General features: G+C 40.3%; 58 protein-coding genes, 1 pseudogene and 1 riboswitch (2 of these 60 cut by a window edge). Of the genes and pseudogenes, 19 read left to right on the top strand and 40 right to left on the bottom strand.

Annotated elements, in window-relative coordinates; all coding sequences use genetic code 11:
- A protein-coding gene (locus tag BN985_RS07645) for a CvfB family protein (protein ID WP_042222280.1) crosses the window boundary here: on the top strand, positions 1–608 show its 3' portion. Its footprint begins 247 nt before the window's first position; 608 of the gene's 855 nt are visible here — the last part of the coding sequence; its start codon lies off the left edge, out of view; its stop codon occupies positions 606–608.
- Positions 609–762: 154 nt separating this feature from the next.
- Here BN985_RS07645 and BN985_RS07640 read toward each other — a convergent pair whose 3' ends face one another.
- Both BN985_RS07640 and BN985_RS07635 read right to left on the bottom strand, forming a co-directional pair.
- On the bottom strand, positions 763–1,047 hold the full coding sequence (locus tag BN985_RS07640) for a hypothetical protein (RefSeq protein ID WP_042222278.1): 285 nt from the start codon (positions 1,045–1,047) through the stop codon (positions 763–765).
- Between the two features lie 94 nt (positions 1,048–1,141).
- Positions 1,142–1,336, bottom strand: a complete 195-nt coding sequence (locus BN985_RS07635) for a YwbE family protein (protein ID WP_042222276.1) — start codon at positions 1,334–1,336, stop codon at positions 1,142–1,144.
- 110 nt (positions 1,337–1,446) lie between these two features.
- Between BN985_RS07635 and BN985_RS07630 the strand changes: the two genes are divergently transcribed.
- Positions 1,447–3,144: a M3 family oligoendopeptidase gene (locus BN985_RS07630; protein ID WP_042222273.1), complete on the top strand. Its 1,698-nt coding sequence runs from the start codon at positions 1,447–1,449 to the stop codon at positions 3,142–3,144.
- 73 nt (positions 3,145–3,217) lie between these two features.
- Here BN985_RS07630 and BN985_RS07625 read toward each other — a convergent pair whose 3' ends face one another.
- Complete coding sequence (locus BN985_RS07625) at positions 3,218–3,700, bottom strand: hypothetical protein (RefSeq protein ID WP_042222271.1); 483 nt, start codon at positions 3,698–3,700, stop codon at positions 3,218–3,220.
- A 114-nt stretch (positions 3,701–3,814) separates the two neighbouring features.
- Positions 3,815–4,513 (bottom strand): Crp/Fnr family transcriptional regulator, encoded by a 699-nt coding sequence (locus BN985_RS07620; protein ID WP_042222270.1) that lies wholly within the window; start codon positions 4,511–4,513, stop codon positions 3,815–3,817.
- 88 nt (positions 4,514–4,601) lie between these two features.
- On the opposite strand from BN985_RS07620, the gene BN985_RS07615 reads away from it, so the two are divergent.
- The gene (locus tag BN985_RS07615; RefSeq protein WP_042222268.1) at positions 4,602–5,372 is read left to right on the top strand and encodes an HAD-IIB family hydrolase; all 771 of its coding nucleotides are present in this window, start codon (positions 4,602–4,604) and stop codon (positions 5,370–5,372) included.
- A gap of 148 nt (positions 5,373–5,520) precedes the next feature.
- On the opposite strand, the gene BN985_RS07610 is transcribed toward BN985_RS07615, so the two are convergent.
- Positions 5,521–5,979, bottom strand: a complete 459-nt coding sequence (locus BN985_RS07610) for a hypothetical protein (protein ID WP_042222266.1) — start codon at positions 5,977–5,979, stop codon at positions 5,521–5,523.
- Positions 5,980–6,219: 240 nt separating this feature from the next.
- Between BN985_RS07610 and BN985_RS07605 the strand changes: the two genes are divergently transcribed.
- Positions 6,220–7,005, top strand: a complete 786-nt coding sequence (locus tag BN985_RS07605; RefSeq protein ID WP_042222264.1) for an HAD family hydrolase — start codon at positions 6,220–6,222, stop codon at positions 7,003–7,005.
- Between the two features lie 147 nt (positions 7,006–7,152).
- Here BN985_RS07605 and BN985_RS07600 read toward each other — a convergent pair whose 3' ends face one another.
- From BN985_RS07600 to ggt, 3 genes are all read right to left on the bottom strand, one after another.
- Positions 7,153–7,680, bottom strand: a complete 528-nt coding sequence (locus BN985_RS07600) for a chromate transporter (protein ID WP_042222262.1) — start codon at positions 7,678–7,680, stop codon at positions 7,153–7,155.
- The gene (locus BN985_RS07595; protein ID WP_042222260.1) at positions 7,677–8,237 is read right to left on the bottom strand and encodes a chromate transporter; all 561 of its coding nucleotides are present in this window, start codon (positions 8,235–8,237) and stop codon (positions 7,677–7,679) included. Before BN985_RS07595 ends, BN985_RS07600 begins: the two co-directional genes overlap by 4 nt.
- Before the next feature lie 75 nt (positions 8,238–8,312).
- Entirely contained in the window at positions 8,313–9,926 is a 1,614-nt protein-coding gene (ggt, locus tag BN985_RS07590) for a gamma-glutamyltransferase (protein ID WP_042222257.1), read from the bottom strand.
- 154 nt (positions 9,927–10,080) lie between these two features.
- Between ggt and BN985_RS07585 the strand changes: the two genes are divergently transcribed.
- Positions 10,081–10,530, top strand: a complete 450-nt coding sequence (locus BN985_RS07585) for an Lrp/AsnC family transcriptional regulator (RefSeq protein ID WP_042223030.1) — start codon at positions 10,081–10,083, stop codon at positions 10,528–10,530.
- On the opposite strand, the gene BN985_RS19210 is transcribed toward BN985_RS07585, so the two are convergent.
- The 4 genes from BN985_RS19210 to BN985_RS07565 form a co-directional block, all read right to left on the bottom strand.
- The gene (locus BN985_RS19210; protein WP_042222255.1) at positions 10,525–10,977 is read right to left on the bottom strand and encodes a hypothetical protein; all 453 of its coding nucleotides are present in this window, start codon (positions 10,975–10,977) and stop codon (positions 10,525–10,527) included. The genes BN985_RS07585 and BN985_RS19210 overlap by 6 nt on opposite strands.
- Before the next feature lie 77 nt (positions 10,978–11,054).
- The gene (locus tag BN985_RS07575) at positions 11,055–12,506 is read right to left on the bottom strand and encodes a carbon starvation CstA family protein (protein ID WP_042222252.1); all 1,452 of its coding nucleotides are present in this window, start codon (positions 12,504–12,506) and stop codon (positions 11,055–11,057) included.
- Positions 12,507–12,643: 137 nt separating this feature from the next.
- A complete protein-coding gene (locus BN985_RS07570; protein WP_042222251.1) occupies positions 12,644–13,369 on the bottom strand; it encodes a LytR/AlgR family response regulator transcription factor in 726 nt (241 codons plus the stop codon).
- Positions 13,366–15,111, bottom strand: a complete 1,746-nt coding sequence (locus tag BN985_RS07565; RefSeq protein WP_042222249.1) for a sensor histidine kinase — start codon at positions 15,109–15,111, stop codon at positions 13,366–13,368. Before BN985_RS07565 ends, BN985_RS07570 begins: the two co-directional genes overlap by 4 nt.
- Positions 15,112–15,242: 131 nt before the next feature.
- Between BN985_RS07565 and BN985_RS07560 the strand changes: the two genes are divergently transcribed.
- The 3 genes from BN985_RS07560 to BN985_RS19020 all read left to right on the top strand — a co-directional run bounded on the left by BN985_RS07560 (position 15,243) and on the right by BN985_RS19020 (position 16,480).
- Positions 15,243–15,488 carry a hypothetical protein gene (locus BN985_RS07560; protein ID WP_042222247.1) on the top strand — a complete coding sequence of 82 codons (246 nt, stop codon included), beginning with the start codon at positions 15,243–15,245 and terminating at the stop codon, positions 15,486–15,488.
- 323 nt (positions 15,489–15,811) lie between these two features.
- On the top strand, positions 15,812–16,291 hold the full coding sequence (locus BN985_RS07555; protein ID WP_042222246.1) for a GNAT family N-acetyltransferase: 480 nt from the start codon (positions 15,812–15,814) through the stop codon (positions 16,289–16,291).
- 12 nt (positions 16,292–16,303) lie between these two features.
- Positions 16,304–16,480: a hypothetical protein gene (locus tag BN985_RS19020; protein ID WP_156960096.1), complete on the top strand. Its 177-nt coding sequence runs from the start codon at positions 16,304–16,306 to the stop codon at positions 16,478–16,480.
- Between the two features lie 96 nt (positions 16,481–16,576).
- On the opposite strand, the gene dhaM is transcribed toward BN985_RS19020, so the two are convergent.
- The 15 genes from dhaM to BN985_RS07480 form a co-directional block, all read right to left on the bottom strand.
- Positions 16,577–16,951: a dihydroxyacetone kinase phosphoryl donor subunit DhaM gene (gene dhaM / locus BN985_RS07550; RefSeq protein ID WP_042222244.1), complete on the bottom strand. Its 375-nt coding sequence runs from the start codon at positions 16,949–16,951 to the stop codon at positions 16,577–16,579.
- Positions 16,952–16,953: 2 nt separating this feature from the next.
- Positions 16,954–17,574: a dihydroxyacetone kinase subunit DhaL gene (gene dhaL / locus BN985_RS07545; RefSeq protein WP_042223028.1), complete on the bottom strand. Its 621-nt coding sequence runs from the start codon at positions 17,572–17,574 to the stop codon at positions 16,954–16,956.
- A 93-nt stretch (positions 17,575–17,667) separates the two neighbouring features.
- Positions 17,668–18,663, bottom strand: coding sequence for a dihydroxyacetone kinase subunit DhaK (gene dhaK / locus BN985_RS07540; protein WP_042222242.1), 996 nt, complete (start codon positions 18,661–18,663; stop codon positions 17,668–17,670).
- Between the two features lie 186 nt (positions 18,664–18,849).
- Entirely contained in the window at positions 18,850–20,343 is a 1,494-nt protein-coding gene (gene glpK / locus BN985_RS07535; RefSeq protein ID WP_042222239.1) for a glycerol kinase GlpK, read from the bottom strand.
- A 12-nt stretch (positions 20,344–20,355) separates the two neighbouring features.
- The gene (locus BN985_RS07530) at positions 20,356–21,186 is read right to left on the bottom strand and encodes an MIP/aquaporin family protein (RefSeq protein WP_042222237.1); all 831 of its coding nucleotides are present in this window, start codon (positions 21,184–21,186) and stop codon (positions 20,356–20,358) included.
- 444 nt (positions 21,187–21,630) lie between these two features.
- Positions 21,631–22,272, bottom strand: coding sequence for a queuosine precursor transporter (locus BN985_RS07525; RefSeq protein ID WP_042222236.1), 642 nt, complete (start codon positions 22,270–22,272; stop codon positions 21,631–21,633).
- 44 nt (positions 22,273–22,316) lie between these two features.
- The gene (gene queF / locus BN985_RS07520) at positions 22,317–22,805 is read right to left on the bottom strand and encodes a preQ(1) synthase (RefSeq protein WP_042222234.1); all 489 of its coding nucleotides are present in this window, start codon (positions 22,803–22,805) and stop codon (positions 22,317–22,319) included.
- 76 nt (positions 22,806–22,881) lie between these two features.
- Positions 22,882–22,928, bottom strand: a riboswitch (PreQ1 riboswitch).
- A gap of 47 nt (positions 22,929–22,975) precedes the next feature.
- On the bottom strand, positions 22,976–23,257 hold the full coding sequence (locus BN985_RS07515; protein WP_042222232.1) for a YciI family protein: 282 nt from the start codon (positions 23,255–23,257) through the stop codon (positions 22,976–22,978).
- Between the two features lie 69 nt (positions 23,258–23,326).
- Positions 23,327–25,711, bottom strand: a complete 2,385-nt coding sequence (locus tag BN985_RS07510) for a penicillin acylase family protein (RefSeq protein ID WP_156960095.1) — start codon at positions 25,709–25,711, stop codon at positions 23,327–23,329.
- A 131-nt stretch (positions 25,712–25,842) separates the two neighbouring features.
- Complete coding sequence (gene asnB, locus BN985_RS07505) at positions 25,843–27,690, bottom strand: asparagine synthase (glutamine-hydrolyzing) (protein ID WP_042222231.1); 1,848 nt, start codon at positions 27,688–27,690, stop codon at positions 25,843–25,845.
- Positions 27,691–27,840: 150 nt separating this feature from the next.
- Complete coding sequence (gene opp4A, locus BN985_RS07500) at positions 27,841–29,697, bottom strand: oligopeptide ABC transporter substrate-binding protein (protein WP_042222229.1); 1,857 nt, start codon at positions 29,695–29,697, stop codon at positions 27,841–27,843.
- Positions 29,698–29,851: 154 nt separating this feature from the next.
- Positions 29,852–30,760 carry an ABC transporter permease gene (locus BN985_RS07495; RefSeq protein WP_042222227.1) on the bottom strand — a complete coding sequence of 303 codons (909 nt, stop codon included), beginning with the start codon at positions 30,758–30,760 and terminating at the stop codon, positions 29,852–29,854.
- Positions 30,761–30,787: 27 nt separating this feature from the next.
- Entirely contained in the window at positions 30,788–31,750 is a 963-nt protein-coding gene (opp4B, locus tag BN985_RS07490) for an oligopeptide ABC transporter permease (protein ID WP_042222225.1), read from the bottom strand.
- A gap of 7 nt (positions 31,751–31,757) precedes the next feature.
- Complete coding sequence (locus BN985_RS07485; protein ID WP_042222223.1) at positions 31,758–32,687, bottom strand: ABC transporter ATP-binding protein; 930 nt, start codon at positions 32,685–32,687, stop codon at positions 31,758–31,760.
- Positions 32,674–33,690, bottom strand: a complete 1,017-nt coding sequence (locus BN985_RS07480; protein ID WP_042222221.1) for an ABC transporter ATP-binding protein — start codon at positions 33,688–33,690, stop codon at positions 32,674–32,676. The genes BN985_RS07485 and BN985_RS07480 overlap by 14 nt, the downstream gene beginning before the upstream one ends.
- Before the next feature lie 609 nt (positions 33,691–34,299).
- Here BN985_RS07480 and BN985_RS07475 point away from each other — a divergent pair.
- The 8 genes from BN985_RS07475 to BN985_RS07440 all read left to right on the top strand — a co-directional run bounded on the left by BN985_RS07475 (position 34,300) and on the right by BN985_RS07440 (position 42,712).
- A complete protein-coding gene (locus BN985_RS07475; protein WP_042222219.1) occupies positions 34,300–35,454 on the top strand; it encodes an acyl-CoA dehydrogenase family protein in 1,155 nt (384 codons plus the stop codon).
- A 400-nt stretch (positions 35,455–35,854) separates the two neighbouring features.
- Entirely contained in the window at positions 35,855–36,781 is a 927-nt protein-coding gene (gene rfbA / locus BN985_RS07470; protein WP_042222217.1) for a glucose-1-phosphate thymidylyltransferase RfbA, read from the top strand.
- The gene (rfbB, locus tag BN985_RS07465) at positions 36,778–37,815 is read left to right on the top strand and encodes a dTDP-glucose 4,6-dehydratase (RefSeq protein ID WP_042222215.1); all 1,038 of its coding nucleotides are present in this window, start codon (positions 36,778–36,780) and stop codon (positions 37,813–37,815) included. Before rfbA ends, rfbB begins: the two co-directional genes overlap by 4 nt.
- Complete coding sequence (locus BN985_RS07460) at positions 37,812–38,747, top strand: glycosyltransferase family 2 protein (RefSeq protein WP_232225556.1); 936 nt, start codon at positions 37,812–37,814, stop codon at positions 38,745–38,747. Before rfbB ends, BN985_RS07460 begins: the two co-directional genes overlap by 4 nt.
- 119 nt (positions 38,748–38,866) lie before the next feature.
- Positions 38,867–39,556, top strand: a complete 690-nt coding sequence (locus tag BN985_RS07455; RefSeq protein ID WP_084157474.1) for a GNAT family N-acetyltransferase — start codon at positions 38,867–38,869, stop codon at positions 39,554–39,556.
- A gap of 2 nt (positions 39,557–39,558) precedes the next feature.
- Positions 39,559–39,915: an EamA family transporter gene (locus BN985_RS07450; protein WP_042222209.1), complete on the top strand. Its 357-nt coding sequence runs from the start codon at positions 39,559–39,561 to the stop codon at positions 39,913–39,915.
- 6 nt (positions 39,916–39,921) lie between these two features.
- Positions 39,922–41,055, top strand: coding sequence for a dTDP-4-amino-4,6-dideoxygalactose transaminase (rffA, locus tag BN985_RS07445; RefSeq protein WP_042222208.1), 1,134 nt, complete (start codon positions 39,922–39,924; stop codon positions 41,053–41,055).
- Positions 41,015–42,712: a DUF6044 family protein gene (locus BN985_RS07440; protein ID WP_042222206.1), complete on the top strand. Its 1,698-nt coding sequence runs from the start codon at positions 41,015–41,017 to the stop codon at positions 42,710–42,712. Before rffA ends, BN985_RS07440 begins: the two co-directional genes overlap by 41 nt.
- A gap of 390 nt (positions 42,713–43,102) precedes the next feature.
- Here the strand turns inward: BN985_RS07440 and BN985_RS07435 are convergent, their stop codons facing one another.
- Together BN985_RS07435 and BN985_RS07430 are read right to left on the bottom strand one after the other, a co-directional pair.
- The gene (locus tag BN985_RS07435; RefSeq protein WP_042222205.1) at positions 43,103–43,552 is read right to left on the bottom strand and encodes a hypothetical protein; all 450 of its coding nucleotides are present in this window, start codon (positions 43,550–43,552) and stop codon (positions 43,103–43,105) included.
- 89 nt (positions 43,553–43,641) lie between these two features.
- Complete coding sequence (locus BN985_RS07430; RefSeq protein WP_042222203.1) at positions 43,642–44,421, bottom strand: SDR family NAD(P)-dependent oxidoreductase; 780 nt, start codon at positions 44,419–44,421, stop codon at positions 43,642–43,644.
- 238 nt (positions 44,422–44,659) lie between these two features.
- Here BN985_RS07430 and BN985_RS07425 point away from each other — a divergent pair, with 238 nt between their 5' ends.
- Positions 44,660–45,340, top strand: a complete 681-nt coding sequence (locus BN985_RS07425; protein WP_052360642.1) for a TetR/AcrR family transcriptional regulator — start codon at positions 44,660–44,662, stop codon at positions 45,338–45,340.
- Here BN985_RS07425 and BN985_RS07420 read toward each other — a convergent pair.
- The 6 genes from BN985_RS07420 to BN985_RS07395 all read right to left on the bottom strand — a co-directional run bounded on the left by BN985_RS07420 (position 45,315) and on the right by BN985_RS07395 (position 50,948).
- A complete protein-coding gene (locus BN985_RS07420) occupies positions 45,315–46,907 on the bottom strand; it encodes an esterase/lipase family protein (protein ID WP_052360641.1) in 1,593 nt (530 codons plus the stop codon). The two genes, BN985_RS07425 and BN985_RS07420, sit on opposite strands and share 26 nt — an antisense overlap.
- A gap of 208 nt (positions 46,908–47,115) precedes the next feature.
- Positions 47,116–47,775: a hypothetical protein gene (locus BN985_RS07415; protein ID WP_042222201.1), complete on the bottom strand. Its 660-nt coding sequence runs from the start codon at positions 47,773–47,775 to the stop codon at positions 47,116–47,118.
- Between the two features lie 11 nt (positions 47,776–47,786).
- Positions 47,787–48,239: a GNAT family N-acetyltransferase gene (locus tag BN985_RS07410; RefSeq protein ID WP_042222200.1), complete on the bottom strand. Its 453-nt coding sequence runs from the start codon at positions 48,237–48,239 to the stop codon at positions 47,787–47,789.
- Positions 48,240–48,376: 137 nt separating this feature from the next.
- Complete coding sequence (locus BN985_RS07405; RefSeq protein ID WP_084157473.1) at positions 48,377–48,892, bottom strand: GrpB family protein; 516 nt, start codon at positions 48,890–48,892, stop codon at positions 48,377–48,379.
- 61 nt (positions 48,893–48,953) lie between these two features.
- Positions 48,954–49,418, bottom strand: coding sequence for a hypothetical protein (locus BN985_RS19340; protein ID WP_232225555.1), 465 nt, complete (start codon positions 49,416–49,418; stop codon positions 48,954–48,956).
- Positions 49,419–49,538: 120 nt separating this feature from the next.
- Positions 49,539–50,948 (bottom strand): hypothetical protein, encoded by a 1,410-nt coding sequence (locus tag BN985_RS07395; protein ID WP_042222198.1) that lies wholly within the window; start codon positions 50,946–50,948, stop codon positions 49,539–49,541.
- 250 nt (positions 50,949–51,198) lie between these two features.
- Here BN985_RS07395 and BN985_RS07390 point away from each other — a divergent pair, with 250 nt between their 5' ends.
- Both BN985_RS07390 and BN985_RS07385 read left to right on the top strand, forming a co-directional pair.
- A complete protein-coding gene (locus BN985_RS07390) occupies positions 51,199–51,654 on the top strand; it encodes a CoxG family protein (protein ID WP_042222197.1) in 456 nt (151 codons plus the stop codon).
- 129 nt (positions 51,655–51,783) lie between these two features.
- Positions 51,784–52,650 carry a YitT family protein gene (locus BN985_RS07385; protein ID WP_042222196.1) on the top strand — a complete coding sequence of 289 codons (867 nt, stop codon included), beginning with the start codon at positions 51,784–51,786 and terminating at the stop codon, positions 52,648–52,650.
- 267 nt (positions 52,651–52,917) lie between these two features.
- On the opposite strand, the gene ilvA is transcribed toward BN985_RS07385, so the two are convergent.
- The 5 genes and pseudogenes from ilvA to BN985_RS07360 form a co-directional block, all read right to left on the bottom strand.
- Complete coding sequence (gene ilvA, locus BN985_RS07380; RefSeq protein ID WP_042222194.1) at positions 52,918–53,904, bottom strand: threonine ammonia-lyase; 987 nt, start codon at positions 53,902–53,904, stop codon at positions 52,918–52,920.
- Between the two features lie 145 nt (positions 53,905–54,049).
- Positions 54,050–54,631 (bottom strand): annotated as a pseudogene (gene leuD, locus BN985_RS07375) (3-isopropylmalate dehydratase small subunit).
- A 13-nt stretch (positions 54,632–54,644) separates the two neighbouring features.
- Positions 54,645–56,051, bottom strand: coding sequence for a 3-isopropylmalate dehydratase large subunit (leuC, locus tag BN985_RS07370; protein ID WP_042222192.1), 1,407 nt, complete (start codon positions 56,049–56,051; stop codon positions 54,645–54,647).
- A gap of 17 nt (positions 56,052–56,068) precedes the next feature.
- Positions 56,069–57,175: a 3-isopropylmalate dehydrogenase gene (leuB, locus tag BN985_RS07365; protein WP_042222190.1), complete on the bottom strand. Its 1,107-nt coding sequence runs from the start codon at positions 57,173–57,175 to the stop codon at positions 56,069–56,071.
- A gap of 21 nt (positions 57,176–57,196) precedes the next feature.
- Positions 57,197–57,671: the 3' end of a 2-isopropylmalate synthase gene (locus BN985_RS07360; RefSeq protein ID WP_042222189.1), read on the bottom strand. Its footprint extends 1,076 nt past the window's final position; only the last 475 of its 1,551 coding nucleotides appear in the window; its start codon lies beyond the right edge, outside the window; its stop codon occupies positions 57,197–57,199.

The following is a 57,671-nucleotide window of genomic DNA, read 5'->3' as shown; positions in this document are numbered from 1 at the left end:
TTGCTAATCTTGGAGCTTTCGTTAATATCGGCACGACAAAAGAAATTCTTGTTTCCAAGGATGATCTTCCCCTGTTTGAATCGGTTTGGCCCAAAAAAGGAGACAAGCTTTTTGTTACACTGGGTAAAGACCAGAAAGGCAGACTGCTTGCCATCCCTGCAACAGAAGGAGTAATTGCGCGCGAAGTAGAGATGGCGCCAGAGGAATTGCTGAACCAACAGGTGTCTGGGACGGTTTACCATACGAGCAGAGAAGGCGCTGCTATCCTAACAACAGAAGATTATCGTGGATTTATTCATCACACCGAGCGAAAAACAGAGCCTCGCCTAGGTGAACTTGTAACCGGTCGTGTAATTGAAGTAAGACATGATGGCACCTTAAATGTTTCACTTCGTCCCTTGAAACAAGACAGCATGGGAGAAGATGCGGACGCGATATTGGAACACCTTGAATTAAGCGGTGGCGTTATTCCTTTCGATGATAAAAGCGATCCAGAAGACATTCGGGGCACATTCCAAATTAGTAAAGCTGCATTTAAACGTGCGCTTGGGAAATTAATGAAAGAAGGAAAAGTAGAACAGCGTGACGGAAGTACGTATTTGAAATAGAGCGCACCTGTTTGAAGGGGTTCCCTACTTCTCTACAAGATTTTAATGAAACAGAGAAATTCCTCACCAAGTCGGTGAGGTTTTTTTATACAAAAAAGCCTGTAGAAAGCATTGCTCTCTACAGACTTACTATAAAGTAAAACTAATCTCTTATTTACGCTTCAGCGTTAGCATATGAATCTAGTATCGCTGTGATAATGATACCAAGGGCTGCTGCAAAAAAGAATGCAATTCCCCATCCACCAAAACCTAGACCCATGATATCTACCTTACCGACAAGTGCTGCAAGAACGACAAATACACCACCCATAAGTGCAACAATAAGACTTGGAAAATAGCCAATATGTTTATCTTTTGATACCGCTTTAGAAATAAATAGACTTATTGCTACAAGAACTGCAGCCGTAATGCCCCCAACAGTTAAAACTGATTCTACCATTTCTTCACCCCATAAATTATGTATTAATCTACTTCTAGTCTACAATTGAACAGATGTAAAGTCAATTACAGGAAGGCTTAGTCTATATGCTAACTCAATCATAGACTACCCTGCCTACCTGCCCATCTTCAAGGCGAACTTTTATGCCATGTGGATGGTACGACGAATTAGTCAGCAAATCTTTTACAACCCCTGCTGTTCGCTTCCCTGATCTTTGGTCCTTCTTTAAAATAACTTCAACTTCTAATCCTGGATATATATTTTTACGGTGTCTTCCATCAACCTGCATTTTTAATTAACTCCTTTTAATTAACTCTCTTCATTATATACTATTTCCTTTGTCCAAAAAAAGGATTCCCCCTATTTATGTCGAATAGTATTAGTAAAGGAGGGTCACCTATGCAAACATTTGAAAATTACACTTATGAGCGACCAGATATGCAAGCAGAAAAAGAGAAATTCCAAACATTGTTAAAAGACTTTAAAGAGGCTTCTTCCTACCAGGAAGCAACAAAAGCAATGGAAACAATTAATAAACAAAGAAGTACGTTAGATACGATGTCTAACCTTGTTCATATCCGCGCTTCGATCGATACGAATGATGAATTCTATCAAAAAGAGCGAGACTTTTTTGATGAAGTAGGACCACAGTTCTCTGAAATGACTACCGCTTTTTATAAAGAGTTGATCTCCTCCCCTTATCGTGAAGAGTTAGAAAAACAATGGGGCTCTCAACTTTTTCAGATTGCCGACTATCAAATTAAGTCATTTTCTCCAGAGGTTATGAGTCTATTACAAGAAGAAAACAAATTAACTTCTGCATACAATAAGCTTGTAGCATCTGCTGAAGTGGAATTCCAAGGTGGAACGTATACATTAGCACAGTTAGGGCCCTTTGCTGAGCACAAGGATCGTGCTGTAAGGAAAGAAGCAATGAATGCAAGTGCTGGTTTCTTCGCATCCAATGGCGAGAAGTTTGACGAAATCTATGACAAGCTAGTAAAAGTACGTCATAAAATTGCAGTCAAATTAGGCTATAAAAACTTCGTTGAGCTTGGCTATGTACGTATGCAACGAATTGATTATAATGCTGAAATGGTGGACGTGTTCAGAAAACAGGTTCGAGACGTTATTGTGCCGCTTGCTTCCAAACTTTATAAAAAACAGGCAGAGCGTATCGGAATCGATAATCTGAAGTTCTATGATACAAATTTTGATTTTAAGACAGGGAACGCTACACCAAAAGGTTCTCCTGAATGGATTATTGAAAATGGCAAAAAGATGTACGAAGAACTATCTGATGAAACAAATGAATTTTTCCAATTCATGCTTGATCGCAATTTAATGGATCTAGAAGCAAAGAAAGGGAAAGAAGCTGGTGGATATTGTACTTACCTTGAGGACTTTAAGGCACCATTCATTTTCGCCAATTTCAATGGAACTTCTGGCGATATTGATGTCCTCACACATGAAGCTGGTCATGCATTCCAAGTGTATTCCAGCAGACAAATTGGTGTTCCAGAGTATATGTTCCCGACATATGAAGCAGCGGAAATCCATTCCATGAGTATGGAATTCTTCACATGGCCGTGGATGGAACTATTTTTCAAAGAGGATACCGATAAATATAAATATGCCCATCTAGCAAGTGGACTTCACTTTATTCCATACGGGGTTGCCGTTGATGAATTCCAGCATCTTGTTTATGAAAACCCTGAATGGACTCCAGATGAGCGCAAACAAGCGTGGAAAAAGCTAGAGGAAACGTACCTTCCGCACGTGGATTATGATGGAAATGCTTATTTGGAAGCTGGTAGCTATTGGCAGCGCCAAGGTCATATTTATGATGTTCCATTCTATTATATCGACTACACTTTAGCGCAAATTTGTGCATTCCAGTTCTGGAAAAAATCGAGAGAAAATCAGGAGCAGGCATGGGAAGATTATCTTCGTCTATGTAAGCTTGGTGGATCCAAGTCATTCTTGGGGCTTGTTGAGGCAGCTGATTTAAAGTCACCATTTGAGCAAGGTACAGTGGAAGATACCGTTGAAGTTATTGAAAAATGGCTGGATAGTGTCGACGACAAAGCTTTATAACATATAAAAACAGGCCGAATGATATGCATCATATCCATTCGGCCTGTTTCTTTAATTTTGCATTATACATTGTTTAAGCTACACTAACTTCGTTCCGTTTAACGAATTTAGTAAATGCATAACGCACAAGCGGTCCCATGATGATAAGCTGTAATGGCAATGCTAAGATCACGTTTTTCATGGCGATAGAAGCATAGCTTTCCAACAAGGAGCCTTCTCCTAAACCACCCACTACGGATGCAGTTATCAATCCATAAAGCGACATACATATTACCATTCCTAAAACCATTAGGACAGACATGGTCAGGATTTTAACAATTTTCATGTCTTGTTTAATAGGTAGTGAAAATGCAATTTTCCTCGCAACAGGGCCCACAAAATATAAATCCAAAGCAAATGCTACGATAAATCCTAATAGTAGATTAAAAATAATTCCTGTGACCGGAATAACCCCGAGCAGATCTTGCATGAACAAATTATAAAAGGTCATTACAATAACCATTCCTGAGCACATCATTAATCCAAAATAAAAGCTTTCTTTTTTTGTTGTTGGCATATTCCCTCATCCCTTCTTCTAAAGTACTTTGTTATTATATAGGTTTTAAAAAATCTTCATAAGTGAACATTTTGTGACCATTTTGTTTGAAGTAGAGATGGTATATATCGGTAGTTATTCATAACGAATTCCGTTGGACATTTTTTCGAGCTGTTCCCAATCTTGTATTTGAATTAAGTGCTTGTCCTTTTCTATAATCTCATTTTGGATAAGATTTTGAATTACTCTGTTAAGATGACGGTATGTTGTGCCAAGCAACCCCGCTATCTCTTGTAAGTTTGTTGTTTTTAATTCTAAACCAAAAGGTTGATCTGAATCAGCAGAATGTGTAGACAAAAGATAGCTCGCAAACCTGTTCTCAACAGATGCTAATGAATTCACCCGGGAAGCTGTCGTACAGGTTTGTAATTTGTAGGTCACGTGATCTAATAATATTTGCAAAAATTTGGGATTGTCCATTTCATGCTTTTTTATATAGTCTCGTGGTAGACCAATCAAGAGGCTCTCCTCTACTGCCTTTATTTGTGATTGAACTGGAACATCCCTTACAAGTTCAATATCTCCTATAATTGAAAATGGCTGCACAAACCGTAAGAGAAGTGATTTTCCCGTTGCTACACTTGAAGTTACTTTTACTTTTCCTTCTACTAAAAACAGCAATGATTCTAGTTCTCTTCCTTCATGTAGAATAATTTCTTGTGATTTAAAAGATTGAAGTGTCCAAGGTAGATCTTTTTGAAAAGCAAATATTTCATCAAGCTCGTACTTTTCTATGGTTTTATAGAGAAATTTCTTATCTTGAATTAATTTCATGTGACCACTCCTTTTGGGACATATGTCCTTTTCATTATAATACAACCTGCTATGATAGTTACACGAACACGTTTTTTGGGGGTATTTTATGAATTATGTATTTGATTTAGATGGAACGATTTGTTTTAAAGGCGAGCCTGTTTCAGAAACAATCTTAAGATCATTGGAGCAATTGGTACAGGACGGACATGAGGTAATATTTGCCTCAGCTAGACCAATACGTGATATTCTTCCGGTCTTACCTGAACGCTTCCACCATTATCCTATGATTGGAGGCAACGGCTCGCTTGTGGCTAAAAATGGCAAAATACTTTCAGCCTTTACGTTTAGTGAAGAAACACTTGCTGAAATTTTATCCTTAATTAACATTAACCAGCTTAATTACTTAATAGATGGCGAATGGAATTATGCTTATACTGGTCCTGCTACACATCCTATATTAAAGAATCTAGATATTCAAAACCGTGCTAAGAACATACCACTAAACCAGCTACAATCTATTGTAAAGATTTTATTGTTCGCGTCTGCAGGTATAGAGACTATGGAAGAAAGGTTGAGCTTGTTAGATGTGGGGCTTAACAAACATGACAATGAAGGAATTTTAGATATTAGTCCTAGTGGTATTAATAAGTGGCATGGATTGCAACAGCTGGGAATAGAAGACGGCGAGTACATTGCATTTGGGAATGATGTAAATGACATTGCGATGTTCCAACATGCTTTACATTCGGTAATGGTTGGTGAGAATAAGCAACTAGCTCCGTTTGCATCAGAAATACTATTGGTACCAGAGATCGAAAGCCTGTTGCCGAAAAAACTACAAGAATTAAATGAGAAGCAGACATCATTAAACATATAACCAATTCATGCAAATAAAGCTTCTTTTGTTATACTGTGGGGATTATCACCGTAATTCACATTTTAGATCACACTAGAAAAAGCTTAGAGAAGTTTTTCCTCTAAGCTTTTTTATAATTCGTTCCAATTTTAATTGCAAAAATACTTTATCACTCTTTTACTTCAATAAATTCAATATAAGTACCCTTATTTAATGCAAAATATAGATTTTTAAAATGACTTACTTTATCCGTATTCGTCATTTCATAATCAGCATCACTAATTTCCGCTGCGTACGTACTGAAATCTATCTCACTTTCTTTAACATTTAAACTTAGTTTTAATATTTCATTGTCATTTTTAAAATGAAGCAAAAGAACATTGTCATTTAATTCATATGTTCCCTCTCCGTTTTGAATAGAGCTCGTGAATGATTTTCCATCTAAAAACTCTACTGTCAAAAGGGACGCATATTTATCAGGATCATCAGCATCCCCCTCTATTGCCATGTTTGGATCCAAGGATGGATAACTAAGTTTAAAGGTTTTTCCAGCTAATTCGTCGTTACCATTACAAGCTGAAAGGAAAAGTACAAGAAAGAGTGATAATAAAATGAATCGCTTTTTCATCATGTTTGCCCCCTTTTTCTTAATATACAAAATAGTTTTATTACTATATATACGAAAGAAAACAGGATAAAGTTTCACTCTATTGAACATAAGTTAAAAGAATAAGTAAAAAATGTGATTTACTTGCTCTATCTCACAGTATAATCGTTATGTTGGGATTGGAGATGTTTAATTTCCTCACCTATATGAAAAACTATGTTAGAATTTCCTATATACTATGCACAGAAAAAGGAGAGCCACATGTCATATAAAATATTATTCCTCGATATAGATGGAACGATCTTAAAACCAGATCACACATACACCGAATCTACGAAGAATGCCATCGCAGAAGTAAAAAGACAAGGAGTGGAAGTTTTCCTAGCAACAGGAAGGCCGCTACATGAAATCATGGATCTTGCAGAGGAACTAGATGTACATTCCTTTGTTGGTTATAATGGCGCCTTAGGTATTTACCAAGAAGAGACTATAATCAACGAGACTTTGAAAGAGAGTACAACACAGGAGTTTCTTAAAATAGCAAAAGAACAAAACAACGAGATTGTTTTCTATACGGCTGAGAAAAATTATTTTACAAACATGACCCATCCAAAAACAAAGCAATTCATCGACATTTTTAATCTAAAACAGAATGAAAAATTCACAGAGGAAATAACAAGCAACGTACTTAGCGGCACATTACTGAATTTGCAACCTGAAGATGTGGCAGCATATGAAAAAGAAGCAGATATACACTTGTCGCAAGTGAATGTGGAAGGTGCAGAACACTCTTACGATATTATCCGTCAAAGCGTGAACAAGGGTGTGGCTGTAGAACGGATTATGGATCGCTTAGGTGTTAGGAAGGAACAAACAATTGCATTTGGCGATGGGATGAATGATAAAGAAATGCTACAAACAGTTGGAGAAGGATTCGCCATGGGAAATTGCGCTACAGAACTTCTACCCTATGCGAAGCACCAAACCACTACTGTAACAGAGTCGGGGATCGCAAACGGACTGAAACAGCTCGGCTTGCTTAAATAAGAAAACGGAGCAGCACCTTTGAAAGGTGATATGCTCCGTTTTTATTTTGTATAAATGTAATGGAATTAGTTTTGAGAAGTGAATCAGGTTACATGTAATGTGGGACACCACTTCGGCTTTTAGTGAAACAACTACTATACTACTTTTTTATAGCAGAAAACCTCCATATATTAATGCCCCAGCTATAACAAAAGCAGGATGAACCTTTATACGTTCAATTAGAAAATAACTAGCTCCCGTTAAAAACACTGTCTGCCATATACCTATTCCTTCATAGGATTCGAATAAAAAGCGCCATGCCATGACACCAAGCAGGATTGCGATAACTGGCCGCACAAACAGGGTAAGTCTTTTTACTTTTGGAGAATCCTTATATTTAAAAAGAATGCGCAATAAAAGGATCATTAAAATTAACGATGGTGCTACAGCCGCAAATAAACCTACAGTCGCCCCAAGCACGCCCCCTACGTCATAACCAATATATCCAGCTAGCTTTGTTGCGATTGGACCAGGTAATGCGTTAGCTAGTGCCAGCATTTCACTGAATTCTTGAACACTCATCCATTCAAAACGGCCCACCACTTCATTTTCAACAAGTGGGATGGATGCAGGTCCTCCACCATAACCGAGAATGCCTGGTATGAAAAAGGCGACAAATATTTCCCAATATATCATGAAGGATCACGCTCCTTACTTGGTTTATCTTTAATAAGGAGTGCAATGACAAGCAAGCTGGCAATGATAATACCAGGATGCACACCTACCAACTGTAAAAGCACAAAAAGTATAACCACCATAATGGCAGTTTTCACCCAACCTAGTCCGCTACCGGATTTCGCAACAAATTGCCAGGTTAAAACAGCTAGCATCATTCCTACAACTGGGATTACAGCTGCTGTCATTCCCTGCACCCAGTCATAACCTTTTATGGAGGAAAGCGAGCCAAGTAAGATGATCATAAGGAGAATCGTAGGGACACTGGTTGCTATTACTGCGTTTAACATACCCCAAATTCCTGATACTCGATAGCCTATATAGCCCGCAAGCTTTGTAGCAATTGGTCCAGGGAGGGTGTTTCCCAATGCGAGCAGGTCACCAAACTCTTCATTATCCATCCATTTGTATTTCTCAATTACTTCCTTTTGAATTAGAGGTATAGAAGCAGGCCCGCCCCCATATCCAAGTATCCCCACACGAAAGAAAGCGATAAATAAATTCCAATGTGTTTTCATACGTCACGAACCTTTTCAACAAAATTATGATGAATTTCTCTTTAGTTGTTAATCTTCAATTAATGCCTACCCGGCTTACCAGGCGGAAACAGTGCCATCCGTACGTGATTCAGTTCCACCGATCAAAATACCAGTCTCCGGGTCTCGCCAAATTATTTGGCCTCTACCGAAGCTATTTGGCTCTAATTGAATTTGGATTTTATGTCCTTTATCTGCCAAACCTTGTGCCAGATGATGCGGAAAACGATTTTCAACTTCTAACTGTTTCTCCTTCAACCATTGCCAACGAGGTGCATCCAAGGCTGCCTGCGGATTTAAACCAAAGTCGATTGTGTTCATTACCACTTGCACATGGCCCTGTGGTTGCATAAATCCACCCATCACACCGAATGGCCCAACAGGTTTGTCATCCTTCGTTAAGAATCCTGGAATGATTGTATGGTACGTGCGCTTTCCACCTGCCAATGCGTTCACATGATCAGGGTCCATGGAAAAATTATGCCCGCGATTTTGCAAGGCTATTCCCGTTTCTGGTACAACGAGACCTGAACCAAAGCCCATATAATTACTCTGTATAAAGGAAACCATATTTCCTTCACCATCAGCTGTTGCTAAGTAGACAGTACCGCTGCTGTTCGGCTCCCCTGCTTCAGGCAACAACGCTTTATCTGTGATGAGCTTCCTGCGTGTTTCCGCATAAGCTTCACTTAGAATGTCTGCTGTAGTATGATGCATAGCATTCTCTTCTGTCACATGTTTTTGACCATCGGCAAAGGCTAGTTTTATTGCTTCAATTTGTTTGTGATATGTATCAACAGATTCTTTTTCATTAAAAGTAAAGCCTTTTAATATATTTAGTGCTTGTAGAGCAATAATACCCTGCCCGTTTGGTGGGATTTCCCAAACATCATAACCTCGGTAATTCACACGAATTGGATCTACCCAATCTGGCTTGTATGATGCTAGGTCCTCTGCTGTTAAGAAGCCATCATTTTCTTTTGAGAAAGCAGCAATTTTCTCGGCGATCTCTCCTTTATAAAAGGATTCGCCCTTGGTTTCAGCAATAGAACGAAGCGTTTTTGCATGATCGGCTGAAGACCAAATTTCACCTACTTTTGGAGCACGCCCTTTTGGTGCAAAGGTTTTAAACCAGTTTTCAAAAACGTCATCTGTTAGTCTTTCCTTAAATACCTCATATCCACGAGACCAAAACTTTCCTAAGGTTGGGGAGATAGGGTAACCTTCTTCTGCATACGTGATGGCTGGCTGTAAAACTTCTGTCAAAGGTAGCTTTCCAAACTTTTTAGATAGTTCCGCCCATGCGCCAGGCGCCCCAGGTACCGTAACGGGAATCCAGCCATGCGTCGGGATTGATTCATGACCTTTTTCTTTTACTGCCTCGATCGAAATGCTTTCAGGTGAACGTCCACTAGCATTAAGGCCATGCAATTTCCCTTTTGTCCAAACAAGAGCAAAGGCATCTCCACCAATGCCATTTGATGTTGGCTCTACAACAGTAAGACACGCTGCAGTGGCGATTGCTGCATCAATGGCATTTCCGCCCTTTTTTAAAATATCTAATCCAGCCTGTGAAGCTAAAGGCTGAGATGTTGCCACCATCCCATTTTTGGCATATGTTGCATGCCTTGTTACCGGATATGGATAGGATGGGTTTGTGAATGAGTCCATAAATTTCGCTCCTTCGTTGTCTGAATTATATAAAACATCATACGAAATGCAAGCTGGTTTGTCAACACAATAAGAAGGTGCTAATATGGTTATACTTACAATTAGATTAATAATTTCAATATATACTTTCATTTTGTTTGGAGTGGGTGAAGTAATGAAATATGATGATATTGACAAAAAGCTATTAGAAGAGCTAGCCGAAGATGGTCGATTATCGTACGTGGAGCTTGCAGAAAAAGTCGGTCTGTCCCGTGTGGCAGTAAAAGACCGCATTCAGAATTTGAAGGACAAAGGTGTCATTGAAAAATTTACTGTAGTCATCAACTCAGAGAAGTTCGGGAAAAAAGTGTCTGCCTTTTTTGAAGTAGATGTAGAGCCGAAGCAGCTACAGCAAGTTGCTCAAAATCTTGCCGACAATCCACACGTAGCAAGTATTTACCAAATGACCGGACCAAGTACGCTGCACATGCACGTTTTAGTTGAGGACTTTCAAAAGCTGGAAGTGTTTATAAATGAAGAGTTGTATGCCGTAACTGGCATTACCCGGGTGGAGAGCTCTGTTATTTTGAAGCGATTTAAAAGTCGGACTGGGTTTAAGCTATAGAGTTTGGCCGGCAGGCGGGTTGTTGCTTTTATTGTGATGGCGTGGCGCGGCGCTTTCTCTTAGTGGGGCGTCTCTTTCTCTTGGTGGTGCGTCTCTTTTTTTTGTTGGGGCGTCTCTTCTTCTTGGTGAGGCGTCACTTCCATATGCTGGCGCGTCTCTTCCTCTTGATGGTGCGTCTCTTTCTCTTGATGGTGCGTCTCTTTCTCTTGCTGGGGCGTCTCTTTCTCTTGGTGGCGCGTCTCTTTCTCTTGCTGGGGCGTCTCTTTCTCTTGGTGGCGCGTCTCTTTCTCTTGGTGAGGCGTCTCTTTCTCTTGGTGGCGCGTCTCTTTCTCTTGGTGAGGCGTCACTTCCATATGCTGGCGCGCGACTTTTCCCTGCTCTCACACGACTTAGCTTTACTACCACGCGACTTGGCTCTACTACCACGCGACTTGGCTCTACTCTCACGCTCTCACCCTATTACATATAATCTCAATCTTTCTACACCTAAAAAAAGGTATCAGGTTCCCCTGATACCTTCATGGTTATGCTGTTTTTTTCCAATCTGTAATGTTTTCTTCTAATGGTATGTTGCTTTTTCGTGCTTTTACAGCGGCGAAGAAGAAGGTGATGACTAGTGCAATTGTAATAATTGTTGCTCCGATATAAGAGACATTCATCGGTAAGCGGAAACCTATAGGAGCATTTAGTATATAGGTTGTTGTTGCCATTAGCATGAAGGTTCCTGGGATTAAAGCAATCCAGTAATTTTTCTTGGCAATGAACAAGTACATGGAACCTACAAACAAAGCGATAACCGCTGTGGACTGGTTTGCCCATGAGAAGTAACGCCAAAGCAAATTAAAGTCAATTTGGGTAAGGGCAATGGATATTGCAAATAGCGGCAAGGCAATCCATAAACGGTTCACTACTTTTTTCTGTGGAAAGCGAATGTAATCCGCGATAATCATCCGTGCACTTCGGAATGCTGTGTCTCCTGAAGTGATTGGTAGGATGATAACACCAAGGACTGCAAGTGTACCACCAACTGCTCCTAGCATTAATGTAGCTGCTTCACTAACGACTGCTGCTGTTCCACCATTATTAAGTAGCTCGTTTAGGCCAACTGGTCCATCGAACAAGCTCATGGCTGCTGCTGCCCAAATCATTGCGATAATACCTTCTGCGATCATCATACCGTAAAAAATCTTGCGGCCTTGTTTTTCCCCTTTCGTAGTACGGGAAATGATTGGTGTTTGCGTAGCATGAAATCCAGAGATTGCTCCACAAGAGATGGTTAAGAATAATAATGGAAAGATTGGTGCATTGTCCGGGTGGAAATTAGATAGTGTCAACTCTGGTATTGGGGCACCTGTTACAATCATCCCCACTGCAACACCAATTGCACTAATCACAAGCAAGGCACCAAAGAATGGATAAACACGCCCAATAATTTTATCAATTGGTAGCAAAGTTGCCAGTAAATAATAAAGGAAAATGGCACCGATAATATAACCTAGTGCAGCCCAGCCATTCATAAGATTATGAAGTAGGTCAGCTGGTGCTGTTACAAACACGGTAGCAACCAATAGTAATAACAATACAGCGAAACCGTTTACAACATGTTTCATGAATCTACCTAGAAATTTTCCAGCTAGCTCTGGTAAATGTGCACCCCGATTGCGGATGGAAATCATGCCAGTTAAATAATCATGTACAGCCCCGGCAAAGATACAGCCAAGAACGATCCAGATGAAAGCTACCGGTCCGTAAAGCGCTCCCATAATCGGGCCAAAGATTGGACCAACGCCAGCAATATTCAATAATTGAATCAAGGAGTTTTTCGTTGTACTCATTGGCATGTAATCCACGCCATCACTGTTTGTATAAGCAGGTGTATCCCTTTCCTCTTTAACACCAAAAATCTTTTCTACTATTCTTCCATATGTGAAGTAACCTATAATTAAAAGTAATATACCAGCTAAAAATGTATACATAATATTTTCCCTCTCTTCCGATGTATGCGATTACACATAGTGTAAGATATAATCCGGTGAAAGGGGTTTCTTTAGCGTAAGATGTTAAAAAGGAGGATTAAAACGCACTAGCAGACATTCAAGATGCACTGCTAGTCTCACAGTTCGAGCTTGCTGCGAAGTGCTTTAACATAGGTTCGACTGACAGCTAAAGCTTCCTCCCTGCCCTCCATCTTTAATTGGTAGGCACCATTAAACCACGGTGTCAGCATTTTTACATAGGCAAGGTTCACCACATAGCTTTTATGTATTCGAAAAAAATCATATCCAGCCAGTCTTCCTTCTAGCTCCTTCAATGTAGCACGAACCTGGTAATTTTTATTAACCGTTACGATATTCGTATATTTGTCCTCCCGAGCCAGATAAAGTATTTCTTCTGGATTTAAATAATGAATCTCTCCATCCGTTTCAATGGAAAGCTTTCCTTTAGCTACATCGGCATGATCATACGCTGGGAAGAATCGTTTTTCCACTCGCGAAATGGTTTGTTGTAGCTGTTCCTCTTCATAAGGTTTCAGTAGGTAATCAAGTGCTTCCAAACGAAAAGCGTCGGCTGCAAACTGTGGATATGCTGTAGCAAATATAATGAACGGGGCTTTTTTTAATTCCTGCAATGCTTTTGCTGCCTCCATCCCGTTCATTTTTGGCATCTCGATATCTAGGAAAACGACATCAGGCTTAAGAGTAAGGCTTTTTAAAATCGCATCCTCACCAGATTCCGCCTCCCCTACCACACGAATCCGTTCAAAAGAAGCTAATAAATGGATAAGTTCCTCTCGCGCATACCGCTCATCATCTACGACAAGTACATCAATTTGTTTCATTCTTTATTTCCTCCGTTCCCAGTTGGCAGATTGATTGTAATTTTTGTGCCATGGCCTGGTTTGCTGTCTAGTTGTATGCCTGCCCGCATCCCAAACTTCATCGTCAATCTTCTATTTACATTATACAAACCAATTCCAGTTCCTGTCTGGGATTTAAGCTGCACCTTACCAAGATTTTGTAACTTGTCGGCATCAATCCCTGCCCCATTGTCTTCTATCAGTAAGATAATTTTATTTTCACCGCGTTTAATACAAATTCTTACATGCGCATCTTTTTCCAAATCTTTAATGCCATGCTTTACCGCATTTTCCACAAGTGGCTGCAACGTTAATGGAGGAATAGTTTGTTCGAGCACTGTTTCATCAATATCATAGGTAACGTGTAGTTTGTCTATAAATCTCGATGATTCAATCGCCAGATATGCTTTCACATGTTCTATTTCCTGCCTTAAAGAAACCGTTTCAGCAGTAGTTCCTGCTAAGTTTTGCCGGAAGAAATGTGAGAGTGACATTAAGAGTTTTCGCGCTTTTGTCGGATCTGTTCTTATCAGTGAAACAATAATATTTAAGGAGTTAAACAAGAAATGTGGGCTGATCTGTGCCTGCAGTGCTTTAATTTCTGCCTCTTTCGCTAGTTGGTAAGCTTTTTCTGTGTCTGCCAGTTCTACTTGGGTACTTAACAGAGAGCTTAGTCCTGATATAAGCTCAAGGTTTACATTGGTGATGTGCTTTTCTGACTGGAAGTAAACCTTCAGCGTACCAATTACTTCGTCACGGCTTTTTAAGGGAGCCATCACTACCGCACCGAGCGGACAGCCTTCCACACTACAATGAATTGTCTCGTCATTAGCTACAACGAGTTTTCCATGTTGAATAACTTCTTTTGTAAGTTGCGTTCGGATTGGCGTATTGGCAGCATGGTGATCACTAGCCAAACCTACGTGGGCCAAAATTAGTTCTTTATCCGTAATTGCCACTGCTGACGGATTGATTTCTTTATATAAAATATTACAGACTGCTAGTGCTGATTTGTTCGTCATGCCTTGTCGCAGGTAACCAACTGTTTGCTCAGCAATACGCAATGTTTTTTGTGCCTGCTCCGCGCTGGCGTTTTCTTTTTCTTTCACAACATTTTGTACAATTAATAGGAAAATTGCCGTCCCAAATCCGTTTGCTAAAATCATTGGGATTCCAATAATTTCTACAAGCGTCCATGCCATCTCAAATGGTCTGGATAGAACGATTATAATGAGCATTTGAATCGTTTCTGCAAGTGCTCCGATCAAAAAAGCAGTTGGTAGATTTAAATACTTCCCTTTTTTTCTGAAATATCCTGCCATTCCTCCAGCAATGACACTGGCAAGTCCACAGGAAACAGCCGTAAATCCGCCCATTGATAAACGATGCACGCCAGCGATAAGACCAGCGCCTATTCCTACTCGATAGCCTCCTAAAAGTCCTGCAATGACGACCCCAATTACACGTGAGTTAGCGATTGCTTCTTCTGCAGCCAGCTCCATTGTAACAGTATTAAAGTTTAAGGTACCCGTGTTAAGCGCTACGCCATAATACGTCCCCATAATGCCAAATAACCCGAAAAAAAGAATGGCAGTAAACTGTTTTCTATTATTTAAGTGATCTTGATGAATCATATCTTGAAAAAAGCGAAAACGTGTCAGTACAAACGCCATCGCAACTAAAATGCCAACTCGCTCTAACATCGTTATGAGTAGATCAATCATTGCTCCCACCTCACTAACCAACCAAAATAAATTCTTAGCTTATCATATCACATTACCAAATTCGATCTGAACACATAGTGTTAAACTGGTATCATGGTGTTAGGGAAATTTATCATAGGAGGATAAAAGTTATGAAGTTATTCGGCGCTATATTTTTTAGTACCATTTTAGGGTATATCTTAATCCCCTTTAATGTATTTGGTATCGCAATTGCATTTGGCATTATCGCAGGGTCGCTATTCTATAGTATTAGCCAGTTACTATCTATTAAAGACAAATTAACAATGATTAGTAAACACCTTGAGATAAAAGAAGAAAACATTAGGGTAAGTAATGAGGAAATCGAAAGGGGATTAGATAATTCTTCTAGTAAGTGATGAATCTTTTCCTTAAAAAGATATTGAATTGCCTTTCTCTAAGAAACATATATATTTTAATTAAGTTTATCAATTGCTAGTATTTCAGCGGAGGAAAATTTGTAGACTCCTAGGGGAGAAAAGGCCTAGATAAGACTCCACAGTGCGCCAAGCACTAGGAGGCTTAGCATCCGCCCCTGGAAAGCGTAAAATTTTCCGTAGCGACGATTTAACACTTCCTTCTAAATAAACCAAATCCTAAAACAATATATTTTGAATTGTAAAAACAAATCAAATAGAATAATACTAGCAACAAATTGCGGAAGTTGGGGGGGAACATCTTCATGATCATTCGAGAAATAGAAGCAAAAGATAATCAAAGAATGGAACATATAATCAAACGTTCACTAGAATCATTTGACCTAGACATTCCAGGAACAGCCTATTATGATCCACAACTAGCCAGTTTAGCGCAATTTTATCAGCAACAAACAAAGGCAAATTATTGGGTTGCAGTAAATGAACAAGACGTGGTAGTCGGTGGTGTTGGCATTGGTCCATATAGTCAAACTGCAGACGTATGCGAACTTCAAAAGCTTTACATTGCACCAGAAGCTCAAGGAATTGGGTTGTCTAGAAAACTGATGGACGTAGCCCTTACATATGCCAAGGAACATTATTCCTATTGTTATTTAGAAACATTAGACAAGCTTGAGGTAGCGAATTCCCTTTACAATAAATTAGGCTTTGAGCTGCTTGATAAAGCATTAGAAGGTTCAGATCATGATGCCATGGATGCTTGGTATATAAAAAAACTGAAGTAAGAGGGATAAACCATGAATAAATATTATAAGAATATACTGTTTATAATCTTCATCACTGCTTTGCTACTATTTGTATTTAATCATTGGCTTGGCATTAATCTATTTGGACAGATCACCATTCTATTAGTCGGGATCTACGCAATATACCTAAATTTGCATGCAAGATTAGTAGAGCGGAACGATTCCTGAATACATTGCCCTTATAATCCTTTTATTTGATAAGAACCGCTTAATCTAAACCAAAAAAACAGCCCCAAGGTGTTTCTCCCTGTGGCTGCTCTCTGTTTAAAATGCCTTCTTCACAGCGTCATGTACTTCCTGCAAGGATTTACCCATGCCTGACTCTACTGCTGCTACATAGGCTCCTTCTACTAAAGGGCCTTCGACGAGAAGTGCCTGCTCAGTTTCGTTCATTTCGATAGCCATTTCCGCATTCATTTTTGCACTACCGATATCATAAAACAATAGCACGCCTTCTCCTTTATCTGCTTCTGCTATCGCTCCAGTGATTTTTTCTATGCTTGTGCCAATTTCGCCATCATCCGTACCACCTGCTGTTTCGATTGGTACATCTGTCATGACCTGGCGAATTAATTCCTTTAATCCTTCTGCAATCTTTGGGCTGTGGGAAATTAGTACAATACCAACATAAGAACCCATGTTTATGCACGCTCCTTCAAGACTTCACTCAGTGCCTCAAATAAATAGAAGGAAGAAGCAGAGCCTGGATCGATATGCCCCTGTGATTTTTCTTTAAAATATGCGGCACGTCCTTTTGTTGCCAGCATTTCTTTCGTATTCTCCATCGCCTGCTTCGCTGTATCCACTAAAACATCTGCTGAAAAAGCTTCATTCTCCCTTAGTGCTTCGGAGATAGGAAACCATACATCGATCATCGTTTTTTCTCCTGCTTCTGCTTTTCCGCGCTGTTTCACGCCTGTGACTGCTTGTTCTATCCCGTTAACAAACGACTCATACGAAACCGTTTCAGAACCTTTCACGGCAGTTGATAGTTTCAAAAAGGCTGTACCGAACAAGGGACCCGATGCACCACCCACTTTTGACATAAGCGTCATGGCGATATCTTTTAGCACATCTGAAGGTGTTGCATAGCTTTCCTTTGTGACCTTGTTTTCAACTTCCTGAAACCCTCTAGCCATGTTAATCCCATGGTCACCATCACCAATTGGCTGATCTAGCGATGTTAAATACGATTTGTTCTCCTGCATTTTTTCATTTGTCTTTTTCATCCAGTCTAAGATCATTTGTACGTCTATTTCCATTAAAAATTCTCCTTCCATACTAAAGCAAGAAAAGTATATACTATTTACCTTCATATCGTTCTTGTCTGGAACTGCCATGCCTAACTCCTGTTTTTAGCTACGAAAAGCGGGTGCATCAGACTCAGCGTCCAACAGTTCCTTGAGCTCATCATCAAGTTTGAGTAAAGTGACAGAACATCCTGTCATTTCAAGGGCCGTCATATATTCTCCAACAAATGTTTTGTATACGGTAATTCCTTTTTCTTTTAGTATTTCCTGAACGCGTTTATTAACAATGTACAGCTCCATTTCTGGTGTGGAACCAAGGCCATTAATCATTACTGCGACATCTTCACCTGTTGTATAATCTAAGTCTTGTAAAACTTTTTCTGTTAATTCCTCAGCTATTTGGTCAGCGCTGGCTATTTCCTTTCGTTCTATCCCAGGCTCGCCATGGATGCCAATGCCGATTTCCATTTCATCATCTTTTAATTCAAAGCTAGGCGTACCAGCTGCTGGAACAGTACATGGTTTCAATGCCATTCCCATAGACCGGACATTGGCCACAACTTTTTCCCCAACCTGTTTTACTTCAGCTAAAGATGCACCAGACTCGGCTTTTGCTCCAGCAATTTTGTGGACAAAGACTGTTCCTGCAATCCCGCGACGACCTGTTGTGAACGAACTATCTTCCACTGCCACATCATCATTTACGACAACATACTGAACATCAATGTCTTCCGCTTCTGCTAGTTCTGCGGCCATTTCAAAGTTTAGTACATCACCCGTATAATTTTTGATGACTAGGAATACGCCTGTCCCACCATCAACTGCCTTAATGGCTTCCAATACTTGATCAGGTGTTGGGGAGGTAAACACTTCACCAGCTACTGCGGCATCAAGCATTCCTTTTCCAACATATCCTGCATGTGCAGGCTCATGGCCGCTTCCACCACCACTGACAATCCCTACTTTCCCTTGGACGGGCGCATCTTTTCTCGCAAGCACCATTGTTTCTGGGATCTGTTTTAAAGCATCTGGATATGCTGCCACCATTCCTTGTACCATGTCTTGTACGACCTGATTTGGATCGTTAATAATTTTTTTCATTATCTTCTCTCCTCTTCCATTAAAATTTGCAATAAACCAAGCAATCATGCACGTTTGCTATTAATGTGCTTCTTTTCAATCCTTTTACTCTGTCAATTTCTATTGGAGATGAGAAAGAGGAAGACTCTGCTTACCTTTAATTTAAAGATAAATGGAGCTTCCCCTTCCTTTTCCCTTTTCGGTTTTCTATTTAAACGTTCTTGTCGACTCTACTGCCTTTTCCCAACCTGCATAAAGCTTATTACGTTTTCCTTCTGTCATAGCTGGTTTAAATGTTCTCTCGACATTCCATTGTTTTGCGATTTCCTCTTTATCTTTCCAATACCCAACAGCTAAACCTGCAAGGTAAGCCGATCCAAGTGCAGTTGTTTCCTGTACGACGGGGCGTTCAACAGGTACATCTAACATGTCACTTTGGAATTGCATGAGGAAGTCATTTTTCACTGCTCCACCGTCTACTCGCAATGTTTTCAAATCAATATCAGAATCCTTAATCATCGCATCCAATACATCTTTGGTTTGATAGGCAAGGGATTCTAATGTTGCGCGAACAAAGTGATCTTTGGTTGTTCCACGAGTCAGTCCAAATACAGCTCCTCTTGCATCGCTATCCCAGTATGGTGTACCTAAACCAACAAACGCTGGTACCATATAAACACCATCCGTAGAACTTACATTCGTAGCAAGTTGCTCGCTTTGTGGTGCGCTTTCAATAATTTCCAAACCATCGCGTAGCCACTGAATCGCAGATCCTGCAACAAAGATACTACCTTCTAACGCATACTCGACTTTTCCATCAACACCCCAAGCAAGTGTTGTTAACAATCCATGCTCTGATTTAACGCCTTCTTCACCTGTATTCATGAGCATGAAGCAACCAGTTCCATATGTGTTTTTAGCCATACCTTTTTCAAAGCATGCCTGACCAAATAATGCTGCCTGCTGATCACCTGCAATACCTGCAATAGGAACCTCATGTCCAAAGAAATGATAAGAAGCGGTATGTGCATAAACTTCTGATGATTGCTTCACTTCAGGTAACATGCTTTTCGGTACTGTTAGAATATCAAGCAATTCATCGTCCCACTTTAGATCATATATGTTGAACATAAGGGTTCTTGATGCATTGGAATAATCGGTAATATGTGTTTTTCCACCAGAAAGCTTGTAAACAAGCCAGCTGTCGATCGTTCCAAATAGCAGATCGCCATTTTCAGCTTTTTGTCTTGCGCCTGCCACATGATCGAGGATCCACTTTACTTTCGTCCCAGAGAAATATGGATCAAGCAGTAAACCTGTTTTCTTATTGAAGAGTTCATTGTGCCCTGCTTCTCTTAGCTCCTTGCAAATTCCTTCTGTCTGTCTTGATTGCCAAACAATAGCCTGATAGATTGGCTTGCCTGTGTTTTTGTTCCATACTACTGCTGTCTCACGCTGGTTCGTAATTCCAATTCCCGCAATATCTGTTGGCTCTGCATCTGCTTTACGGAGTACGTCTGCGATACAAGCAAGAACAGATGTCCAGATTTCGTTCGCATCATGCTCCACCCAACCTGGCTCTGGGAAAAATTGCTGGAATTCCTTTTGTGCTGTTTCTACGATTTCTCCGTCATGATTAAATAGAATGGCCCGTGAACTCGTTGTCCCTTGATCAATAGATAAGATATACTTCTTACTCATTATATTTCCCCCTTAAGAAATTTTCTGTTCTACTTTGTTTGCTGTGCTTTTTCCTTTTTTCAATTCAGCATTTGCTGCACCAATGAATAGTACTGCTACTAATGCACTCATTATCCAGAAAAGAGCGTTGAAGTTTCCTAAAAACATAGCATTATAGAATACTGCTCCGTAGATACCTCCAAGAATTGGTCCTAAAACAGGAACCCAAGAATACCCCCAGTCAGAACCGCCTTTTCCTGGTATTGGAAGAAGCGCATGTGCGATACGCGGACCTAAATCCCTTGCAGGGTTAATCGCATAGCCTGTCGCTCCACCAAGTGACATCCCGATCGCAATAATCAGGGCCCCAACAATAATTGGATTCAAACCTTCTGTGAATTCGTTTGCACCAATGAATAAAAGTCCCATTACTAAAGCAAATGTTCCAACCATCTCACTGATTAGATTGGAGAAAGGGCTACGAATTGCTGGATCTGTAGCAAACACTCCCAATTTCGCACCTTGATCTTCTGTTTCTTTCCAATGTGGCAAATAGTTAAAGAATACAATGGCGGCACCAATCATAGCACCTATTAACTGTGCTGCAATGTATAATGGTACGTCTGCCCACGGGAATTCACCAATGGATGCAAACCCTAATGTTACGGCAGGATTTAAATGAGCTCCAGAGAAGTTTCCAACGGCATATACGCCTAAAGCAACGGCAAGTCCCCAGCCAATCGTTATGACTACCCAACCAGCACCCTCTGCTTTCGTTTTCTTCAAGACGACGCCACCTACTACACCGCCACCAAAAATAATCAAAATCATCGTACCGATAAGTTCTGCTAAAAACTCGGACATGTGAAAACACCCCTTTATCTTCTTTGATGTTAGTTAACTAGGCACAAAAAGACCCACACTTTAATAGACATACTCCTGGTAAGGAATATCTATTAAAGTGTGGGTCTCCATATCTCCGCCACATAATTAACTTGTGCTTTCATCTTACAGGACACTGAAAGCGTTGTCAACGATTTTTAATAAATTATTCCTAGATTATTAGATTGCCTACCTTCTAGCTTGATACCTTTGAACCGTAAAGAACATCTACTCATGCCAAAATCCTTACTTTAATAATTCGCCCCCCCTTTCCCGCATATTAGGTACAAGCGCTATTAGTTTATGTGATATATTTAAGAATAATTCCACTCCTCTTTTTCTTCTACAAATAACGCCATTTATTTCCCGGGAAATGTAGGATAATATCCTTACAAGCACATGCTTCCACGAAAAAAACCACCCCTGTTAGGAATGGTTTACTAGTAACTCACTATTATTTGATTCATTTTTGTTTCGCTTTGCAAGCCTTACGAGCAAGTATACAATTGGCGTATCGATGATTGCTACGATTAGTTTAAACACATATTGGGTGGCAATCATTCCAAGTAATACCGTGTTAGGAACCGTTCCCCAAAATGCGATGGAGACGAAGATGGCTGTATCCACCAGCTGACTAGTCATCGTAGAGAGGTTGTTACGTAGCCAAAGCTTTTGATTACCATGCTTCTTTTTTAGTCGATGGAACAAGCTAACATCCAGATGCTGACTCGCCAAATAGGATAATAGACTAGCTAGCATAACACGGAAGCTCCCACCGAGGATGGTTTCAAATTCTGATTGAACAGTAAATACAGGAGCTGCTGGTAATTCTATTGCGATAAAGACAAATACGAGCACGAGGATCTGTGTTAAAAAACCAGCCTGTACTGTCTTTCTTGCTGCTTGTTTACCGTATACCTCGCCAATAACATCCGTTATGATAAATGTAACGACATATACAATAACCGCTGCTGGCAAGATAAACTCCCCGATTGCAAAAAGTTTTACCCCAAGGATATTAGATACAATTAAAAGACCTGCAAATAAAGCATTAAGATATAAGTACAATTTTTTTCTCTCCTCTTTAATGAGAAGAACTTAACTACCCTCTATTATCGGTTATCTATTTTTTCTGGATATAGATCATGGTTCATTAATCGCTGTTCTGCCATTTTTTCAAACTTTGTTCCAGGCTTCCCATAGTTGCAATATGGGTCGATCGAAATGCCTCCACGTGGAGTGAATTTCCCCCATACTTCAATGTATCTTGGGTCCATTAGCTTAATTAAATCATTCATAATTACATTGATACTATCTTCATGGAAACCCCCATGGTTACGAAAGCTGAATAAATACAACTTTAAAGCCTTGCTTTCTACCATTTTCACATCTGGGATATAGCTTATGTACAATGTAGCGAAATCTGGCTGCCCTGTCATCGGACAAAGTGTCGTAAATTCAGGACAATTGAATTTAACGAAATAGTCTCTGTCCTGGTGATTGTTTTCAAAGATTTCTAGAACGTCAGGATTATAGTCAAACGCATAGGTTGTTCCCTGACTTCCAAGCTGTGTTAGTTCGGAAAGATCTTGTTCTTTCATGATATACCTCCTTTTATTTTTATCCATTCAAAAAGCCATGTACCTAAGCTAAGGCACATGGCTTGATTCGCATCATCTGTCCTTAGTTTTTTATAGAGGGTTTAAGCTAAGAACCTCTCGTATTGATACCTGACATATTATATCGATTGCCGTGAAGACTGTCAATGCAATTATGAACGCGGTTTGTCCCCTACAAGCATCATCGTCCATTCATGTACTTCATAGTCTCTTGCCCCATTTACTACATATGGGTCTGCTTTTACTAGCTTTTCAGCTTCTTCAAGACTTTCAGCCTGATAAATGACAAGTCCACCAGCACCATCTGTAAATTTACCTTTGGCAAATACTTTCCCCTCTTTTTCCATGTCCTCCAAGTAAGTTAAATGGTCTGGGCGATGGATTTTGCTTTTTTCTTCATCCTTCATTGGTAATAATGCTGCATAATAGTTCATGAACTTCTTCCTTTCTTTTTATAACCTATCTCTTATTTTGTCTTGTTTTTGATAGATTGGCAAGTTGAATTATTCCGGCTTTAATATTAATTCTTCTCCCTTATAGTTCACTAGCTTTGTTTCATGATAGGTCCCCTTAACCCAATCCTTCACCTGATCATCATACCAATCGCTTTTAAAATGACCTGATTGCCCTGGGCCCACAATATGATAGCCTGTTTGCATGTCATTAAAATCAATAACAAATCGCCACGAGGCACCGTGATCGACCATACCTGTTTCTGGTTCATAGCTGGCAGCCATTGGCGTCACACTACTTCCTCCAACTTCCATTGGCTTTTCGCTATTAAAGAAAAAGGCTAAGACAGGGTGAATTCCTGAAAGTGGGTGGTCGAATTGAACCTGATGGTAGTCTCCCCAACGCCATTCCTCTATTGAACTCCCGTATTCCTCTTGTAACTTTTCCACTGTTTTTGTTAAGGATTTCCTTAGTACTCCTTCTATGCTACCTGCTTCCTCCACCCAAATGGACTTCTCTCCATTAAGAGCGGTTCGTAGCAGGGAATCCGTTGTTTGTCCTTTCCCAGAAAACATGCCCATCATATTATCTGGTATATCTTTATATAAAAGGTTTTCGATCTCTTTAATCCAATGATGAAAAAGCAAGGCTTCAGGACTGTCAACATTATCCACATAATCCCATCCTTGTAATAGCTCCAGGCTTTGTACCTCGATGTCTGAGAGTTCCTTGTCATGCAAAGCTTCTGTAAATAGTGGAACAAATTCTCTTGCTCGTAGATTATGGACATCCATTTGTAAATCCATCATGTCTTCTGGCGTAAGGTTTTCGCCTGCTTCTAACACTTCTGCGATGCGCTCATAGCGATAAGGCTGTGCCCATAGATTACTTATATGGTACGGATAATCATCACCGGCAATTTTATTATTCGCTGTGGCAATATAGCCTTTTTCTGGATTTATAACCCGGGGCAATTCATCAAACGGAATAAACCCTTTCCATTCAGTTTCTGCATCCCATCCGGCTAGCGGTAGCAGAGCATCCTCCCCGTTTTCGTAGATGGGGATATTTCCGTTAGCTTTATAGGCAATGGTCCCGTCCTTTCCAGCAAAGACAAAGTTTTGAGCTGGAGCGAGGAATTTTTCTAACCCTGTTTCAAACTGCTCCCAATCTGCGGCTTGGTTTATCGCCAAAATTGCTTCCAGTTCAGTTGTAGCATCTAAGGCTGTCCACCTTAGTGAGAGGACTGTGCCCTTCCCTGTATCCTCGGCAAATTCTGAAATAACCGGTCCATGCCTTGTTTCGGTTACTTGATACGCAATCGTTTCTCCATCCTTTACCTTTATCGGTTCCTCAATAATCGTTGCCTCTTCCCATTTATCCTCGTAAAGAAATGCCGTGTCGTTTTCCGGGTTCCGTTTTTCGACATATAACTGTTGTACATCTGGCCCTGTGTTGGTGACACCCCATGCTATATCCTCATTGTGACCGAGAATAATACCCGGAACTCCAGCAAAAATCACCCCGCTTACATTGATCTCCTCTGCTTCAAGATGCATTTGAATCCAAATGGAAGGTGTTCCCAATCCTAAATGTGGGTCATCAGCAAGCATTGGCATGCCAGAAGCTGTTTTATCCCCACTTACCACCCAGTTGTTGCTCCCATTAAACGCATGTGGTATCACAGCTTTTTCCAAACTTGACGCAATATCTAGTTCCCCTGTATCAATAATCGTCGGTCGATTCTCTGGGTAGGCGGGAAAAAGCTCCATTGCTTTCTCTTCATCAACGGTTTCTAAAAGGTACTGATTAAAAGCTTGGCTTTCCCAATGTCCTCCTAAGTCAAATGCCATATATTTTCCGATGGTCAAAGAGTCAAGTGGCGTCCATTCTGCGGGCTTAGACCCCATCAACGTAAACTCTATTGGTAAGCCATTGTTTTCGGTTGCTTCTTTAATATAGGCGTTAACACCATCGGCAAAGCTTTGCAATACTGCTTTTGATTCATCTGTATATAGCTCATATGACTTCTCTGCCGCTCTTCGTAATCCTAGTGTCCGAAAATACTTATCATTGTCCACAGCTGCTGAACCTACAATTTCACTTAATGTTCCTGAGGCTTGCCTGCGCGACATCTCCATCTGAAAAATTCTATGCTGGGCCTGCACATAGCCCTGAGCCATATATAAATCATGCTCCGTGGTTGCGCTAATATGTGGAACTCCTTGTTCATCTGTAATAACTGTTACCTCACTTTGTAAACCAGCAAGGTCTATCTCTCCATCTACCTGGGCAAGCGAACGATTTATGTATCCGTTTACAAAAAGTACTACGGTTAGCAAGGTTATGACTAGTATACCGACTGCTATCAGAATACGCTTTTTCCATTTTTTCTTTCGTGTATCTTGGATTACTTCTATGCTTTGTGCTTCCACCTTAAACTCCCCCCATACATTATCTCTATGGTATGTTTATTCGCTATAACATAGAATAATCCTGCTTTATGGAGCTGTTTTGTAGGAATTTTGAACGAGAAAAAAACCTTACGTCTCCGCAAGGTCTTAAGCTAATCAGTTACTTTAACATTATAGGTACGAAGCCAATAATCAATTTGGCATAAATGAGCAATGAGTTGCGGCCCTTTCATAAGCTGACCATACCAGGGATCCTTAAATTCCTTGCCTTCACTTTCCAAAATGGCTTTCACTTTCTCTCTATCCATGAATTCAAAAAGACGAGCATCTTCATCCTCTAATATCTCTTCCATCCAGGTAACTACTGCCTTTGTGTACTCTGGTTGAAAGGTTTTTGGATACGGGCTTTTTTTACGATAAAGCACTTCGTCAGGTAATAGGCCTTCCATTGCTTTTCGAAAAATACCTTTTTCTCGATTTCCCACCATTTTTATTTCCCAAGGAATATTCCATACATATTCTACAAGCTTATGATCTGCAAAGGGTACCCTTACCTCTAGACTGGCTCCCATGCTCATTCTATCCTTACGATCAAGAAGCTGTGCCATGAACCAGTGCATGTTCAAGTAAAAGAGTTCTCTCCGACGTGCATCCTCTTGTAGCTCTCCCTCTAAGCTTGGCGTCTCCGTGATGGTTTCCTGGTAGCGGTTTTCCACATACGATTTTAAGTCCAACTTTTCCTGCCATTCTGGGAGCAATAGATCAACTCTGGAATCTAGGGATCGCATCCACGGAAAGCTCGCTTCTTCACTGCTAGGAGGATGATGAAACCATGGATAGCCTCCGAAAATCTCGTCTGCACATTCTCCAGATAAACCAACCGTCGTATGCTCTTTAATTTTACGACAAAACCAAAGCATAGAGGAATCAATATCAGCCATTCCGGGCTGGTCACGCAAATAAACAGACTCCTTAAGATGTGCTGCGAGCTCATCCCCGCTTATCACTTCATCATGATGATCTGTTGCACTATAGGCTACCATTTTTTCTACCCAAGGTTTGTCACTCGACGGCTGAAACTTACTAGCCTTAAAGTGATCTTCGTTTCCTTCGTAATCAATAGAAAATGTAATAAGTTTCTCCTTTTTTTCTTTTGCAAAGTGATCTGCAGCGATAGCCGTAATGGCACTAGAATCCAGACCACCGGATAAAAAGGTAGAAACAGGTACATCTGCGACAAGCTGACGCTGTACAGCATCCACGAACAGCTCTCGTACTTTGTCAGAAGTCTCTTCCAATGAATCGGTATGTTGTTTACTCGTTACATTCCAATACCGCCATTTTTGTAAACCACTTTTTGAATAGATTAATGAATGCCCTGCCCGCAATTCTTTACACCCTTTGAAAAGCCCATGTCCTGGTGTTCGGGAGGGTCCTAGACCAAATATTTCAGCAAGCCCAGATCTGTCTATTTCTGGCTTAACATTATCGTGTGCCAAAATAGCCTTTAATTCAGAACCGAAAATAAATTGCCCCTCTGCTTCATAGTAAAAGAGCGGCTTTACACCAAGGCGATCACGACTCATAAAGAGATAGTTTTTCTCTTCATCCCAAATTCCAAAGGCATAAATGCCATTCAACCGATCTACACACTTTTCCCGCCAAGCAATATAGGCATGGAGTAAGACTTCAGTATCCGAAGTGGTTGTAAAACGGAAACCTTCTTTAATTAAGTCATCCCGAAGTTCATCCGTATTATATAGCTCACCATTATAAACAATTGTAAATTGGTAGCCATTCACCTTCCGGCTCATTGGCTGCACGCCACCTTCTAGATCCACTACAGCCAAGCGTTTATGTCCAAAAGCTGCATGGGGATGAAACCAGTACTGCGTATCATCCGGGCCTCTAAGTGACAATGTATCCGTCATATTTTCGATTATTTCTTTTTCTGAGCGGACAAATGTATGCCAATCCACATAGCCGGCAATCCCACACATTGTGCGTCATCCTTTCTTGTTGCAAAAATATATACTGACCATTGTATGCGGGGGGGGGGTTTAAAGTATGCCTAGAGCTAGATTCTTATTTTGGTATTTGCATAATAAAGCAAAAAAAGAAGACCCTCGAAAGGATCTCCTTTTTATTGCTTACTCAGCAGTTGGTGCTTCTTCAGCAGTAACTGCTAGGTTATATCTTTCAAACCAGTCTACAGCAATAGAGTAGTTTTGTACGCGGTTATTAACCGGCGTTAACACTGCACGATATACTGTAGGGAATACAGGAATTTCATCAACCATTAGTTGTTGCCATTCTTTGTAAACCTCTTGACGATGTGCTACATCAAACGACTCAGCTGAAACGCCTTCTTCCAACAATCTGTCATTTTCTTCACTCGCATAACGAGGGAAGTTGAATATAGCATCACGACCGTATAAACCATCAGGGTTTACATCGTAGCCAACGCTCCATGCGCCCTGATAAATGTCTACTTCTGGATCATCTTCACCACTTTGTCCTACACGATCATAGAAAGTGTTGAACTCTTGTAAACGTCCATCAAGTAACTGTACATTTAATCCAACATTTTTCCAAGATTGAATGTAGTAGTTAGCTAGTGGTTCAGCAGTGTCTCCACCTGACATAGAAGCAAAGTTAATTACTAACTCTTCTCCTTCAGGATTTTCACGCATGCCATCGCCATCTGTATCTTCGTATCCAGCTTCGTCAAGAATTTGTTTTGCTTTTTCAGGATCAAATTCTACACCAGGATTTTCAGCATCATGGAATTCAGGATGAGATGGTGGAATCAAAGTCGTTGCATTCCAACGCAATCCGTTATAGAACTGTTCTCCAACTGCGTTATTATCAACAGCATGCCACATTGCTTTACGCAAGTTAACATCTGCCATTTTCTTGCTATCATCTGGAACTACTACTTTTTCTTCAGCATCCCAAGTACCTAATTTAAATCCAATGTACGTGTATGCTAGATCAATCATACCAAGGTATTCAACATTTGACATCTCAGCATTATCAGGGAATTGATCAACAGGGAAACTGTCAACTAGATCTACTTCTCCTGTTTCAAGTGCCTGAACTACTGTGCTTGGGTTGATAACTTTTAAAGTGACTTTGTCAAGTTGTACTTCTCCTTGCCAGTAGTCTTCATTTTTCGTATATGTTACAGATTCCCCTGGAACGATAGTATCTACTTTGAAAGGTCCGATTCCAACAGGGTTTTGACGTACTTCATCTGATTCAGCCATTTCAGCTACTGGGATATCTTCAAAGATATGTTTAGGCATAGCATATGGCCAGATTCCACCAGTTAAAAGAGATGGTGTAGATTCTTTAAATGTAATCTTTAACGTTTTTTCATCTACGACCTCGATACCTGAAATAGAGTCTGCTTCTCCAGCATTATATTCTTCCATACCTTCAATATTTGTAAAATCAGAGCCATAACGAACTCCTGTGTACTCTGGATCTCCAATTACTTCAAAAGAGAAAGCCCAATCTTCAGCTTTTACAGGCTCACCATCATGCCAGTTTACATTGTCTTTAATTGTAAAGGTAAATACCTTTCCTTCTTCATCTGGTTCATATGAAGCAGGACCGTCATTTGTATAAAGGAAATTTTCATCATTATATAATAGTGGCTCATCAAACCAATCGATTACTTCTGCATCTGGTGCTCCAGAATAGAAATTCCAGTTTAGCGTTCCTTCGAAAGCAGTATCACTAACTAAACCAAAGTTCAGCTCTCCACCTTCAATTGCTTCACCTTCATTTGTTTTTGCAGGACTAAAATCCTCGATTGAGTATAGTCCATCATCTTCTTCAGCTTCTTCCTCAGAACCACCTTCTTCAGAACCGCCTTCTTCACTACCACCTTCTGAGTCAGAGCTTCCGCCTTCCTCAGATCCACTGTTACATGCGGCAAGCGCAAGCAACAAAACAAGCATAAGTGCAAATAGCGCCTTACTCCAACTTGCTTTCGTCATCCTAATAACCTCCCTTTTTTTGCCTTTCTTTTCTGTAACAGACCGATTGGATAATTCGGACTGCTACAATATATACTCAACATTTTAACGATTAGTCGTAAAAATGTAGGTAACGATGTTTAAATATGCCTGTACGGGGTAAAAGGTCTAGTAACTAGCCTCTTCTTTGTCTAGCATCTGTAGCACGTTTAAGTGCTTGCCCCACATTGTTAACACTTAGCATTAAGACAAGTATTAAAATGGCTGCTGGAACCCAAATCCACCATCTATATTCTAGTGTTTGTGGGTTTCTTGCATAACTTAATAATGTTCCTAAACTTGGTGTACTTTCAGGAAAACCAAATCCTAAGAAGGATAAACCAGATTCTAAGCCAATATTTGCTGCTAAATTTAAAGTCATTGTTACAATAATCAGTGAACTTAAATTAGGTAATACTTGCGTTAACATTATTTTCAAATTGGAAGAGCCTAATGTTTTAGAGGCTTGTGCATAATCCAACTCTTTCTCTTGTAAAGCCTTTGAACGTATAAGTCGTGCTATTCCCATCCAAAGGAAAGTTGTCATTATTAGTGAGAAAGATAAGACACTATATTTTGGTACGATAGCAACGAATACAATTACAACCATTAAGAATGGTAAGATTAAAAAGAAGTCAACAATACGCATCATGATATTGTCAATTGTACCGCCAAAGTAGCCTGAAACTAATCCATATAGTACACCAATGACACCAGTCATCAAGGTCACTAAGATTCCAATTGACAGTGAGTTTCTTGTCCCAATAATTAACTGTCCAAAAATATCTCTACCACCATAATCGGTACCAAGTAGAAAATCTTCACCAGGTGGTTCATGAATAGCAAACAAATCCACCGTAACAATTTCTTCTTGGTTTAGAAATAAGGAAATGCCATATACAAAGCCTGTTATTAAAACTAATAGGATTAAGGAAACTAACGCAATTTTGTCTCGTACAATTTCACGCCAGATGATGCTAAAACCAGATGGGCTTTTTGTTGTCACCTGCTGTGTGTCATCAAGTTTTGTTTCTTTTGATTCCATTTTTTTCACCTCAGAGTCAATCGATTTCTATTTTATGCGGATACGCGGGTCTACAAGACTTAAAATAATGTCGGAGATCAATGCCCCTAAAATAGAAGCTATACCGAATAGTAAAACTACTGTTGTTACGACACTATAGTCACGAAGTAAAATGGATTGGATAAATAAATCTCCCATGCCCGGATAGCCGAATATATTTTCCACAAACACCGTTCCACCGATAAGTCCTGTTATTTCAAACCCAAAGAATGCTGCAATCGGTAATAGTGAGTTTCTTAAGATATGTCGATTATAGACTCTAGATTCAGAAGCACCCTTTGCTCTAGCTGTGATTATAAAGTCTTTCTGCTTGGTGTCTATAATTTCACTTCGTAAATATTGTACTGTATTTACTGTGGTGATAAGTGCCATAGAAATGGCCGGAAGTAAAAGATGCTGTATTTTACTTAAGACGTAATCAAATGAACCTGGTGTTAGACCTGGTGCTACGCTTCCACTTGTTGGGAACCACCCCAGTTGATATCCAAACACCCATAACATAACGAGTGCGAAGATAAATAATGGTGTAGCAAACCCTATGTACGTGTAACCTGTTATTAATTGGTCTGCCCAAGAATCATTGTAACGTCCACTCGTAATACCAAGTGGAATAGCTATAATATAAGTAATGATTAGCGTTGCAACCGATAGCCAAAAAGTATTAATTAAACGTTGTTCCACTAACTCTGTGACAGGCATTTTATAGCGGAATGACTGTCCAAGATCCCCTTGTAATGCTCCAGTGATCCAGTCTGTGTATTGTATATACCATGGATTGTTTAGTCCCAGAGTTTCTCGCTGTTTTTCAATTGCTGCAGGGTCAATATTCGGGTCAATTAGACCTGATAATGCATCACCTGGCATCATTTGAGCCATTAAAAATATTAATACACTTAAAAGAAGGACTTGAGGCAGTGTTATAAAAAGTCTTCTAACTATGAATTTCCACATGTTCTATTCAACCTTTCTCCGGCAAAGCTACTAGATGTGTGTCAGATACGGACTGTAAACCGTAAGCCAAACCCTCGTTATCAAAATAGTCATTATAGGATTGCTCATATTCTGTTTGCACTTCCTGCCTGAATTGTTTTTTCTCTTCCCGTTTTTTCGGGTCAATGTCAGGAATAGCAGCAACCAAACGTTTTGTGTAGATGTGTTGTGGATTGTTGAAAATATCTTGCTTTGTGCCCGATTCTACGTAGCGGCCTTTATACATAATGCCGATTTCATCACACATATGCTTTACAATCCCAAGGTCATGACTAATAAATAGATAGGTTAAATTTAATTCTTTTTGGATATCCTGCATAAAGTTCAGTACCTGTGCTTGTACGGAAACATCTAATGCGGAAACTGGCTCATCAGCAATGATCAATTTTGGCTTTAAAGCAATTGCTCTAGCTACTCCTATTCGTTGCCTTTGTCCACCTGAGAATTCATGTGGATATTTCAAAATACTTTCTGGACTCAATCCGACTTGTTCCAATAATTCATGTACGCGATTTTTTTCTTCTTGTCTAGAGAGCTTTTCGTAATTACGCAGTGGTTCGGCAATAATATCAAGTACGCGTTTCTTTGGATTCAAGGAAGAGTATGGATCCTGGAAAATCATCTGTATGTCTCTCCGTGGGTCGATAGCTTTTCCCTTCTTATTTAATTCGTCACCTTCATAGGTAACCTTACCTTCTGTAATATCATTTAACCCGACAATTGCTCTACCTGTTGTCGTTTTGCCTGATCCAGATTCACCTACAAGACCATATGTTTTACCCTGCTCAATTTCAAAAGACACCCCATCAACGGCTTTAATTGCTCCGATTTTGCGGTTAAATAAACCGCCCCTTATTGGGAAATGTACCTTTAAATCTTCAACTTTAAGAAACGCCATTAACTTGTTCCTCCTTGCTCTCATCTGGGAAGTAAAAATGATTATGACATGTACAGCGAACAAAGTGACCTGGCGCTACTTCGTGCAATTCCGGGTTTTCCTCATGTGCTGATTCATCAATCCAAGGAATACGAGCAGAAAATCTGCAGCCTTTACGCGGCAAATTTTGTAACGACGGTACAATCCCTTGAATGACATGCAACTTATCCTGTGATTCATCCTCAGATGGCATGGAATTTAATAACGATCTTGTGTACGGGTGCTTAGGATTGTCGAACAAGGTCTCAACATCTGCAATTTCAACAATTTGTCCTGCATACATAACCGCAACTCTGTCTGCCATTTCTGCCACAACACCAAGATCATGTGTAATTAGGATGATTCCAGCATTCATGTCTTCTTTTAAGTCGCGAATTAAATCAAGAATCTGTGCCTGAATCGTTACATCAAGCGCAGTGGTTGGCTCATCCGCTATTAATAGTTCGGGCTGATTTGCAATCGCTGTTGCAATAATAATTCTTTGTCTCATCCCACCAGAAAGCTCATGTGGAAATTGATCATAGGTATGTTCCGGTCGTGGAATTCCAACTTTATTGAGTAAATCAACTACCTTTTCTCTACGTTGTTTAGCTGACATATCTTTCTTATGGAGAAGGATAGCCTCAGCTATCTGCTCTCCAACTGGCATCAATGGATTCAATGCAGTTAACGGATCTTGGAAAATCATGGCCATATCCTCACCGCGTAATTTATTTAATTTAGCAGGTGATATATTCGCAATATTTTCATCCTTGAAGTTGATATTTCCTTCTATCTTGGCGCGGGTATGCAATCCCATGACGGAAAATGCAAGTGCACTCTTACCCGAACCCGATTCTCCTACAATACCAAGTACTTCATTCTTGTTGAGTGTCAACGATACATCATCCACCGCTGCATAATAGTCATCTTTTATTCTAAATGATGTTTTTAGGTTTTTAATTTCTAACAGCTCTTTACTCAAATTAATCCCCCTACAAATATTTCTTGATTTTTTGTCTATAAAGTCTTTGGCCACAAACTCGTGCTAATTTTAAATATCGAATGAACGTTCTGAATATTTACGGTATAAAAAAATATATATTAGCTATATCTTATTTTCGTCTCTTTTTTCTATTCTTCTGAAAATTCAAGGCGTTAAGTGCATACTCTAGTCGTCTTCTTATAATCCATATGCTCACTCACTTCACACTCGCATTGTTTTAAGCCTATTGAATCTATTAAATGTATTTATTAAGTTTAAGAAATAAATTCTTAATATAAACTTAATAGATTATAAGTGATTATAAGTGAATATTTTCAAAAAAGCAATAGCTTCTCCCATAATTTATAGGTATAAGTTTCTAGTTTTTGTGGAATCATGTCGTTAATGTGGACTATTGTCTAGTGTATTTAACATGCTAGTATTGTAGAAAAAGCACTAATACCGTGGTTTTTTGGAAAATATTTCTCCTTTTTTTACTATTATAACCCACCTTTTTCTTAATAAGTAACTTTTTTTGTAAATTTTCGAATGAAGTGAAATAATATATTTAATTCCAAGTAAAATCATAGACTTTAAGGAGGATATTCCGTGAACCTACTTGATCTTAAAACAAAAGAAGAACGTCAAGCTGCATTAAGTGAAATAATTAAGCCCTTTAAGGAAAGAGCTGCGAAGCATGATGAAGAAGCAAGTTTTCCATTTGAAAACTTTAAAGAACTTAAAGAAGCACGCTATACTGCTTTAACTGTTCCGGAAGAATATGGTGGTGCTGGTATTTCGTTATCTGAATTACTAACCTTGCAACAGCAAATCGCAGAAGCTGACGGGTCTACTGCACTTGCGGTTGGTTGGCATATGGGGATTACAAAACACCTAGGAGAAAATAAAATATGGGAAGAAGCTACATATCGCAAATTTGCTGAGGATGTTGTGAGAACTGGTGCCTTAATCAATAATGCTGCCTCTGAACCAGCCACTGGCAGCCCAACCCGTGGTGGTAAGCCTGAAACTACTGCCACGTCCACAACGGATGGTTGGTTACTGAACGGACGTAAAACATTCACTACTCTTGCCCCTGTTTTGGATTATATCGTGGTTAGCGCCTCTATCAAGGATCAAGATAAGGTAGCTAATTTCCTAGTAAAACGTGATTTACCAGGTGTGCAGGTGAAGGAAACTTGGGATTCTATCGCGATGAGAGGTACAGGTAGTCATGACTTGATTTTAGAGAATGTTCCTATTAAAAAGGAAGACTTGGTAGAACATCTTACGCCAGGTAAAAAAACTGCTGCTGGATGGCTTCTTCATATACCAGCATGTTACTTAGGGATAGCAAGAGCAGCCCAGCAGCACGCAGTTGAATTTGCTACCAGTTATTCTCCTAATAGTGTGGAAGGCACCATTTCTGATTTGCCTAATGTTAAGCAGAAACTTGGAGACATGGAGCTGGCGCTAATGGAAAGCACGTATTTCTTGCAAGCTGTTGCTCAGGAATGGGATTCGGCTAGTGAAGACGCACGAAACCAAATGAAACCTACACTGGGTGCTGTGAAGCTGTCTGTAGTGAATAAAGCATTGCAAGCAGTAGATCTTGCCATGCGTGTTGCAGGAGCCCGGAGTCTCTCCAGACAAAACCCTCTGCAACGCTATTATCGTGATGTGCGTGCTGGACTCCATAACCCACCAATGGATGATATGACCATTATGCAACTGGCGGATAAAAGTATAAAAGAAAATGAATAGAATTTTTAGCATCTCTGGTTTGCGAATCAGAGGTGTTTTTTTGTTTGGCGGGGGTGTTGGTCGATTAGGAGAGCGTGTTGTTGATTCACAAGTCGTGTTGGTTGATTCCCCTCGGGTCTTGGTCGATTCACAAGCCATCTTGGTTGATTCTACTCCGGTCTTGGTCGATTCTTAACTCATCTTGGTTGATTCTACTCCGGTCTTGGTTGATTAGGAGAGCGTGTTGGTTTATTCACATCCGATCTTGGTTGAATCACAAGCTATTTGTTAACACAAAACCTTTTCGAAATAAACTTGCAATCTAAATGTAAGATTAACTTTCTTTAAAAAAGGTAATAGTATACAAGATTTACTATGTTCATTTAACACACGTTTAAATTTTGCCAAAGGGGTGGAAGACATGAAAGGTATCATCTTGGCCGGAGGAAGTGGGACACGTTTATCTCCGAGTACGGACAGCATCAACAAGCATTTACTGGCAGTATATGACAAGCCAATGATTTATTATCCATTATCTGTTTTAATGCTTGGTGGAATAAAGGAAATCATGATTATCAGTACACCTGAAGATACCTCCCGTTTTGAGGAGCTTCTTGGTGATGGTTCTTCCCTAGGTATAAAACTAGTATATAAAGAACAGCAGGATCCTAAAGGTATACCGGAGGCTTTGACCATTGCTGAACATTTCATTGGAAAAGACCCTGTTACTCTTATGCTTGCAGATAACATTTTTTATGGTCAAGGATTCACTACTCTTTTACGCAATGCAATCAAAAATCATCGTCATGCTACCGTTTTCGGTTATCGCGTAAAAGATGCTCGCCGTTTCGGTGTTGTGGAGTTTGATCATAAGCAAAAAGCCATTTCACTTGAAGAAAAGCCACTTGAACCTAAGTCTGATTTTGCGGTAACTGGTTTATATATATATGACAATAAAGCTGTTCAGCTGGCTAAAAAGCTGAAGCCTTCTGACCGTGGTGAACTAGAAATAACAGATTTAAATAAAGAGTATTTAAAACGTGGTGAATTAGATGTGGAGCTCCTTGGTAGAGGTTTTGCCTGGATGGATGCTGGAACACATGAATCATTATTTGAGGCTTCTGAATTTGTGAAAATCACCCAACAACGACAAGGGTTTAAGCTTGCTTGCTTAGAGGAAATAGCATATTACCTTGGCTATATTTCGCAAAGTGAGCTCTATAGGAAAGGAAAGTCCATGGAAAAAAATGATTATGGTCAATATTTACTAGAGATAGCAGAACGCAAACACACACAACAATACTGGGATTCAATTGATCAAAATCCTATGCTGGGGCTGGTTGAATGAACAAACAAAAACCTGTCTTACTTATAACCGGAGGAGCTGGATTTATCGGATCTAACTTCATCCGTTATATGCATAAGACCTATCCAAACTATCATTTACTAAACGTAGACAAGCTAACCTATGCTGGAAACACTACAAATTTGCAAGAGCTTGAATCCTCTCCTTCTTATTCTTTAATAGAAGGAGACATTGCAGATGAACAGCTGGTGCAAAAGATTTTTAATGAGTATGACATTCACGGTGTTATTCATTTTGCTGCAGAGTCCCATGTTGATCGGTCTATTGAAGATTCTAAACAGTTTGTCCAGACCAATGTATTGGGCACTTTAGTTCTTCTACAGGCTGCAAAACAGGACTGGGAACGAAAGGGCGTTCTTCACGAAAGGCGTTTTCACCAAATCTCAACAGATGAGGTCTATGGCTCCCTCGGTGAAACAGGTAAATTTTCTGAAGAGACACCTTATGATCCGCGAAACCCTTATAGTGCTTCAAAGGCAGGCGCAAATTTAATGGTGCAAAGCTTTGGCCATACGTATAACATGAATGTGGTCATTTCCAGCAGTTCTAATAATTATGGACCAAGACAGCATACAGAAAAGCTGATACCGACCATTATTTCCAAAGCACTCTCCCTTGAATCCATACCGATTTATGGAGATGGTAAAAATGTCCGGGATTGGCTCTATGTAGACGATCACTGCCGAGCTTTAGACCTTATTTTCCACCAATCTGCACCCTTCTCCACTTACAATATTGGTGGCGGTAACGAGGTTCAAAACCTTGAGATTGCAAAGGGAATTTGCAGCATCCTTGATGACATCAGGCCAGATATTTTAGAAGAAAGCTCGCTTGCAAGTTTTAGAGAACTAATCACACATACAAAAGATCGACTCGGACATGATCGCCGTTATGCCGTAGATGATTCCAAGCTACGCAACGAGCTAGACTGGGAGCCGAAGGAAGCGTTGTCTACCGGGGTACGTAAAACCATTCAATGGTATGTGGACCAATGGGAAAGTGTGGCAACCCCATGATTTCGGTGGTCATCCCTGTCTACGGCTGCAAAACCTGTTTAAAAGAATTAAGCAGCCGGCTTGCATCGACTTTTGCAACCATCCCAGTCGACTATGAAATTATTTTTGTAAATGATGCAAGTCCTGATGGGGCATGGACAAAAATTTGTGAACTACATGAAGAGAACCCTAAAATTAAAGGAATTGATTTGGCGCGTAATTTTGGTCAACATCATGCGATTACAGCTGGTATCGACCATGCAAAGGGAGAATGGGTTGTGGTGATGGATTGTGATTTACAAGACCGACCTGAGGAAATCCCGAAGCTTTATGAAAAAGCGCTTGAAGGCTATGATGTTGTTTTTGGGCGCAGAGTCCAGCGTCATGATGGTTTGTTGAAAAAAGCGTCCTCTAAATTTTTTTACCGGGTCTATGATTATATAACAGGACATTCTTCAGATCATACGGTTGCCAATTTCAGTATTAACTCTAAAAAAGTGGTAGATGGCTTTCGAAGTATACGGGAGCAGAGTCGCTTTTTTCCATTGTTTATACAATGGATGGGCTATCCTTCTGCTTCCATTGAGGTCGAACATAATGAACGAAAAGAAGGAAAGTCTTCCTACAATATAAAAAAACTGATTAGCTTGGCGACAGACGGTATAATCTCACAATCTAATAAGCCATTGCGTTTATCCATTCAATTCGGCTTCCTTATTGCCAGTGCATCTCTTTTATATGGACTTTACTTGTTTTTCCGTTACTTTTTCCTATCAGAGCCCGTGCAAGGCTGGACCAGTGTTATGGTATCTATCTACTTTATTGGAGGGCTAATGTTCTGTAATCTCGGCATTCTAGGACTCTATATCGGGAAAGTATTTAACGAAGCAAAAGCACGCCCGCTTTATCTCATACGCGATACTACTGAAAATAATAGCGAAGAGCGTCCATGATACTGAATGGCTAGTTCATTTCTAGACGCTCGCAGCTGTTCACTGACATACTGATCTTACTCCACTAACGACGCAGCATTTAAACAATTTTAATACTTGAAAGAAATGGAGCTGATATGATGGAAAATTTTCTACAACCTACCCCATGGGATAAGCGAAACTTTCATGTTGATACGTATGAAGTGACCTCTCTTACAGAAGAGGCGTTAAAGCAAACAAATGAAATCGAGGGCCATTTTACTTTAAAAACCGAACCGCTTGCCAGTAAAGAAAGTTTACGCAAGTATGGTTTTTATTATGTGGATACGTTAATCGAACCGGTTTGTGAAAAAGATAATTTGCAGGTAATAGGAAAAGAAGGGATTGAACTTTCACGAGAGTTCCCTGCTGAGGAAATTCTTGCAATTAGCGGAGAAGCCTTCGCAGGGGGGCGGTTTCACCGGGATCCGGAAATACCGAATTTCATGGCAGATAACCGCTACCGTAATTGGGTAAAGGATTTAATTGAGGAGGATAAAATTCTAGCATTCTACTATCAAGGTGAACTGGCAGGATTTTATGCATACCAAGATGACAAAGTTTTACTGCTTGGGATCCACCAGGATTTTCGTGGAAAAGGACTTACAAAAGCATGTACTAGTCTTGCCGTCCAGGAGCATTTTCGTTTCAGCGAGCTTGACTCGATTCGAACATCTATCTCCCCTTCTAATCTAGCATCCTTAAATCTATTTTTATCGCTAGGTTTTAAAATGAAGAGTTCAGTGGATATTTACCATAAACTAAATGGCTCCCTGCCAGTAGGTGTATAGGTATGGGATACCTTTATATACTTGGCACCATATCCTTTACGGTATATGGGCAGCTTGTTTTGAAGTGGAAGATGGATCAAGTTGGGGAATTACCAGCTTCCCTCATGGACAAGTTTTTTACACTGCTTCAGTTGCTGCTGAATCCATGGATTATTTCAGGATTTTTATCAGCCTTCCTAGCGGCTTTATGCTGGATGGCAGCCATGACGAAGTTTGATATTAGCTATGCTTACCCATTTATGAGCCTATCATTTGTTCTCGTATTTATCCTTTCCGCATTTTTATTTCAAGAACCCGTTTCGATGCAAAAAGTTATCGGTTTTTCTTTCATAATTCTAGGCATTATTGTGATGAGGTGATGTAATATGATTCCATTTAATATTCCGTGTGTGACAGGAAAAGAATCTGTCGCCATACAACAAGCAATAACCGCACAAAATTTATCTGGTAATGGGTCGTTTGGAAAAAAATCCTGCACCTGGTTAGAAAACAATCTTGCCTGTGAGCGTGCTATGCTAACACCATCATGCACCGCTGCACTAGAGATGACAGCAATTCTTGCAGACATTGGACCTGGTGATGAAGTCATCATGCCTTCTTACACATTTGTCTCAACTGCGAACGCTTTCGCTTTACGTGGCGCGGCGATCCGCTTTGTTGATATTGAGCCTACTACGATGAATATAGATCCTGCAGCAGTGGAGGCAGCTATTACTGAAAAAACAAAAGCCATTATGGTTGTCCATTATGCTGGTGTCTCTTGTGAGATGGAGCTTCTTTTACAGGTTGCAGAGGAACATGGCATCTATCTGATTGAAGATGCTGCCCAAGGACTAATGAGTACATATAAGGGGAAGGCGCTCGGTACCATTGGGCACATGGGCACCATAAGCTTTCATGAAACGAAAAACTATACATGCGGGGAAGGCGGAGCCCTTCTTATAAATGACCCGCAATTAATCGAACGTGCGGAAATTCTGCAGGAGAAAGGGACAAACCGCTCTCAATTCATTCGTGGGCAGGTAGATAAATATACTTGGCGTGACATTGGGTCCTCCTATCTTTTAAGTGAGCTGAATGCTGCATACCTTTCTGTTCAGCTTGATCATGCGGAAGAGATTAACGAACAGCGCCTTACCAGATGGAATCAGTATAATACGGAATTAAAACCACTGATGGAGGATGGCAAACTTGTTTTGCCACATATCCCGGAGGATTTTGCTCATAATGCCCATATGTTTTATATCAAGACAGACAGTGAAGAAACGCGCAACGAGCTGATGGACTATTTAAGGAGTCAGGAAATTATGGCAGTTAGTCACTATGTCCCACTCCATTCCTCTGTTGCTGGTAAAAAATACGGCAAGTTTATTGGGGAAGATCGGTACACGACTACTGAAAGTGCAAAGCTTTTGCGTTTGCCGCTATACTACGGATTAAAAGAAGAGGACGTCGCCTATGTGGTCAAAGCCATTCAACAATTCTTCGATACTAAATAAAGGGTTTATCTTGCTGGCTCTGTTCGTCATTGCTGCTTATGTGGCACCTTACTATCTGCTTGGTGAGGACACCCACATACGTGTTCATGATAATATGGATTCTAATATTGTATGGTATAAATTGCTGGCAGAAAGTGGTCAAATCCTTACCTTACCTGGGGCTACTCTGCCGAATGTCATAAACGGTCTGCCAAGAAGCGCCCTACCTTCTGGTTTAGACGGAATGGTATGGATGTATGTCCTATTTGAGCCTATGACAGCCTATGCGATTGGCCAAACACTCATGCGTCTCGCTGCTTTTATTGGTATGTATTTATTACTTAAAAACCATTTCATTCGTTCAGAAAAGTCACATCTGATCGCAATAGGTGCCGCATTAGGGTTCGCATTATTACCTTATTGGCCATCTGGCATGCTGTCTATCGCTGGCTTGCCTCTGGCTCTGCATTGCTTTCTTTCATTAAGAAAGGATGGAAAAAGTGCGAGCGTTTTTTATTGGATTACACTAGCGGTTATTCCGTTTTTCTCCAATTTTGTTTTGTCATTTGTATTCTTCCTGGCTATTATGGGTCTCATTTGGCTTATTGATTGGATTCGACAAAAGCGAAGTAATTGGGCATTCTTTTCAGCGATTGCGATGATGACCGTGATCTACCTTATAAAAAATTATTTACTTATCACATCAATGTTTTTCGATTCTGGGTTTACGTCACATCGGAATGCACTTGACCTTGGCCATAACTCTTTTGAACGAAGCATCGAACTTACCTTTGAAAACTTTTTATACGGACATACCCATGATATGGCTGAGCAATATTTAATTATTTTGCCTGTGATTGGCTTTGCTTTTGCGCTTGCTGCATATCGAAATCTCAAGCCTTACTGGCTGCTTGGTTTATTTTCTTTTAACTTCCTCCTTTCCTTGTGGTATGCATTTTGGTATTGGGAGGGCTGGCGCATCGTAAAGGACAATGTGATGGTTGCAAACACCTTTAACTTTGCGCGCATTCATTTTTTCGATCCGGCGATTTGGTATATTTGCTTTGCCTTAGCCCTGGCAATTATTTGGAAGCATTTACGATTTGGGAAAATTATTGCTATCGTATTACTCGTTGTTCAGTGTTATCATCTTTTTCCAATAAACGAAGAGAATAAATATAGTGAATTCAATACACCAACATTTAAAGAATTTTACGCGGAACCTTTGTTTAATGATATAAAGAATTATATTGGCGACGATCCATCTACCTATCGTGTTGTCAGTATTGGCATGCATCCTACCATCGCCCAGTATAACGGCTTTTATACGTTGGATACCTACAACAATAGTTTTCCTTTGGAGTATAAAAAAGCGTTCAGAGATGTTATTGCCGGGGAACTTGAAAAGAATGCTTCACTCGAGCGTTACTTCGACACATGGGGCGGTAGGCTTTATATGTATGTGGCTGAGCACGGAGAGAATTATTTATTTACAAAGGATCGAAATGATCCACTTGAGCAACTTGATATAAACACAGATGCATTAAAGGAGCTTGGCGGAGACTATATTCTTTCAGCAGTTCCAATTGAAAACAATGACGAGCTCGGGCTTGCCTTTGAACAAGAGTTTGAACAGGCCGATCTGCCTTGGGAGATCTTTTTGTATCGAGTGGAATAGGGACGGTACTTACATGAATAAAGAAATTGTTTATATCAAGTTCATTTTTGAAACGTTCCTCTTGGTATATTCGTAATTCTACTACATTCCATAAAGGATGATATTCTCGAATTGCTTGTAACTGATATATGTTAAAATGTATGACTTGTTCTAGGAGGGCCGTTTATTAAACACTTTAAAAACAAGCTATATTGGATTCTTATGCCACCTTTTTTGGCCTGTAGTATTATAATCTTCATTCTTGTTTCACGTGATCATATGTACCTTGCTTTTATCCCTATTTTAGTATTTTGGTTCGTCTACTATACAGCTAATTACTATAGAAACAAAAAGAAAGATAGTCAATGAGATACGACCACGCCACGTGACTAGCACTATATTCATACAGTGCTAGTTTCTTTTATAATCCCATAAAATCTTCCAATCTCCCTCCACCTCTGCTGCATAAACATGTTGAATAATCGTGAAATTTCCAAAATCACCTTTAAGCCTTTGGTTAACCTGTACTTTATAAACTACTTCGAATGTGTTACTCGATTCATCCATAGTCCAACCTTTTACCTTATCGATCTTTTCTATAGAATAACTAAACTCCTTTGTACTGAGATACCCCATGAATAATTCTCCTCTTACCTGCAAATATTCTTTTTTATCTAGTTTTTCTTGCATGAGAGGATGGAACATTTCCCAAGAAAGGGAATATGCTGCCGACTTTTCGTAATCATAAAAATTCTCTACTGCTCTTTCTGCCTGATTTTTGGGTGAAAAAATCTGGAAAATGAGCAGTACAATCGTGATTAGCATAATTCCTAAAGCAACCAGAACAATTCCTTTCTTCATAAAAGCGCTCCCCCACGAACATGGTATTTTTACATTGTATTCGTGGGGGAAGGCTTATATTATTCAAATGGACACGTTATGAAACGTTCTTACGTTGCAAGTGATCCGCCATCAACTGGATATGTTGCGCCCGTTACGAACGAGGCTTCATCTGAGGCGAGGAATAATACCACTTGCGCCACTTCTACTGGAAGACCATAGCGTTTCATTGGCACACTTGCTTGAATTTGCTTCCGTACATTTTCAATATTATCTGGATTATCTGGTGACATATTTTTCTCAATATTTCCGAGCATCTGTGTATCAATTGCTGCTGGTGCAACACCATTAATACGAACTCCTGTATCTGCATGCTCTAACGCAGCCGTTTTTGTCAACCCTACCACCGCATGCTTGGAGGCAATATATGGTGACATTCCTGCACTTCCAATAAATCCTGCGTTCGAAATCGTGTTCACGATCGCCCCACTGCCTTGCTCTTCCATTACTTTTAAGGCATGCTTCATACCAAGGAATACGCCATAGACATTGACTTCCATTACTTTTTGAAACGTTTTGTAATCACTATCTTTGATAGGGATAAATGGACCTTCAAATCCAGCATTATTGAACAGAACATCAAGGCTTCCGAACTTTGCCTTCGTTTCTGCTACAAAACGCGCTACATCCTCTTCATTTGTCACATCAGCCGTCACAGTTAAAATTCGATCGTCTCCAAGTCCCAGCTCTTCTTTTGTACTGGCTAACGCATCAGGATTCATATCCACAAGTACAACATTTGCACCTTTGTCAGCAAAGGCCTTAGCAGTAATTTTCCCTATACCACCAGCGCCACCTGTTATCACAACTGCCTTGTCATTAAAGTTCATGTCAATTCCTCCTTAGAGAGTAACTTCGAGACTACTTGCAGGAAGATATGTTAGAATATTCTTATTAAAGCAACCCTTCTATAACAAAACTCCTACATGCACGAAAAGAAGTTCTTTTGTCTTATTATAAAAGTCACGGATCACCTAACTCAATCCGCAATTTTTTCATAAATGTACGCGTTTTCAACACTATTGGAATATCTGTTGTACTTCGTTGTTTTTAAGGAGGGAAATTGGAATGAAAGAATTAAAAAAAGCAGATCGACGAATACGTAGAACGAAACGTACTTTAATGAAAGCCTTTATTCAGCTTATGGAAGTAAAATCATATCACTCCATTACTGTAAAGGACATCGTAGAAACAGCAGATTATAATCGCGCAACCTTCTATCGCCATTTCAAGTACAAAGAAGCACTAGTAGACGAACTGGAGGGGGAATTAATTGATGGACTGGTGACAGCATTTCGTTCTCCGTACATCCACAAGAGCCAGTTAAACATGATGCGTCTTACTGTGTCTGACATTCAATTATTTGATTATATCCTGCAAAACGCTGACTTTTACAAGCTATGGAAGTACTCGGAAGCAATTCCTGGGTTTGAAAATAGATTTATTCATACAATTATCCAGCTATTTAACGAGGATTTGGATCTTTTAACGACGAAGGATAAACATATTAACGATCATTTATTTACGACTTTTCGGGCTTATGGCATATGGGGGCTAATAATAGATTGGATTAAAGATGATTTTTCTGCATCCACCGCGTACATGTCTCAACAACTCGTCCATATCCTTAATCATAACCCTCCTAATGCTTACAAAACAAAAGAGAATTCAACATGCATGAATAAAAAGGCCCTGCATGCATCGAAGCAGCAGGAGCCCTTATCTACTCAGAACGGTATACTGAATTAACGTACGTTCGTTTAAACGCATTGCCTTCTATGGTCGTACCTTCTACCTCAACAGTGATCACGTAGCTTTGATTTTTCTTTTGTAGCGGGACTGTTTGGGTAGTGTTTCCTTTACTTTCATAGGTGGTAACATCATCAGGATCTGCTCCAGACTCCTTCACGTAATAGGTTGTCTTAATTGTTTCTGGCTTCACTTTTGTCTTATCCACTGTAATTGCTTGTTGAATTTGGCTCTTATTCGTAAAGGCATCTGCAGAAACGGATACGAGCGTTTCTGCATCATAGTCTGCAATGAAAAGATAGGCGTTATCTTTGCTCGTTTCTAAACGAAGTTGCCATTTTCCTGGTTGAAGATCTTTTAAGGTGAAGTGGTGAGAGATGGAGTTTATAAAGTAACCTTCATTGTTTTCTGTCGTCTTAGGGGTGATGGAGGTTATTTTGCCGGATGGGTCCACTAACTCAATACGAGATAATGGTTCAGCAGTTAGGAGTTGAATGTCTGCCTTATTAATTGTTTCATCTAATGTTAGTGCGATACTCTTCTCTTTTCCTATTTCTAATACCCCACCTGTCATCCATTGATTTGGTGAGGTTTCTTTCGGAATTGCTTCCTCATAAATAGGATGATACTGATTAAAATGATTCAGGTTGTTGTCCATGATCATACTTTCAAAAATCGAAAACGTCGCGCCAGATCTGACGGTTGTATGGTTCCAATTTCCGATTTCAAGTAACTGCCCAACTGGAAGAAGACTACTGTTTGTCGTTACTACCCCGTCATTGTCTCCATAGCTATTTAAGTACATCCCACCAAACCATGTCGAGGAGAACATGGATCCCCAATTTGTGCCACCAATTGTATAGTAATCATGCATGGATGCTGTTGGTTCCACATCTGTAATGGATCGAAAATGTGCCATATTTCCAGTTTCCATAGCAGTCGTTCCATCTCCTTGCGCACCGATCAAATTTGCGAGCCAACCTGCCCAGCTACTATTCGCTAAATCTGCAAGCTGTGAACCATGGTGTGGACTGGATAGTGTGATGACATTTTCCACATAGGGACCGGCACCATAATAGGTAATGGCCGTATGTGTGTCAACGCCACCTTTACTGTACGCAATCACCGTAATTGGCTTATTCGAAAAATGGGCTGCGATTTCTTCAATCTTTTCAGCAAGAAGCTGTCCATTTTCCCACATATCAGCTGATTCCCCACCAGCATCGTGCAACTGTAAAAACGCTGTTTGATAACCCGCATCATAGGCTGTCTGGTACATATCATTATCTTCCCAGAAAATCTGCGCCGCATTGTTTAGCCCTGGGACAAACAGTAATACGGGGGCATCTGCGATCAGGTTAGCTGGTATATCTCCTGCATACCATTCCCCTGGTGTCTCGTCGTTTCCGTTACTGCCTTTTCCCTGTATGGAATATGCTGGACTCTTTTCTATCAATACAGGAGCAGGGAGACTTTTGACTAACGGCTCTGCTGAAATCGTGTCACGTACTAGGCCAATTAACAAAATAAGCAACAAGGATACCATAATTCTACCAAGTGTTTTCACAAGAGAACCTCCTCTTTTTTAAAAACCCTTATTAGGTGATATGAGATAACAAGCTTATCCTAGTACATAAATGGGACAATTTAACCAAGGATTTACAAAGATGATCGCACAGAATTTGTATTGGAATGGAGTGGCTATGGGGAAGGGAATCATGAGAATGGAAAGAATTAAGCGGGGGTGTAATAATACACATTGTTTAGTGAGATCTTCATACTTTTAAAAAAAGTGCTTTTATAATAGTTTTTGTTGTGGATTCGTTCTCTTTATGAACCCTGACTTTACTTAAAAAAGGAAAATCGCTTGATGTAACGTTTAATTTCGCGAGTGGCTTCAATTCTTTCTCACAAACCCACTCGTCTTTAATTCCGCCTTGTTTGAACTGGGACTTTGAAAGGAAATAGATCGTTCCGTCTGTCCAACAATCCGGAGCCTTATGGTTATTCGTGGAAAAATAGTAATAACGTTTTATCCCTTTGTTAGAAGTAATGGATAAACACATGTTTCTAATGGAGCCGACATAACCTTTTCTATTTTGAACCGCAAAAAAGAGGGACCATACTCCGTCAGATGAAGCAAAAACAGCATTAATAGGCCTACCATTAAAGAGAGTACTATTTCTCGGCTCAAACTTATTTATCGAGGAATTATTGGAACCGTGTACTACAACATCCTTATTTTCAATGACATAGTTCAAGAACATATATAACGGGTATTTACTGTTATATGTAAAAACACTACCGTTATTTGATGATATATGTTTTAAAAATAGTCGATCGAACTCTTCAATAGCTTGCTTAGACAAATTCAATTCTTCTATTTTAAGTAATCTGGTTTTATCTAAAATTAACTTTTTGATCGTGCTTAACACTCTCTTCCCCCCTAAACGAATTCCATATAGTGACTTGATTTTGGATAAAGACTACTCTTTGTAAATCCAATTGAAGTATAAAATTTATCAGCCTGCTTCGTATCTGTATGAAGCACGATGACTTTATAATATTTTTTTGCTTCGTCTATTATCCTATTAACCAAAATAGTTCCTAACCCATTTCTTCTAATCTCTTTACTTACATAAAACCTTCTAATCCTCCCAATAGAATGGTCTTTTGAAAATGGATCTTTGTTTAACCCAGCGACAGCAATTAGGGTACCCTCTTCATTAAGCACACCAAATAAACTTTCCCCAGGCAGATTAAACGTATTACTACCATCCTTATAGTCGTTTACTAGTCTTTCTACAAAACGGAAACCCTCTTCTTGGCTTTGTTTCACTAACCAATCTAAATCGAAATTTAATAGATTATCTAATTGCCTTACCTCATATTTTTCCATATATCCCATCCAAACCGAAATAATCTAATTTCCCATTTTGCTTCGTAGTCGTTCCGAATCATAGAACATTGGACATGAACATAAAACAATGGCATACGCGAAATTAAACCGTAGCTTATCGGTTCAGCATAGGAGCATCACTTTCCACTGTACCAACCCAATGCTCTTTCTTCTATTTCTTTAACAAGATCATTCTTACCCTGAATATACGCTTCCATATTATAGGGGAATTGGGCGGCGAGTTTCTCTTTTAGCTCTGCATAGTTTTCTCTTTCTACTGGGTGTACTCTCAAGTAGTCACGAAAGGCTAAATGCCTAACAATTTCTTGGCTACCATTTTGGAAAACATGTACATGGTGGGAACGATTATCTCCCCCTTTTTGGAAAAATCTGCGACCCGCAATACCATTTTCTCCTTTAGGAACATATCCAATCGCTTTCATTTGTTCATTAAAATTATCAACTGCGCTTACATTTTTAACGACTGGCATGATGTCAATAATCGGTTTGGCCTTTAATCGAGGTACAGAAGTGCTTCCGATATGATAAATCTCAATTATTTCTGTAGTAAAAATTTCATGTAACTTCTTAGCTTCGTTCAAAAACATGGTAGCCCACTTTTCATTGTAGGGACACACTTCTACTTTCCTCAAATTCTTCACCCCTTTTAATCCAGTAATCTATCAAAAATGACTTTTTCTAGGTAAGGATACGTCACAAGGTCAGTCCATCCTTTTTGGCTTTTGCATCTAAAGCTGCGCCGATCGCGACACCAAGGCCGATTCCGAGCGGTAGCCCTAACCCAATATTTTCAAATATTAGAAGTCCAAATACGACTCCTAAGCTTGTTCCAATTGGCATACATACACTAAAATAAAAGCCACTTGTTACTAACTTATGTTTTTTCGTTAGGTGGGAAGTAATGTTGTTTACTTTTTGTGTATAATGTTTTATGTCGTCTTCCGTGAGGGAATTTTTCTTTTTCAAGAGTTGCATGATGTGACCCTCTAGTTCGATAAAACGCTTTTCACATTCCTCACATTCTGCTGAGAAGGAATTCAATCTCGTAACAATTCGCTTGCATGTCTCTATATCAAGTTTTGTGGCAATTTGTTCATCGATATTAGTTTTTAGTTCTTCAATATTTGTTAATAATTTCTCGACGCTTTGATTCTCCATTGATCGTCCCCCTTCACATATAGAACAATTTTCCTTACTAACTAATACGTTTATACATATGAAAATGTTTCGGAATTAACTTGTAGTAGGAGGCCAATTTACCATTGCCCTCCTAGGTCGTTACAAGATATGAATCATGGTCTGAATATAACATTGAACAAGAATGTAAAAGACGATTGCATAACCCAAATTAAACTTGATCCCGTTTTTAAAACCATTTAATCCATTAGATGCACTAAGGACGATGACTGGCATTATGAGTGGGGAAAGCAGTATGGAAATGACGCTTCCCGATGTCACAGCAAGTACAATGAGCTCTGGTGGATAAGGCAGAGCTATGGATTCTAAAATTCCAGCCACAAGTACCATCACTGTCAGTGGGCCAAGCCCTAAAAACCCGAGCAAAATGACGATAAATGGTAGTAAATAAAGGAAATTCAAAAATGGAATGTGACCTTGTAAATAATACACGCCGTCGACAACCGCAGTGCCAAATCCCGTCTGGTTGAGAGCAGAGATTAGAACCCCAGCACCTAGCATGATACTTAGTTGATAAGATTGCCTTAGCATCCCTTCTTTTGTGTAATGCTGTGCTTCCTCCATGAATTTTCCTGGTCGCCTTTTTATTCCATAGTAAAGGAGGCTCCAGAAGAAAATAACGATAGGGATTGTGATCATCAATTCGAGAGAAAAGATCCCATGTAGAGCAAAAATGGTACCAAATAACGTGATGAATAAAAGCAGAAACTCCATTACAAGTTTTCGATTTATCTTTGATGAGGTGGAGCCTCGTAGGATACCTGCTATTTTCACTTGTAATACAGACGTGATGTTAAGTCCATATTTCTTTTCCTGTTTAGTGGAAAAAGCAACAGAAAGTCCGATCCCTAATACGGCGATAAGCAAGCCTTGCAGGATGGCCAGCCACAGAGAGGCCTTCATCGTTTCTACAGCAAAGATAAAGCTCGGTATACTAACGACCCACATGGTAGAAAGCGCGAAAGAACGGAGTACCGCTGTTCCTTTAAAATTTTCCCATCCTTCCCCCTTCTCATCTTTTAAGATGCCATTAATAAATTGGTACACCATCGGGATGGCGCCAAATAAAAGAAAATATGAAATAACCTGTGTAAATACCATCACTGCAAAATAAAACTTTTTGCTCGTATCAATCGCGTGATGTGCCTGTGAAAGGATCGCCTCCATATACGGCTCTCCACGCAGCACCCAGCTGATCATCGGAACAATAATGAGTAGTCCGATTATGTTTCGCATTTGTAGAAATCCCGCATACAAGTCGGCAAGCGAGAAGTGATTTGTATAAAAGAGGACACCTATCCCGATGAGGAAAAGCATTAACGGTAACTTAAATCGAGTTAATTTAAAGTGCAGTAGTGCAAACAATAAAATGCCAAATCCACTAATTGCCTGTATAACTAGCAGAATATCTGAAGTAAAAAAATACGTTATAAAATGTAAAAGTGCATAAATTACGGTAGCGATTCGCAGCCCGTAAGCGATTATGTTCATTAAGCAAACTCCTCTTTGTTAGCAATCTGTCCATTAATAGCATAGACCTTTTTTGCTGTGTTCTCAACCTAGTGGGAGTTGAATTGGTGCTTGGCTGGTTTCAGTTTGTAGGGCTGTGGTTTCACTTTGTGATGTTCTCGATTCACTTTGCCCTCACAACAATTTACTTCCTGCTCAAAAAATCACTTCTATAATTCTTACATGTGCATAGGATAGTAAAGTGTGAAATTAACATCAGGGAGGGACAGAAATGCCGAGTGGAGTTCATCAGCTGGAAGTAGATCTACCTATTCGTAATACGTGGTCGTTTGTGAGTAATATTACGAATTGGGCAACCTTGGTTCCGGGTTATGTGGAACATGAAATTCTAAATGAGAGGCAATCAACATGGACATTTCGCGGGGATGCAGGCGTGGTACATAAAACGGTGTGCCTCAAAATTGATATTCAGGAATGGGTGGAACCTGCACGTATCTCCTTTACTCTCAAAGGATTAAATGAAAATTTTTCCGGCGATGGCTATTTCCAAACAGAGGAAATATCAAAATCATCAGTTAAAATGACCGGCTACCTGCATATAACAGCCAAGGGGCTGATTGGGCCAATGATAAACACAATGCTGCGGACCATGCTGCCACGTACAACAAAGGATTTCACAGAAGCAGTAGTAAGAAAAATGCAACGTGCAGAAGCTGTTGCACGATAATATAGATTTTTGAAGATTACCTTTATGGTAGTCTTTTTCTTTTCCCTTCATACCAGGTGTGATTTACTCTTCATACCCATAATGATAGAATAGATCAGTCATCAGTTTTTATATGGAGGAGATCCGTTTATGAATATATTACATAAAAATCGCGCATTGGATGATGCACTGAAAATTATTATCGGTGCTACACTTGTTGCGTTAAGCTATAATATCTTTTTACTACCTTCGAAACTTGCTGCAGGTGGGATTTCCGGTATTAGTACCATTTTATTTGAAACATATGGTTTAAGTCCTGCTTATACACAAATGCTTATTAACATTCCTATTTTTATTATCGGCTGGATTGCACTTGGAAAAAGCTTTAGCTGGAAAACGTTGATTGGTACGTTTTGGGTACCGTTTATCATCTGGCTTTCTGCTGATATTCCGTATACAGTAACGAATCCACTGCTAGGTGCGATTTATGGCGGAATTGTCCTTGGTACAGGGTTAGGAATTGTCTATAAAGGAAATGGATCTACCGGAGGAACGGCTGCCATCGCCCAAATCGTAAAGAAATTCACAGGAATATCAAGTGGTTATTCTCAGTTGATTGTCGATGGCTTTGTTGTTATTGCTTCGATTATTGTTTTCAGTCTGGAGCTGACATTGTTTGCACTTATGGCAATTTATATAACCAGTAAGACGATTGATATTGTTCAGCTACGAACCTCTGCTACAAAACTAATTATGATCATTACAGAAGAAGAAGAGAAAATACAGCAACTAATTAGAGATGGAATCGATAGGGGCATTACCAAGGTTCGCTCTGTTGGCGGCTATTCCAATCAGGATAAAACGATGATTCTATGCGTAACAGAGCAGCAGGAAGCTGTGCAGCTTAAGCGCATTTTGCAAAAAGAAGAACCTGCTTCGTTTGTGATTTTCATCAATGCTTCCGAAATACTTGGACGCGGCTTTTCATTGGACAAGTATTATGGCCAGAAGTTATAGGCAATTGAAAATTAAACTTAGGTTTGAAGTGGGTTTGGCGGGCTGCTTCCACGCGAGTTTGCGCTGCTCGCATGCGACTTGGCACTGTTCGCACGCGACCTGGAAATACTATCACGCGACTTCGGATTAGACCCACGCGAGTTAGCGCTACTCTCAAGCGATTTTGTGCTGTCCCAACGCGACTTCCCACTCCCCCCACGCGCCATCCCTATACTATACTTTAAAGCACACCAAAAGAGACGCCCTCATTCAAAAGGGCGTCTCTTTTTATGCAGGATGATGTAGTCTTTCTGCCATATGTTGAATTTTCGCCATGGTGCTTATGTCCATGTTGCCACCACTGACGACGACTCCTAGATGCCTTGACTTGATATGTTGATGGTGAGCGAACAAGGCTGCAATGGCTGCAGCACCTGCACCTTCCATTAAGGTTTTGTTTCGTTCTAACATGTAAACAATGGCCGAGGCAATTTCTTCATCGGTCACAGTGAGGATCTCATCGACATATTCTTTAATAATTGGTAAGGTTCGCTTGCCAGGCTGTTTGACCGCAATGCCTTCTGCGATGGTGTTCACGGATTGCAGCCGGACGTCTTTCCCTTTATAAAAACTATCATACATGGCCGATGCGCCTTCTGCCTGGACACCGATAATTTTTATATTACGGTTTACATACTTTGCAGCAACTGCGATGCCACTAATTAATCCGCCTCCTCCGATCGGCACTAAGATGGTATCCAGTCGGTCCTCCTGTTTCAGCATTTCCATGGCGATTGTTCCTTGGCCTGCCATAACATCATAATCATCGAAGGGATGAATATAGACGGCACCTGTTTGCATTTGCCTTTTCAGCGAGGCTTCATAGGCTTCCTGAAAGGATTCTCCTGTCAGCACGATTTCCGCTCCGTAGTTTTTCGTTGCCTGCACCTTGGCTGAAGGGGTTTTTTCTGCCATGAAAATTGTTGCTTTAATGCCGAGTTTTGCTGCTGCATAAGCAACACCCTGGGCATGGTTTCCTGCAGAGGCCGTGATCACGCCTTTCTTTTTTTCCTGCTTGGATAATTGCATTAATTTAAAGGTTGCACCTCGGAACTTAAAGGCACCTGTCTTTTGTTGATTTTCCATTTTAAAATAGACGTTTTTTCCTACAAGCTGATTTGTTGTTTCAGACGTGATAATTGGTGTTCGGTGAACAATAGGACGTAAAATTCCTAATGCGGTATGAACCTTTTCACCTGTTAAGCAATCCCCAATGGTTTCACACTCCTTGGTTTAATATAAAATGAAACTTCAATCAGGGGGGGTTCGTTCTTCCCCCACTAATTGTTAGTTGAACGAATCGGGCTGTTAGCGTCCGTTTACTCCCACTTACGGACGGTTGCACCGGGATAAAACGGCTTTACCTATTATTTTCAAATGCTGAAATCTTTCCCTCATGATGCAAGGTCAACGCAATGTCATCCCAGCCATTTAACAGCTTCTTCTTATGATATGACGGGATCTCAAAAGATATTTCTTTACCTGATTGATCCGTGATTTTCTGTTCTTCTAGGTCAACCTTTAATACCAATTCAGTTTGTTCTGCCTGCACAAGCCAGGCATCGACTTGGGTCTTATCCATTTGGACGGGAAGGATGCCATTTTTCAATGCATTGTTATAAAAAATATCCGCAAAGCTTGGTGCGATGGCGACTTAAAAGCCGTAATCCAGCAATGCCCATGGGGCGTGCTCTCGTGATGAGCCACAGCCGAAGTTTTCACCAGCTATTAGGATAGATGCACCGTCATAAGCTGGATCATTCAGAGAAAAATCCTGCCGTTTAAATCCGTTGTCATCATAGCGCCAATGGTAAAATAAAAACTGTCCGAAGCCAGTGCGCTCAATACGTTTTAAAAATTGTTTCGGTATAATTTGGTCTGTGTCCACATTCGTTCGGTTTAATGGATAAACGATTCCTTCATGCTTCTTCAATGCCTGCATGACGATCTACCTCCTAGCTCGGTACACTTGCATAGTTTCTGACATCAACAAAATGGCCTTCGATCGCAGCCGCTGCAGCCATTTCTGGACTTACTAGGTGAGTACGGGACCCATTCCCCTGTCTGCCTTCAAAGTTTCGGTTTGAGGTGGAGGCACATCTTCCGCCTGGTGGGACAACATCATCGTTCATTGCCAGACACATGCTACACCCTGCTTCCCGCCATTCGAATCCAGCTTCTTTAAATATGGTGTCCAGTCCTTCTTTTTCTGCTTGTAGTTTTATGCTGAAGGAACCTGGTACAACGATAGCTCTTACCTTTTCATTTACCTTTTTCCCGGAAACGATGGCTGCTGCTTTTTGTAAATCACTTAACCTGGAGTTCGTACAGGAACCAATGAAAACATGATCGATGTTAATCGACGTGATAGGCTGATTTTCCTCGAGTCCCATATAATCCAGGGCGCGTGCTACATCTTCTTTGTATTCCACGGTGGTCAAATCAGGTGTCTTTCCACTAACCGGAACACACATGCCTGGATTGGTTCCCCAGGAAACTTGCGGCTCTATCTCGTCTGCATGAATGACAACACGTTTATCATATTCTGCTCCTTCATCTGTAGCTAATGCGAGCCAGGAATCTGCCAATTGATCAAAATCTTCCCCGTCAGGTACATACTCTTTTCCTTTCAGGAAATTTATTGTTTTTTCATCAGGGCTAATTAGTCCTGCTCTAGCCCCTGCTTCAATCGACATATTGCAAACCGTCATACGGCCTTCCATGGACAAATTACGAACTGCTTCACCGGTATACTCCATTACATGACCGGTGCCAAAACGGACACCAAACTTCGCAATAATAGCCAGGATCAAATCCTTTGCCGTTACACCAGAACCTAAATCACCTTCGACATGCACATTTAAGGTCTTTGGTTTTTCCTGCCATATGCTCTGTGTTGCCAAAACATGCTCTACCTCACTTGTACCGATACCAAAGGCCAAGGCACCAAATGCCCCATGTGTAGATGTATGGCTATCCCCGCAAACGATCGTTTTTCCTGGTTGCGTAAGACCCAACTGTGGTCCAATCACATGCACAATTCCCTGGTCTGGGTGGCGCATATCAGCGAGTGGAATACCAAAGGCTTCGCAATTCTCTTTTAAGGTATGCATTTGTTTTTTAGCAATTTCATCCTTCATTTGGTCCCGATTTTTTGTCGGGACATTATGATCCATTGTCGCATAGGTTAAATCCGGTCTGCGCACCTTACGTCCATTCAAACGTAATCCTTCAAAAGCTTGTGGGGAAGTGACCTCATGCACTAGGTGTAGGTCAATATACAACAGGTCTGGTCTCCCCTCTTCCTGATGCACGATATGGTTTTCCCATATTTTTTCTATAATTGTTTTGGCTTGATCCATTCTGCCACCTCCACGACTTAGGCATAGGTACTGCAAATACTATCTGAAACACTTTTTGTGGTCATATTTTCGACTACAGCCTCTGCCATTTCCTTAGTTCCAACCTGCTTGCCGTTTTTCACTGACAAGTCTACGGTGTGATACCCCTGTTCAAGACATGCTCTGACTGCTTCCTCAATTTCATTTGCCTCTTCCTCCATATTTAAGGAATGCCTTAGCATTAAAGCAGCGGAAAGAATCATGCCTAACGGGTTTGCGATTCCTTTTCCAGCAATGTCCGGGGCTGACCCGTGAACCGGCTCATATAGCCCGACTCCATCTGAGCGAACGCTCGCTGACGGTAGCATGCCGAGTGATCCTGTTAACACGGAAGCTTCATCACTCAAAATATCGCCAAATAGATTTTCCGTTACGATCACATCAAATTGGGTTGGTGCTGTGATCAGCTTCATAGCAGCAGCATCAACAAGCATATGCTCTACTGTAACGTCAGGGTATTCCTTGCTTTTCTCATTGACTACTTCTCTCCATAGTCTGCTAGATTCTAAAACATTTGCTTTATCAACAGAGGTAAGGTGTTTACGTCTAAGTCTTGCACTCTCGAAACCTTTCTCGACAATTCGCTCCATCTCACTTCGCTCATAGTAAAGCGTATCAACGACTGCCTTTCCACCTTTAATTCGTTCACTCGGTTTACCAAAGTAAAGTCCTCCCGTTAGTTCGCGGATAATCAAAATATCACTTCCATTTACCACTTCTTCCTTTAGCGGGGAAGCATGAAGAAGGGGAGCGAACCCTTGGATTGGCCTCAGGTTAGCAAACAGGCCAAGCTTTTTACGAATGCCGAGTAAGCCTTGTTCTGGTCGGATATTTCCAGGTAGTGCTTCCCATTTCTTCCCACCGACGGCACCTAGTAAAATGGCATCTGCTTGTTCACAAGCATTAATCGTATCATCTGGTAATGGTGTTCCATACTGGTCAATGGCATCCCCGCCAATTGCATGAGAATGGAAGGTAAAACGATGACCAAATTCACTTGCTACAGTATTTAAAACATACTTCGCTGACTCCATAATTTCTTTTCCAATACCGTCACCTGGAAGCAGGATAATTTGTTTATTCATACGCTTCTCCTCCATTCTAATTTAGGTTTCTGAAACTAAAGCATTGCTCTCTTGCGAATGCTGCCGAATAATATACCGATTAACTGCGTTCAAGAATGCATTAGCTGAGGCTTCGATGACATCCTGGGCCGTTCCTCTTCCGTTTACCGCCTGCCCGTTTACCTCTAGCTGGACATGTGATTCGGCTAATGCATCCTTACCGCCCCCAACAGAGCTTAGTTGGTAATCTATGAGATTAAGATCTTCAGAGATTAATTCATCTAATGTTCGGTAAACAGCCTCTACACTCCCCTGACCTGTGCAAGCTGTTTGGACTGTCCTTCCGTCAGGTGTTTGGAGTACAACAGTGGCAGTTGGGATATTTGCTGTGCCATATTGAACCTGAAACATTTCCATTTGATACTTGCTAACAGAAGTGGTATCTGTTTGAACTTCCATAAGGATGGTAAACAGGTCATCATCTGTCACTTCTTTTTTGTGATCGGTTAGCTGTTTA

The sequence above is a fragment of the Oceanobacillus manasiensis genome (assembly GCF_000724085.1).
In the GTDB taxonomy this organism is placed as follows: domain Bacteria; phylum Bacillota; class Bacilli; order Bacillales; family Amphibacillaceae; genus Oceanobacillus_B; species Oceanobacillus_B manasiensis.
This window is presented reverse-complemented; position numbering and strand designations above follow the sequence as displayed.

Bases quoted from the DNA above. Each gene is read 5' to 3' on its own strand.
- BN985_RS07640 (WP_042222278.1), bottom strand. From the start codon at position 1,047: ATGGTAGAATCAGTTTTAACTGTTGGGGGCATTACGGCTGCAGTTCTT.
- BN985_RS07635 (WP_042222276.1), bottom strand. From the start codon at position 1,336: ATGCAGGTTGATGGAAGACACCGTAAAAATATATATCCAGGATTAGAA.
- BN985_RS07630 (WP_042222273.1), top strand. From the start codon at position 1,447: ATGCAAACATTTGAAAATTACACTTATGAGCGACCAGATATGCAAGCA.
- BN985_RS07625 (WP_042222271.1), bottom strand. From the start codon at position 3,700: ATGCCAACAACAAAAAAAGAAAGCTTTTATTTTGGATTAATGATGTGC.
- BN985_RS07620 (WP_042222270.1), bottom strand. From the start codon at position 4,513: ATGAAATTAATTCAAGATAAGAAATTTCTCTATAAAACCATAGAAAAG.
- BN985_RS07615 (WP_042222268.1), top strand. From the start codon at position 4,602: ATGAATTATGTATTTGATTTAGATGGAACGATTTGTTTTAAAGGCGAG.
- BN985_RS07610 (WP_042222266.1), bottom strand. From the start codon at position 5,979: ATGAAAAAGCGATTCATTTTATTATCACTCTTTCTTGTACTTTTCCTT.
- BN985_RS07605 (WP_042222264.1), top strand. From the start codon at position 6,220: ATGTCATATAAAATATTATTCCTCGATATAGATGGAACGATCTTAAAA.
- BN985_RS07600 (WP_042222262.1), bottom strand. From the start codon at position 7,680: ATGATATATTGGGAAATATTTGTCGCCTTTTTCATACCAGGCATTCTC.
- BN985_RS07595 (WP_042222260.1), bottom strand. From the start codon at position 8,237: ATGAAAACACATTGGAATTTATTTATCGCTTTCTTTCGTGTGGGGATA.
- ggt (WP_042222257.1), bottom strand. From the start codon at position 9,926: ATGGACTCATTCACAAACCCATCCTATCCATATCCGGTAACAAGGCAT.
- BN985_RS07585 (WP_042223030.1), top strand. From the start codon at position 10,081: ATGAAATATGATGATATTGACAAAAAGCTATTAGAAGAGCTAGCCGAA.
- BN985_RS07575 (WP_042222252.1), bottom strand. From the start codon at position 12,506: ATGTATACATTTTTAGCTGGTATATTACTTTTAATTATAGGTTACTTC.
- BN985_RS07570 (WP_042222251.1), bottom strand. From the start codon at position 13,369: ATGAAACAAATTGATGTACTTGTCGTAGATGATGAGCGGTATGCGCGA.
- BN985_RS07565 (WP_042222249.1), bottom strand. From the start codon at position 15,111: ATGATTGATCTACTCATAACGATGTTAGAGCGAGTTGGCATTTTAGTT.
- BN985_RS07560 (WP_042222247.1), top strand. From the start codon at position 15,243: ATGAAGTTATTCGGCGCTATATTTTTTAGTACCATTTTAGGGTATATC.
- BN985_RS07555 (WP_042222246.1), top strand. From the start codon at position 15,812: ATGATCATTCGAGAAATAGAAGCAAAAGATAATCAAAGAATGGAACAT.
- BN985_RS19020 (WP_156960096.1), top strand. From the start codon at position 16,304: ATGAATAAATATTATAAGAATATACTGTTTATAATCTTCATCACTGCT.
- dhaM (WP_042222244.1), bottom strand. From the start codon at position 16,951: ATGGGTTCTTATGTTGGTATTGTACTAATTTCCCACAGCCCAAAGATT.
- dhaL (WP_042223028.1), bottom strand. From the start codon at position 17,574: ATGGAAATAGACGTACAAATGATCTTAGACTGGATGAAAAAGACAAAT.
- dhaK (WP_042222242.1), bottom strand. From the start codon at position 18,663: ATGAAAAAAATTATTAACGATCCAAATCAGGTCGTACAAGACATGGTA.
- glpK (WP_042222239.1), bottom strand. From the start codon at position 20,343: ATGAGTAAGAAGTATATCTTATCTATTGATCAAGGGACAACGAGTTCA.
- BN985_RS07530 (WP_042222237.1), bottom strand. From the start codon at position 21,186: ATGTCCGAGTTTTTAGCAGAACTTATCGGTACGATGATTTTGATTATT.
- queF (WP_042222234.1), bottom strand. From the start codon at position 22,805: ATGAAAGAACAAGATCTTTCCGAACTAACACAGCTTGGAAGTCAGGGA.
- BN985_RS07515 (WP_042222232.1), bottom strand. From the start codon at position 23,257: ATGAACTATTATGCAGCATTATTACCAATGAAGGATGAAGAAAAAAGC.
- asnB (WP_042222231.1), bottom strand. From the start codon at position 27,690: ATGTGTGGGATTGCCGGCTATGTGGATTGGCATACATTTGTCCGCTCA.
- opp4A (WP_042222229.1), bottom strand. From the start codon at position 29,697: ATGACGAAAGCAAGTTGGAGTAAGGCGCTATTTGCACTTATGCTTGTT.
- BN985_RS07495 (WP_042222227.1), bottom strand. From the start codon at position 30,760: ATGGAATCAAAAGAAACAAAACTTGATGACACACAGCAGGTGACAACA.
- opp4B (WP_042222225.1), bottom strand. From the start codon at position 31,750: ATGTGGAAATTCATAGTTAGAAGACTTTTTATAACACTGCCTCAAGTC.
- BN985_RS07485 (WP_042222223.1), bottom strand. From the start codon at position 32,687: ATGGCGTTTCTTAAAGTTGAAGATTTAAAGGTACATTTCCCAATAAGG.
- rfbA (WP_042222217.1), top strand. From the start codon at position 35,855: ATGAAAGGTATCATCTTGGCCGGAGGAAGTGGGACACGTTTATCTCCG.
- rfbB (WP_042222215.1), top strand. From the start codon at position 36,778: ATGAACAAACAAAAACCTGTCTTACTTATAACCGGAGGAGCTGGATTT.
- BN985_RS07460 (WP_232225556.1), top strand. From the start codon at position 37,812: ATGATTTCGGTGGTCATCCCTGTCTACGGCTGCAAAACCTGTTTAAAA.
- BN985_RS07455 (WP_084157474.1), top strand. From the start codon at position 38,867: ATGGAAAATTTTCTACAACCTACCCCATGGGATAAGCGAAACTTTCAT.
- BN985_RS07450 (WP_042222209.1), top strand. From the start codon at position 39,559: ATGGGATACCTTTATATACTTGGCACCATATCCTTTACGGTATATGGG.
- rffA (WP_042222208.1), top strand. From the start codon at position 39,922: ATGATTCCATTTAATATTCCGTGTGTGACAGGAAAAGAATCTGTCGCC.
- BN985_RS07440 (WP_042222206.1), top strand. From the start codon at position 41,015: ATGTGGTCAAAGCCATTCAACAATTCTTCGATACTAAATAAAGGGTTT.
- BN985_RS07435 (WP_042222205.1), bottom strand. From the start codon at position 43,552: ATGAAGAAAGGAATTGTTCTGGTTGCTTTAGGAATTATGCTAATCACG.
- BN985_RS07430 (WP_042222203.1), bottom strand. From the start codon at position 44,421: ATGAACTTTAATGACAAGGCAGTTGTGATAACAGGTGGCGCTGGTGGT.
- BN985_RS07425 (WP_052360642.1), top strand. From the start codon at position 44,660: ATGAAAGAATTAAAAAAAGCAGATCGACGAATACGTAGAACGAAACGT.
- BN985_RS07410 (WP_042222200.1), bottom strand. From the start codon at position 48,239: ATGGAAAAATATGAGGTAAGGCAATTAGATAATCTATTAAATTTCGAT.
- BN985_RS19340 (WP_232225555.1), bottom strand. From the start codon at position 49,418: ATGGAGAATCAAAGCGTCGAGAAATTATTAACAAATATTGAAGAACTA.
- BN985_RS07395 (WP_042222198.1), bottom strand. From the start codon at position 50,948: ATGAACATAATCGCTTACGGGCTGCGAATCGCTACCGTAATTTATGCA.
- BN985_RS07390 (WP_042222197.1), top strand. From the start codon at position 51,199: ATGCCGAGTGGAGTTCATCAGCTGGAAGTAGATCTACCTATTCGTAAT.
- BN985_RS07385 (WP_042222196.1), top strand. From the start codon at position 51,784: ATGAATATATTACATAAAAATCGCGCATTGGATGATGCACTGAAAATT.
- leuC (WP_042222192.1), bottom strand. From the start codon at position 56,051: ATGGATCAAGCCAAAACAATTATAGAAAAAATATGGGAAAACCATATC.
- leuB (WP_042222190.1), bottom strand. From the start codon at position 57,175: ATGAATAAACAAATTATCCTGCTTCCAGGTGACGGTATTGGAAAAGAA.